Here is a 56,071-nt window from a genome sequence, read left to right as displayed (position 1 = left end):
GCACCCGCAGACGGGGCTGATTCCTCCTGCAAGCTCCGCACCACTCCCTGTTTCCGACTTGTAAAAGTTTCCGGAACCCCTTGACGAAGTGGTCCAGTTCACACTAAATTGTTCAACAACTTGAGATTGTTCAACAACTTCGAATGCGGAGTCGGAACATCATCACCCGCCACCCGAAGTCCCACGTGGCATCGCATCTTCTGGAGGACAAAATGGCCACCCAATTAGCATTGGCCCGCGAGACGCCGACAACGGCTGTCGGACGTAAGGACATGTTCAAGGCATTCGCAGCAAGCCTTACGGGCACCGCGCTCGAGTTCTACGATTTCGCCGTTTATTCAGCGGCAGCCGCGATCGTCTTTCCGATCATCTTCTTCCCCGCCCAGGACCCCATGACGGGCACCCTGCTTGCCTTCTCCACCTACGCTGTGGGCTACATCTCCCGGCCCGTCGGCGGAATCATCTTCGGCCGTCTCGGAGACGAGATCGGCCGGAAGAAGGTCCTCGTCATCACACTGATGCTGATCGGCGTCGCGACCTTCCTTATCGGCCTCCTGCCAACATATGGCAGCATCGGCATCATCGCTCCCATTGTCCTGGTCCTCCTTCGCTTCGCTCAGGGCGTCGGCGTAGGCGGCGAGTGGGGCGGCGCCGTCCTGCTTTCCAGCGAGTTCGGCGACCCGAACCGCCGCGGATTCTGGGCCTCCGCCGCTCAGATCGGCCCGCCCGCCGGCAACCTCATGGCCAATGGCGCGCTGGCAGTCCTGACCCTCTCGCTCTCCGAACAGGCGTTCCTGGATTACGGCTGGAGGATCGCCTTCCTCATCTCAGCCCTCCTCGTTGCCTTCGGGCTTTGGATCCGGCTCAAGCTGGAAGACACCCCAGTTTTCAAGGCTCTTGAGGCCCGCGGTGAAAAGCCCAACGCACCCATCAGGGAAGTCCTGCTCACCCAGCGTCGTCCACTGGCCGCAGCCATCCTCAGCCGCATCGGACCGGACGTCCTGTACGCCCTGTGCACGGTCTTCACACTCACATATGGCATCCAGAAACTCGGCTTCGACCGCGGACAGGTCCTCACGGCCGTGATGATCGGTTCAGCCCTTCAGCTCTTCTCGATGCCCCTGGCCGGAGCCGTCTCGGACCGCATCAATCGCAGGCTTGTCTACGGGGTCGCCGCCATTGGCGCCTCGGTTTGGGCCTACGTGTTCTTCATCGTCCTCGAGGGCAAATCCCCGGTGGTGCTCATCATCGGTACGGTCATGGGCCTGCTCTTCCACTCCTTTATGTACGGTCCCCAGGCGGCCTTCGTCGTTGAGCAGTTCACTCCGCGTCTGCGGTCCACGGGCAGCTCCCTGGCCTACACCTTTGCCGGAATCATCGGTGGCGCGCTGGCACCCTTTATGTTCACCCTCCTGATGGGCGCCTTCAACAGCTGGCTCCCAGTGGCCGCCTACCTGAGCGCCGCATGCCTGCTCACGCTGGTTGGCCTCGCCCTCGGCCGGAACTCCAATGTGGCCGAAGACGAAGAGTATCTCCAGGCAACGGCTGCAACCGAGGAAGCTGCGGTCCGATGAAAAAGCGAAATCCGACGGCATGGAAGACGACGTCGGCCGGATCCGTGAAGCTGGAGGGCCGCCTGCAGCAGAGGACCGGAACCCACTGCGAATTGTCCGGTCTCTGGGAGAACGTCGCCGGAACCCGGATGCGAATCCTCGAAGGCCAGCTCCTGCCGGCCTATTCGGGCCACGCCTGCCACTGGACCTATGTAGGGTTTATGGATCCCGCCAATAGCTGATCTCCAGAAGAATGAACCACCCGCATTGAATCACCAGCAAGGCCGGAGCCGGGGAACCTAGAGTTCCCGGCTCCGGCCTTGCCGCATGTGCTTTCACGTGTCCGGCCCAGCCTCATTCCTCCTCGCCCGCGATCCTGATCCTGTTCCTGGCGAGCCATGCCGGATTGAAGGCTTTGCTGAGGTAGTTCGTGCCGGCGTCGGGCGCTATCGCCACCACCACTGAACCATGCGGCGCCGCCAGCGCCACCCTGATGGCTGCGGCCACTGCCAGTCCCGACGACGGTCCCAGCGCCAAGCCTTCCTCGTTCAGCAGCCGATGAACGGAGGTGTACGCCTCATCGTTGGGAATTCGCAGGAAGCGATCCACGACGCTGCGGTCGAAGATCCTGGGCCAATACTCTTCGGGCCAGTTGTTGCCCACGCCGTCCACCAGGATCTCGCCGGGATGCCCGCCGCTGTAGACGGATCCGGAAGGATCTGCGCCCACAACTTCCAGATGCCCTCCCGGACGTTCCCTGGCCACTTGCTCCTTGAGGTACCTGCCGTTGCCGCTAATGGTGCCGCCGGTACCGATGCCGGCCACAAAATGGGTCACCCGCCCGTTCGTCTGGCGCCAGATTTCCGGCCCTGTGCCTTCATAGTGTGCGGCGGGGTTGGCAGGGTTATCGAACTGCATTGGACGCCAGGCGCCTGGGATGTCCGCCGTGATCCTTGCCGCGACCGCCCGCGCGTTTTCAGGAGATTCCGACGGCGCGTTCCAGTCCGTGAGGATTACCCGGGCTCCGTAGTTATGCAGCACGGCGAGCTTCTCTTCGGAAATGGTGTCGGCCGTGATCACCACGACCGGATGGCCGGTCAGCGTTCCTATCAAGGCCAGGCCGATCCCGGTGTTCCCGGACGTGCTCTCCACGATGGTCGCGCCGGGTTTGAGGTCGCCCGAGCGTTCGGCGGCCCGCACCATGCTCAGCGCCGTCCGGTCCTTGATGGAGCCACCCGGATTCTCCGATTCCAGCTTGATATGGATACTGCTGCCCAACCCGCGGCTGAGATGCTCAAGCAGTACCAGCGGAGTGTTTCCCACCTTCTCCAGCACGGAATTGTCCAGGGGAATGGCAGGCGACGACGACCGGTGGGCGCCGTGCTTGGGGGCCACCGTAGTCACTGAGTTTCCTCCCCTTCTTCCAAATCCAAGGTGTCCAGCAGCACCCGCAATTCCCCGCGGGCGCGCTGAACCAGGGCAGCAGCGGGAAGGCGCTGGGCCAGGACGTCCGCCAAATGTCCGACGACGGCCCCGGTCCCCTTGCCGAGGGGTCGCCGGTCGCCGGCGACAGTTTCCCGGGCCCCCGTGGCAGCGGGTTGATCCCCTGCAGGCGTCTCCCTTGCGGGGGTGGCGGCGGCAGTATCCCTGGCTGTGGCGTCCCCGGTTTCAAGGACCAGGTACGCCGCGGTCAGCGCCTCGATGGTGAGCAGCTTCTCGGCGGCCGCTACCGAGCGTTCCAGTTGCTGGAGGGCAAGCGGCGCCATCGTGGAGTGGTCCTCGACGTCGGCCGAGAGGGTGGGCGCGCCGAGCGTCGCCGGGGCGGCGAGCGCCTTCAGTTCCGCGAGCAGCCCCGCCGCGGAGTACCAAAGCAGCCCTGGCAGATCCTCCACTGCCAGCCCCGGGCTAGCCTCTCCGCGAGGCCCCGGCTGTATGTCGGTGCCAGCCTGCCCCTGCGGCCTCGGCTGCGTCTCCAGTCCCGGTTGCCGCGCGGCTTCAAGGTTGCGCTGGCGGATGGTCCGCTGGGGCGGGTAGAGCTTCGCGATTCGCCGCTCACTGGCAATGCCCACATGGGCCAGGGCGATCCGTGTGGTTTCGAACGCCAGGGCCAACTGCATCGGTTGGAAGTTGCCGCCGGACACCATGAGCGCGGATTCAACGTCGCAGAGCGGGTTGTCCCCCCGGCCGTTGAGTTCCACCTCCAAGGCGGCCTCCAAGGCTGAAAGCTGCTCCCGGAACGCGCCATGGGTCTGCGGCGCGGCGCGGAAGGACAGCGGGTCCTGGGTGGAGACCTCGGAGCGGGCGTCTTCAAGCCACCCACCGCGAAGCAACCATCGGACCGTTGCGGCGGAACGCCTCTGCCCGTCGATGGCCTTCGCCGCCTGGATCACGGGCGAGAACGGGCTCAGGTTCCCGCCGCCGTCGTACCTGGCTGTTGCCTCCAGCGACAGCGCGAGTGCGACGTCGGCGAGTTCGGCGAGGCGGAGCAGTCGTCCCAGCACGAGAGCTCCTGAACCGATGGAGTAGGAGTTGGCGCTGATCATCGCCAAGGCTTCGCCGGCGTCCAGGTGCAGCGGTTCCAGTCCGGCATCGGCGAGCGCCTGCGCTCCGGGAACCAGCACGTCCCCGCGCAGCACATAACCCTCACCAATAGCGACGGCCGCGACGGCGGCAAGCTGGGTGAGGTCTGAGGACCCCACCGAGCCCTCGCGCGGAACAGCGGGGCAGACGCCGCGGTTCAGCAGTTCCTGGTAGAGCCGGGCCGTCTGCGTTCGAACGCCGGAGCCGCCGCGGCTGAAGCCGATGAGCCTGGCCAGGATTAACGCCCGAACCTCGGTGGGGCTGAGGTACTCCCCCACGCCGCTGTCGTGATAGCGGACAACCTGGATCTGGTGCGTCAGGATCGACTCGTCCTCCACAACCGTGTCACGCCCGGAACCGAGGAGCGTATTGAGGCCGTAGATCTTCCGGCCGGACACGATGGCCTGATCCACAACATCCCGCGAGAGTCCAATCAGCTCGATCGCCTCGGCGCTGAGCTCAATCCTCACAGCGGGATTGAAGGCGGCCTCGGCTACGTGGCGGGCATGGATGTGGGAGTTGTCGATCAGGAAGACCCCCGATAGATGGGCATGATCCCGGCGTCCCCGGAATGAGTACCCTGCGTGTATTGAGTGTGAGTGTGCTGGGTGTGCGTGTGCGATGTCTGTGTGTGTCATGGCTAGAAGCCCAGGAGGTTTTGGCGGAAGCCGCCGTCGCCGTAACTGCTCCTCAACAAGGCACGACGACGGAGCACAGGGGTGAGGCGATCCAGGACACCGTGGACGGTCACGGGATCCACGAACCCGGAGAAAAGGAATCCGTCCCCTCCCACTTTCGCTCCTATGTCCTCAAGATAGTCGGCGATCTCTTCAACAGTTCCGATGATGCTGTCACCGGCGCCGCCGCTGCGGGCCTGCAGGATCTGGCGAAGCGTGGAGCCGGGCGGGGCGGCCTTGGTGAAATGCTCGAGTGTCCCTCGGTTGGAGTTGGTTGTGAGTTCCGGCAGGGGTGCGTCGAGGTCGAACTGCTTGAAGTCGATCACGGACAGGTAGGACATGGAATTCAGTTGGGCGTCGATGTCCCGCTGGCTCAGTTCCTTGCGCTGCGCCCGCAGATCCTCCGCCTCGGCCTTGGAACCCGCAATGGTGGGCTTGAAGACAAACAGTACCTTGACGGCGTCGGGGTCCCTGCCAGCCTTCACGGCTTCGTTCCGAATGGAATCGCGGTAAGCCTTCATGCCTTCGGCGCCTCTCGCCAGGGCGATGGCGACGTCGGCGTGGCCACCCGCGAAGGCCTTTCCGCGAGGGGAGGCACCTGCCTGGACCAGCACGGGCTCCTCCGGCAGGGGCGCCGTGTTGAGGGGTCCGCGCACCTTGAAGAACTCGCCCTCATGATGGATGGCATGCACCTTGGCGTGATCAGCGAACACGCCCGCGTCGACGTCCTCCACCACCGCGTCCGGTTCCCAGCTGCGCCAGAGCCGACGGACGACGTCGACGAATTCCTCAGCCTTTTCATAGCGCAGGTCGTGCTCGATCTGCTGGTCCAGTCCATAGTTCTGTGCGGCAAGGTCACTTCCGGACGTCACGACGTTCCAGCCGAGCTGGCCGTTGGAGAAATGCTGCAGGGTGGCCAGCAGCCGGGCCGCGGTGAAAGGCGGGTAGAACGATGCACTCACCGTGGGCACGATTCCGAGGTGCTCAGTCACAGAGAGCAGGTATGGCACCAGTGCCAGTGGATCATGCTTCGGGGCGAACGAGGCGTGGGCCAAGGACACCTGCGCCGTGCCGCCATAAGTGTCCGGGACGGTGAGGGAGTCTTCGATGATGAACAGGTCCAGGCCGCATTGTTCAAAAGCGCGTACGGCATCCTGGTAAAGCGCTGGCTTCTTCCAGTCGTAGCCCAGGCCGTAGCCGGGGGTTCCCCAGCCCTGGACGCCGAACCCGTGCCCCACGAACCAACCGAAGTGCAGCATGGGCCTGATTATCCTCCGGTTGGGGCCTTTCGCCGAGACCCTTCTGCCAGTAACGTCGCACGAAACTGCCGGCATTACTTGGGGGGTGTCCCTATGCTTTTGGTCAAGCGGCCTGGGCGGGTTGTTCTTCATAGAAGGTGCCGTGTTTGAGCATTGAGTAGATGACGTCGCAGCGGCGTCGGGCGAGGCAGATGACGGCGGCGTTGTGCTTCTTTCCCTGGGCCCGTTTCTTTTGGTAGTAGGCCTTTGAGGCCGGGTGGTGGCAGCTGGCGATCCAGGCGGATCTGAACAGGGCGTTCTTGAGCTGTTTGTTGCCCGAGCGTGCGGGGAATTCACCGCGGATCGAGGTGCCGGAGCGTCGTGTTACCGGGGCGATGCCTGCGTAGGCTGCGAGGTGCCCGGCGGAGGTGAAGGTGCCGGCATCGCCGATGGTCAGGAGTATCGTCGCTGCGGTCTTGATGCCTACTCCCGGCATGGACATCAAGACCCGGGAAAGAGGGAAGTCATCGAGGAGCTTTTTGACTTCTTCGGCCACGATGGCTCGTTGGTGTTTGAGTTCCTTGATTTGCGCGGCGATGCGGGGGATGACCAGTTCGACGGCTTCGGTGCCGATCACGGTGACCGTCTGCTCGCCCAGTGCCGTGAAGATCGCGTCGACCAGGTTCACCGGGTCCTTCCGGCTGTGGTTCCTGGCCCAGCGCAGTACGTTGGACCGGCCCGGCAACCCGCAGCCCGGTCGGCCCGGCGTACTTGATGAACAGCTCCAGGACCAGGGACCGGGTCAGCACCGTTCCCGGGAAGACACGCTCCAGGGCGGGGAAAATCTGCAGCAGCAGGGACCGCAAACGGTTGATCGCCCTGGTGCACTCATGGGTCAGGTCCGCGTCGAATCCGGAGAGGACCTTCAGCGCCGCGAGCACCTCGCTGTCCCGGTCAACCGAGCGAAGCGTGTGCGGCATCGCCCGTGCCGTCTCGGCGATGATGAACGCATCCCGCGCGTCCGTCTTGGACTTTCCCGGGTACAGGTCAGCGGCTTTGCGCATCGCCAGGCCCGGCAGGTAGGCAACGGTGCAGCCGCTGTCCCGTGCCACGGCTATCGGCAGCGCACCGATGGTGTTGGGCTGGTCCACGATCACAAGCACCCGGCCGTGCTGCTGCAGGCCCGTGAAAAGCTCGCGCAGCCGAGCCTCGTCCTGCGGCAACGGCTTGTCGAAAACCCGCTCACCGGAGGCGTTCAACGCCGCGGCGTGGTGCTCGGACTTGCCAACATCAAGCCCGCAGTAGACCTCGTAACCTTCTTCCATCCGGCGCTCCTTTGCACCACTTCTGGCCGCAGTCACGACACCCGATGCTGGCACCCACGTTACAAAGAGACCTGGCCCCCGCGGAAGGAGCCGGCCGTGTCCCTATCAGCAGTCAACGCGTGTCTCCGAACCTGGCGACAACACCCCCCGGATCATCAGTGACAGGGCAAGAAAGTCATACCAGGTCCAGCGACCAAATCCCCGGCCTTCGGGGACGGAATAAATGTAACGGGCCATGGAAGCTACAGGACAAGAAAAAGCGGTCATTGCGTCGCGGGTAGAAGCCGGCCTGGACAGCGATGTCGTACGCCCGGGAGAAACCCCTGGAAGCCATGCTTGGACACTATGACGGCATGCGGCACTTGGAGCGATTCATGCCGACTGCCGATAGCCCGACTGACCGCTCCGCCCACGTCGAAGCGTACGAATCCCGGAATGTGCCTCCGTTCTCTTTCGCCAGCACAGCAGTGGTGCAGGAGCGCCGTCTGGCGCTGATCCGCTCCCTTGTACTCACTGTGCTCGTCTGCATCTTCACCCCCCTATTGCCTGCGCTGCTGGCTGCTTAGGTTCCTCGGCAGAGCCTCACGCCACCACCCGTTACGGAACATGACGACGGCGGCGGTGCGGGCCGCCGTCGTCAGTGTTACGTTTTTCCCTGAGTAATGAGCACCAGCGCCAAGCCCTGACTTGCTGGTCGGCAACCCTCTTTTGCGGCGGGGTGCCTCAGGTGACTACTCGGCGTATCGACATATTCGTACTGCAAGCGTGACTGAGGAGCACCGTCAATGCCTGAACCCACCGAAGAAAAACTCGCATACCGTCTGGTCACGGGCCCTGATACCCGTGATTTCTGCGAGCGGATCTCCACTGCCCTCGCCGAGGGTTATGTACTGCACGGCAGTCCGGCCGCCACGTTCAATGGCACCGACGTGATTGTTGCGCAGGCGGTAGTCCTGCCGTCCGCGATTGCCAGCGCCGACGCCGCCGTCGCCACTGCAGTTGACCTGTTGGAAGGCGACGAGGACGCCGAGGCAGCCTTCGAGGGTCACGCATGAGCTACGCAGGAGACCTCACCCCGCACGACGCCTGGGCCAAGCTGGAACAGGGCGCTATCCTGGTGGACGTCCGCACCGAGGGCGAGTGGGCGCACATCGGCATTCCCGACACCAAGGCCACGGAAAACGATCCCCTGTTCATCCAGTGGTCCCTCGCCGGCGGCTTTCCCAACCCTTCATTCCTGGAACAACTGAAGCAGCAGGCACCCGAGGACAAAGACGTTGAACTCGTGTTCCTGTGCCGTTCCGGCCAGCGCTCCATCTCGGCCGCGATCGCTGCAACACAGGCCGGCTACACCGCGTACAACGTCCTGGAAGGCTTCGAGGGCGATCCGGACCGCTACGGCGAGCGCACGCTGAATGGCTGGAAGAACCGCGGACTGCCGACGAACCTGGGGAAGAATTAAGTGACCTTCAATCCCGACGCCGCTGGCTGGAGCCCTGACACCCAGGCCGTCCGCGGCGGCCTTGACCGCACCAACTTCCAGGAAACCTCCGAGGCGGTGTTCCTGAACTCCGGCTTTGTCTACGAATCCGCCGCCGCTGCGGAACGTGCCTTCACCGGAGAGGACGAACGATTCGTCTACTCCCGCTACGGCAATCCTTCCGTCGCCACTTTCCAGGAGCGGCTTCGCCTGCTTGAGGGCACGGAGGCGTGCTTCGCCACGGCCTCGGGTATGTCCGCCGTCTTCACAGCGCTCGGCGCGTTGCTGGCCGCCGGAGACCGCGTAGTAGCGGCCCGGTCACTGTTCGGCTCCTGCTTTGTGATCCTTAATGAAATCCTCCCCCGTTGGGGCGTGGAGACGGTCTTCGTGGACGGGCCGGACCTCGAGCAGTGGCGCTCCGCGCTGTCTGTGCCCACCACGGCAGTGTTCTTCGAATCGCCGTCGAACCCGATGCAGGAAATCGTGGACATTGCGACCGTGAGCGAACTGGCGCACGCAGCCGGCGCCACCGTCGTCGTCGACAACGTCTTTGCCACTCCTCTGCTGCAGCGCTGCGGTGAACTCGGCGCGGACGTGATCGTCTACTCCGGCACCAAGCACATCGACGGCCAGGGACGCGTCCTGGGCGGCGCCATTCTCGGCACGAAAGAATTCATTGACGGCCCTGTGAAGCAGCTCATGCGGCACACCGGTCCCTCGCTCTCGGCCTTCAACGCCTGGGTGTTGACCAAGGGCCTGGAAACCATGGGACTGCGCGTCAACCACTCCTCGGCATCGGCCCTGCGGATCGCCGAATGGCTTGAGGAGCAGCCCGCGATCAACTGGGTCAAGTACCCGCTGCTGAAGTCGCATCCGCAGTACGAGCTCGCCGCGAAGCAGATGAAGGCCGGCGGCACGGTGCTGACGTTCGAACTCTCCCCGTCCGGTGATTTGACGGCCAAGGACGCGGCTTTCGCCCTGTTGGATGCACTGTCAGTGATCGACATTTCGAACAACCTGGGCGACTCCAAGTCCCTCATCACCCACCCGGCAACCACGACGCACCGCGCCATGGGTCCGGAAGGGCGCGCAGCGATCGGCCTGAGCGACGGCGTGGTGCGGCTGTCGGTGGGACTGGAAGACGTGGACGATCTCATCCGTGACCTTGAAAAGGCCCTGAAGCAGATCTAGCTCACTGTCCCGGACGACGACCCTGCTGCGGATTCGGCCCTACGGTTCCTGCAGGATCTCGGGTTCCGGCCAGTTCTGCCTCACCCAAGTCAGTACCGGCTGCGGTTTGGTGTCCAGTTCGTCGTCGGCGCCGCGGACAGTCATCCGCACGGCGTGTTCGACGACGGCTGCCAGTCCGCCATCGGTACGTGCGGGATCGACCGCCAGCGCGCGTGCGGCGGCCTCACGTTGCTCAGCCGCGCCCGTTCCGCGCTCCAGCAGCGCCTTGATCCCGCTCCGAACGATCTCCAGTTCGTCCTGTTCGGCGAGCACGGGCTCCACGTAGTCCACCAGCGCCCAGACTACATCCGCAGCAGGTTCCGGCCGGAAGTTTCCGAAGTCCAGCAGCTCACCGCGCAGGCCGAAGTTGCTCGCCTGCCACGACGCCATCCTCAGCAACGATGTGGGCACGGGCGCGGGCTCGATGCCTGCATGCCACTCCCTGACCGTCGTTTCCACGAGCGCCCTGACTAGTACTGCGATGAGCGCAGAATCCTCGGCCCGCAGGCAGACATCGGCCACCCGTATCTCAACAGTGGGGTGGTGTCGGGAGAGCCGCGCGTCGAAGTAGATCATGCCCTCATCCAAGGGCACGCCGGTGTCAAGGAGCCGGGTGATAACCCGCCTGTAGGAAATGTGCGAGCCGAAGACGGCAGACGGTCCGGCAGTGGGCCAGCGGTTCCATGCCTGTGTCCGATAGCTTTCGAAGCCGGTCTCCACACCGTGCCAGTATGGCGAGTTCGCGCTGATGGCTGTCAGGACTGAGAGCTTGTCCCTGATTCGGTCGATGATCGCCACGCCTTCCTCGGGAGACTCGATGAAGGTATGGACGTGTAGGCCGCACGTGAGCTGTTCGTGGACCGTCAGGCCAAACCGTTCCATCATTGCCGCGTACCGGGGGTCTGGCGTCATGTGGGTGGTGGCGTCCAGGGGCGACGTAGCCAAGGCCGCAATCCGGGCGCCGTGTTGGCGGGCGGCATTGTCGGCAATGGAGCGAGCCAGCCGAATCTGGTGCAGCAGCTCGCCATGGAAAGTGCACGGCCGCGTCTGCGTCTCGATCTGCTCGAGTTTGAGCTCATGGCTGAGGCCTGTTTCGGATCCTGACGGAGTGGCATCCCCCGGTGCCGGGGTGATCTGTTCGTGGGCGTTGGCTCCAGGTTGGGCAGACAGCAGCGCCTGGGCGAGCGCCAGCGGCTCACCGCTCTCCGGATCCACGATCAGAAGCTCTTCCTCAACCCCAAAGGTCCGCATGCAACCATTCTGCTCTACAGGCGTGTCTACAGGCATTGTCCGGCGCGGTCTCGTTTTGTGGGGGTGGGTAGTTTGGGCCTTCCTGGCGTCGGATTCTGCGCGATCATTCCGCGGGGAAGGCCGGGGAACCAGGCGCAACGCCTGCAATCCGCGGCGGAAGGAGCGTCAGGCAGGAATGATCAGGCAGAATCCGCCGCGCGCACCCAGAATCCGCGGGCCCCTCCTAGTCCTGGAAGTACTCGATCCTCGCGCCGATCGTGTTGAGCCGCTCGGCCAGGTCTTCATAGCCGCGCTCGATCACATAGATATTGCGCAGCTCGGAGACGCCGCGGGCGGCCAGCATGGCCAGCAGGATGCAGGCGGCGGGACGCAGTGCCGGAGGGCAGCCCACCTCGGCGGCACGCCACTTGGTGGGACCGTTGACGTAGATCCGATGGGGGTCAAGGAGCTGGATCTGCCCGCCGAGCTTGTTCAGCTCCGTGAGATAAATAGCGCGGTTCTCATACACCCAATCGTGAATCATGGTCTGGCCCTTGGCGCAGCTGGCGATGACAGCGAAGAACGGCAAGTTATCGATGTTCAGCCCTGGGAAGGGCATGGGGTGGATCTTGTCCTTGGCGGCCGTGAGCCGGGAGGGCTTAGTGGTTACGTCCACGAGCCGCGTCTTCCCGTTGCGGGCCATGTATTCGCCGCTCACAACCAGCTGCTGCCCCATCTGTTCCAGCATGGCGAGCTCGATTTCCATGAACTCGATGGGGACGCGACGGATGGTCACCTCAGAATGGGTCACGATTCCGGCCGTGATAAGGCTCATTGCCTCGATGGGGTCCTCGGAAGGGAAATACTCGATGTCGACGTCGATGCCGGGCCTCCCGGTGATCCTCAGGGTGGTGGTTCCGATGCCGTCAATCTCGACCCCGAGACCCTGCAGGTAGAAGCAGAGGTCCTGGACCATGTAGTTGGGGCTCGCGTTGCGGATCACCGTGGTGCCCGGCCTGTGCGCCGCGGCCATGATGGCATTTTCCGTGACGGTGTCGCCTCGCTCGGTCAGCACGAAAGATCGGTCCTCGGCGTCGATCGGCGGCGCCTGGACTTGGTAGAAGCCGGACGTGGCTTCCACCGACAAACCGAACTGTCGCAGGGCCTGCATGTGCGGTTCAACGGTACGGGTGCCCAGGTCGCAGCCTCCGGCGTAGGGAAGCCGGTACTCGTTGCTCTCATCCAGAAGCGGGCCCAGGAGCATGATGACGCTGCGGGTACGCCGGGCTGCCTCCACGTCCATGGAGTCCAGGTCCAGCACTTCCGGACGCCTGATGCGCAGGTCGTTTCCGTTCAGCCAGGTGCATTCGACGCCGATGGAGGTCAGGACCTCGACGATCCTGTTGACCTCCTCGATTCGTGCCAGGCGACGCAGCGTTGTCGTGCCGCGGTTGATAAGGCTGGCGCACAAAAGGGCAACGCCCGCGTTCTTGCTGCTGTTCACGTCCACAGCGCCCGCAAGCCTGCGTCCGCCTTCGACGCGCAGGTGGGTCATTTGCGGCTTGCCGACTTTGACGATGGTCCGCCCGAAGATCGACTCGAGCCGTTCGATCATCCTGAGGCTGAGGTTCTGCTTCCCCTGTTCCATCCGGGCTATGGCACTTTGGCTGGTGCCAAGTTCAGAAGCCAGCTGTCCCTGGGTCCAGCCCTTCTCACCGCGTGCGTCGCGGAGAAGATTACCTACATGTTCGGCGGTGGGCTGCGTCATAAGAAAAAAATATCATAAATGAGCTATTTCGTCGCTAAGGCACGCAGGACTCGGAAGAATCTTCAGGCAGTACCCACGTCATGCGATACTTCTCTCTCAGTCCTGTGCCCATCATGCCACTCCTTGGACGCCTGACCCTTCACCGTTCGACACTTTTTGGCAGTTCCCACGCCAGCGTCCTATCGTTGCTTAAGTAAGCCTTACCTAAGTCAAGAGAGTCCGCAAAAATCATGACGCCTGCGCCGCAAATGGACTCGCTGCCTGCCGGCACCTATCGCGACTCATGGGGAATCCCCCTCTCAGGGCGGACTCCACCGCCCATCTTGCCTACCTCCAAGGCTGGAACGCGGGCATTGACCGCTCCTGGCAGATCGAACTGGAACGCTGGCGAGCAGAGGGCCGTACGGCGGAACACCTGGGCCAGGACGGCGTGGAGTGGGACCGCTTCGCCCGACGCGCACAGCTTGAAGACACCGCCCGTAAATGCTTCGAAAACCTCGACGGCGAAACACAGCTTTGGTGCCGACGTTACGTGGACGGCATCAACGACGCCTTGGCCGCGGGCCACCGAATCGGGCGGGAGTTTGAACTCACGGAAACCGCCCCTCACCCTGGAACCCTTGGACTTCGCTGGGCGTCTTCCTGGTCCAGCACATTCTCTTCTCAACTTTCCCGAACAAGCTGTTTCGTGCCCATGTGGCCCGGTCGTTGGGAACTACGGCAGTGGAACTCTTCAGCATCGAAGCTCCGGTGTGGTCTGGCAGCAACGCCTGGGCCGTCCACGGCTCGTGCACCGCCACAGGAATCTCCGCTGATCGCGGGCGACCCCCACCGCCTCCTGGAACTACCCGGCACCTATCAGCAGGTTCGCCTCTCCTGCCCCGAGTTCGACGTCGTCGGCTTCGCCTTTCCGGGCGTCCCCGGGCTGCCGCATTTCGGCCACACTGGCCACGCGACGTGGGCCATCACCAACGCCATGATTCGAGGCCCTGCTGCCCCTGTTGCGCAGCCGGAACGTGGACGACGTCGAGCAGGCCCTCGGACGCTGGGTGGAGCCGGTGAACAGCGTGGTGGCCGCTGATCGGCAAGGCGCCGTGCGGCATTTCCTGGCCGGCCTGGTACCCCAGCGTCATCCGGACAACAGGAAGCTCCCGGTCCTGCCTGGTCCCCCAAGCATCAGTGGAGTGGTGGGTTTGTACCGCTCCCCCACACTGACGTGAGCCGTTTTGCCGTAAGCGCCAACGACCGTGCGGCGGGCGGCGGCGACGAGGTGGCTCTGGAGTTCGCGCCGTCACACCGCGCCCGCCGGATCAGTCAGCTCCTGGGGGACCCGGCGCCCCTGGTCTCCCGGCATCCGACCAAGGGAGCGGAATTGGCAAACGCAGCCCCCGCGGCGAAGCTGCTGACGGTCGAGGACATGCAGGCCATCCACTCGGACACGCTCCTCGGCTCTCTGCTGGTTTTCCACCGGGTGCTGGCCCAGCTCCAGCCCGAGTTGCTGAGCGAGGAAGCCCGCCAGTTGCGCTCCCGCATCCTGGGCTGGGATGGCCGGATGGATGCAGATAGTGTCGAAGCGGGGGACTTTGCTCGCTGGCGTTCAACGCTTGTGCAGCAAATTGCCGGACATGCCGAGCTGAAGCCGCTTGCCGAACCCCATCACCGCTCCCCACTCTTTGGCCCGTGGCTCTCAGTAGCGTCGCGGGTAGGCTTCGCGCTTGAGACTCTCCTGTCGAGGGGACATGAGCTGGGGATCGACGTCGGCTTAGAGGTGGCCGCGGCGCTGGAAGCGACGGCATCCGAATCCGAACATACTGCGGAGCCGGCCCTGGACCTTGGCCCGCCCGTCTCACAACCGTGGGGGAATCGGCACACGTTGCTCCCTGTTCACGAGCTTCCGGGAGACCTTGCCGCAGCCATTCCCGTTACTCCCCTGTCCGGAGACACCGGCTGCGTGCTTTCCACGGAGAGCCTTCCCGGCGTCGAGGACCGCAGCTTCCGGGGGCCGGTGGCCCGCTATGTGTGGGACCTGTCCGACGGCCAGGACAGCCGATGGATAGTCCCCTTTGGGGCCGCCGACACGCCGTCGAGCCCGCACTTCGCCGACCAACTGCCATTGTGGGCGACCGGGGACCTCATTCCCGTCGTTACCGACTGGAGCCTTCTTAGCCTTGAACCTGTTTCTTCCAAGGAGACCCAATGACCCAGCCGCCATCCACCCTTGCCACCTACGACGCCCGGCCAACGGTCTACACCGAGCAGCTAGGCACGGAACAGCTGCGGATCGTCCCCCTGGTCCCCGACGAGGACCTGGACCTGGTGTACGCCTGGGTCAAGGAGGAGCGTGCCCGGTTCTGGGGAATGACGGAGTACAGCCGGAAAGACGTGCTTGAGGTCTACCATTTCCTGGATCCGCTGGAAACCCATCATGCGTTCCTGGTCCTGTTGGATGGCGAACCGAAGGCCTTGTTCCAGACGTACGAGCCGCTCCACGACCCCGTGGGCGAAGCTTATCCAGCCCGAGTGGAAGACGTCGGCATGCACCTGTTGCTGGCGCCAGCTAAACAACCAGCCCCGGATTTCACTCCGCGCCTGGTGTCTGCCCTCATCCGCTTCCTGTTCACGGACCCGGCTATCGATCGGATAATCGTGGAGCCGGATGCCCGCAACAGCAAAGCCGTGCGCCGGCTCGAAACCACGTGCTTCGAGCTAGGGCCCGTCATCCAGCTTGCGGAGAAGGAAGCGCAACTGGCTTTCCTGACCCGCGAACGCTTCGAAAAGATTGCTGCATTCAAGAACCGCTGACCTTTCGAAGGACGCCCTCGAAGGACGCCCTCACCAGACGAAGTTCCAGGTTCCTGCCCACTGGGCCGCCAGCGCCGCCGCGCCAGCGAGTAGCACGCCTCCCAGCAGCACCCATGCGTCGAGCAGACTATAGCTTGATTCGCGTGCCCAGGTCCGCTCGGAGCCGCCGAAGCCTCGTGCTTCCATCGTGACGGCAAGCCGCGATGCCCTGCGGATGGCCTGCACCAGGAGTCCGAAGCTCTGGCCAAGCATCGCCCGGAACCGCTGCGACGGAGTCCCCCGGGAGCCGACACCTCGGGCCCGCCGTGCCATACCGATGGTCTGCCATTCTTCCGCCATAAGGCCCACGAGCCGCATCGCCGCGAGGGTCCCCAACACGAAACGGTGGGGCAGTTTCGCCTTCTGGGCCAGCGCGTCAGCAAGGTCTGTTGGGTCCGTGCAGCTCATCAGGAGGATCGCCGGCAACGCGATCGCCAGGCCGCGCAACATAAACCCGAGCCCCAGCTGAAGCGAGCCTTCGCTGATGGACCAGATCCCCGCGTCGAGCAGTATCCTGCCGCTGTCCGCGGAGAGGATGGACGTGCTCCAGCCGCCCAAGGCTGCCGCGATGATGAGGGGCCAGCCGCGCTGCCACAGCAGCCGCAGGCTGAGCCCCGCCAGGGGGAACAGCGCCAGTTCACCCAGCAGGGCCGTGGAGGCGGACACCCAGTCGATGGACAGAGCCAGGACCAGGGTGATGAGGACGACGGCGGCGAACTTGGCCAGCGGATTGGCGCGGGTCAGCAGGGCTTCGTTCCCACGAATGCTCAAGACGTTCCTCATGCGGCACCGGCCTCCTGCCGTGTGCCGCTTTGCGAGGCGGGGCCCAGTCGAAGCTCCGAGCCGCCCAGCACGGCAGTGAATTCCTCGTCGTGGGTCACCGAGACAACCGCGGTTCCGGCGTCGAGCAGTTCCGAGAGGAACGAGGCCAGTTCGGCCCAGGTAGTGGCGTCCTGGCCGAAGGTGGGCTCGTCCAGGACCAGCACCCGAGGATGGGCGGCCAGGACCGTCGCCACGGATAGTCGCCGTTTCTCGCCGCCGGAGAGGGTGTAGGGGTTGGCCTCAACCAGATGGGTCAGGCGCAGCCGCTCCAACAGCTCGTCTACACGTTCACCGCCGTGGCCCAGATGGCGTGGCCCGAACATGAGCTCGTCCAGCACTCGCCCGGTGACGAACTGGTGCTCCGGCTCCTGGAAAACCGTACCGATGCGGGCAATGAGCTGTTCGGCCTTCCATTTGAAGGGGTCGATTCCGGCGCCCTCACTGAGCTCCAGCGTGGCCGAGACATGCCCCTCAACCGGCTGGAGCAGCCCGGCAAGCGTTAGGGCAAAGGTTGATTTACCGGCGCCGTTGGGGCCGGTAATGGTCAGGGCCTGGCCGGCGCGGACCTGGGCAGTAATGCCGAGCTGCACCGGTGCAGGCGGGATAGTTTTGAAGCCACGCCGGCGGGGCCGCTCGCGGGACACCGCGAGGCCCTCGGCTGCGAGCAGGAGCTGGGCGGGCCCTCCGATATCCGCTCTGTCGACGGCGGCATTCTCGAGGGCTGCTTGGTCGCCGGCGATACGTGCCCGAGTGGCCGGTACGTAGCCCGGCACCCAGACCCCGGCAGCGGTGAGCATGTCCCGCGCCTGTTCCAGGACAAGGTCCGGCGGGCCGTCCAGCAGCACGGCGGGATCTTTGGCGTTGCCCGGCCGCAGGACCACGATCCGGTCCACCAGGTCCTTCCACACAGACACCCGGTGTTCCACTACCACCAGGGTGGCGCCGGTCTTGTCCAGGCAACGGCCGACGGCGTCGCGGACCTCCAGGACACCGGCAGGATCCAGGTTCGCGGTGGGCTCGTCCAGGAGGATGAGCCCGGGCCGCATGGCCAGGATCCCGGCCATGGCAAGGCGCTGTTTCTGCCCGCCGGAGAGGGCCGACGTCGGGTGGTCCAGCGGCAGGTGCGCCAGTCCGACGTCGTCCAGCGCCTCATGCACGCGCCGCCAGATCTCATCCCGGGGGACCGCGAGGTTTTCCGCGCCGAAGGCGACGTCGTCGCCGAGCCGGGAGAGGACCACCTGCGTTTCCGGATCCTGCTGCATGAGCCCTGCGCGTCCCCGCTGTCCGCGCGGCGCACCGCCGTCAAGATGCAGGACGCCGGTCTCGTCGGCGTCGTCCTCACTCCCGTCTCCTGCCACGCCGTCCCCGAGCACTCCCGCGAGGGCATGCAGGAGCGTGGACTTGCCCGCCCCCGAGGGCCCCAGCAGGAGCACGCGTTCACCCGGCTCGATGTCCAGGTCGAGGCCATGGACGGCGGGGGTGGCACGTCCGGCATGTCGCCAGCCCCATCCCCGGGCGAGAACAGTGGCCGGACGAACGCCGGCGTCGGAGGCAGGCATCAGGAGAAGGCAGGCTCCGTGTCCGCCTTGCGTGAGGCGAACGAGCTCAGCACGCCGGTCTTGGCCAGGCCACGGGTGGCGATCCAGGACAGTGCGCCTGCAATGATGGCTCCCGAGATGGCGCAGAAGATGATGTAGGCGAGCTTGTCACCGGCTCCGTAGGCGATGTTCCAGCCCCACGGTGCGAAGGAGTCGTTCAGGCCACAGAACAATCCGGCACCCGCGCCGGCCAGCAGGGCCGCCGACAGATTGAACTTCTTGTAGCGGTAGGCCGCGAAGACGAGTTCCGCGCCCAAGCCCTGCACCAGGCCGGAAATGAGCACCGTGGTGCCGTACTGCGAGCCCATGATGAGCTCCCCGGTGGCGGCAACTGTTTCGCAGAACAGCGCAGCTCCCGGCTTGCGGATGATCAGCATGCCCAGCACGGCCGGGATCATCCAGCCGCCGGCATACAGCCCGGTGAGCGGCGGGTAGACGGCGTTGGCCGGAGCGGAGATGAGGTTGGCGCCCTGGGACCAGGCCCAGAAGATGACGCCGCCGGCGATTGCGATGAGCGCAGCCACAACGATGTCCACAACCCGCCAGCTGGAGCCGGCCTTGTTCGGTGTCTGCTTTGCAGAAATTCCAGTCATTTTGTCCTCCTGAGGAACAGGAGGGGATAGTGTCTTCGGCTTGCCTCCGAGCGGCCTCCGCCGCGCCGGTTCCGTACACTCTGAGAACTCGACTCCCTTGCGCCGGTACTAGCCGGATCAGGTTCGAGGGTCTGCGGCTGTCCGCACTCTCAGCGCCCCTTCCGCGCATTGCCGGTGTGTACCGAAAATGCCCGACGGCGGCGCTCCCCTGTCGTTATCAATCTGCCCTTTTGGGCGTGGTCCAGTTTACACCTCGGGCCGCGCCCAACACCGACGGGGGAGGGAAAAGACGGCGTATGACTCGGCACCCGACAGCGGGCTCCGGGCTCGCGTCGGTTCCTGCCTGATCATTCAGGACCGACACCTGCCATGGCCCGCCAGGACGCGGGGGCCGGAGCACCTGCGAGAATGATCGGGCAGAATCCGACACCGCAGAAGGGCAACCATGAACGACAGCGCCGGAACCGGCTCGATAGCCAAGCCCAGGCTCGCCGCCAGCGTCATCCTGCTGCGGGACGGTGCGGCCGGGCTGGAGGTCTTTGTCCAGCACAGGGTCTCCACCATGGACTTTGCCGCCGAAATGGTGGTCTTTCCTGGAGGACGCGTTGATGAGATAGACCGCAGGGGCTGGGACTATGCGGAGGAACTGCTGACAAGCCATGCTCATGCGTGGCGGCGGAGCAGCCTGGCAGGGACACAAGACGCGGGAATGCTCATAGCGGCCGCATTGCGCGAGGTATTTGAGGAAGCGGGCATCCAACTGGAGGCCGGTTCCCTGCTGCCCTGGGCCAACTGGATCACACCTCCGGATCAACCGAAACGCTTCGATACTTTCTTCTTCCTGGCGGTCCCGGATAGAGACGTCGAACCGCAGCACCTGACCACGGAGGCGTCCGCGTCGCTATGGATGCCCGTGAGTGACATCCTGGAGCAGGAGGCCGCGCAAACGCTGAAACTCATGCCGCCCACGTTCGTGCTCCTGGGTGAACTCGCCGAGCTCGGAAGCGTTGATGCCGTGCTGTCACTCGAGCGGGAGATCATTCCGGTGAAGGCCGCGGCGGGCGCCCTTCAGGAATTCCTCAAACGCAGGCGATAGGCTGGGGCCGGACCTGTTGTCGCCCGTTAGGAGTCATGAAGTGAACTTCCTCATCAAGCTGCTCGGAACCGGTGTAAGCATTGGCGCAGGCCTACTCGGTACCAAGGTGGTCAACATGGTCTGGGAGAAAACCACTGGCCGGAAGCCTCCCACAGGCAAGGACGACACTCCGACGAGCCTGCGCTCAGCCCTGACGTTCGCGCTGGTATCAGCGTCGGTCAGCACCATCATCCAGGTCCTCGCCAACCGCGGCACGCAGCGCGCCATTGCCCGCTTCGCCAAGACCCAAGACATCGTTTAGGCGGAATAGGCGAGGAAGCCATGAACGACCAGCCGATCGCCGAGCCACCAGAGCTGGTGCAGCTCGTGGACGAGGAAGGGCATCACCTGGGCACTGCTCCCAAGGCGACTGTCCACAACGCAGACACTCCGCTGCACCTGGCGTTCTCCTGCCACGTCTACTCCCCCTCGGGCCTGGTACTGGTCACGCGCAGGTCGCTGGCCAAGAAAACCTGGCCTGGCGTGTGGACAAACTCCTTCTGCGGGCATCCGGCACCGGGAGAATCGCCTGAAGACGCAGTGGTGCGCCGGGCCCGCCAGGAACTCGGACTCCGGATTGAAGGGGTGGAGCCGCTCCTGCCTGATTTCCGTTACCGGGCCGTGGACAGTTCCGGCATCGTGGAGAACGAACTGTGCCCCGTGTACCGCGCGGTGACCAACAAGGATCCCCTCCCCGTGGCCTCCGAAGTGGCCGAATGGGCGTGGACGGATCCAGCCGCACTCAGGGAAGCAGTGACCGCGGCACCTTACGCCTTCAGCCCCTGGCTGGTCCTCCAGCTTCGCAGGCTCGAAGGGCAAATGTAGCCCGGCCGGACCTCATGGTCGCTTGCTGCCCGCTGCATCGCGGGCGTCCTGTTCCGCTTGCTCCTCGGCAGCGGCCCGCCGCACGACGTCGGCGAGCTCATCGGTACTGAGGAGCTCCTTTTGCAGGTGCTTGGTGCGGTAGCCTGCACGACCCACCATATGGGCGGAGACCGGCACAGTAAGCAGTTGGAAGATCCACGCCACGAGCAGCACGGGCCACACCCACCACGTCCGCAACTGCAGGCCAATCGCTGCAAGGACCAGGAACAGCCCAAGCACCTGCGGCTTGGTGGCAGCATGCATGCGGCTCATGAGGTCGGGAAAACGTAGCAGGCCAATGGCAGCGGCCAGCGACATCAGGGCGCCCGCGACAAGGAAGACGGCAGTGAGGGCATCAATAAACGCATCAAAGCCGGAAGCGTCAGCTGTCATGCGGATTCGGCCTCCGATCTGCCACGAAGCGGGCCACCGTCACCGAGCCGATGAACCCGATCAGCGTCAGCGCCACCAGCAGCATCAGGTTGTTCAGGTGGCGGTTCATCGCCATGTCGATAGCCAGTGCAGCTCCGAGGATCGCCAGGAGGACGTCGGCGGCAAGGACCCGGTCCAGCAGTGAAGGCCCGACGGCGATGCGGACAATTGCTCCAGCGGCGGCGAGGGTGAGGATCACTGCCGTGACGATGAGGATAGTTTCCTTCACAATGCCTCTCCTGTTTCGTCTCGAAGCTGCCGGGTTTCTCGAAGCTGCCGTTGGTCGTTGCGGAGCGCCTCGACTTCTTCGGCTGAGCCCATGATTCGGATCAGGCTGGCTTCGGTGTCCTGGACTTCTTTCCGCAGCCTGTCGCTGTCCGCACTGTTGCGGATATTCAGCCCATGGATGTACAGCGTGGACGTGGAGCGGTCCACCTCCACCACCAGGGACCCGGGGATCAGTGAGATGACATGCCCCGTAGCCGTCATGAGCAGATCGGATTGGCTGCGTAGCGGCACGGCCACCACGGCATTGGTTACTCGCGGTCCTTTGAAAATGGCCAGGTACATGACCTGGAAGCTGGCGGCCGCTACCTTTCCCAGGAACACGAAAGCGAACGCAAACGCCCTCAGGAGGTTGAAGCGCCCGCTAAGTTCCACTGGAGGCAGGTAGAAGATCCTGGCGACCACCACGGCAATCAGGGCACCGAAGAGCAGGTTTCCGGGGCTGAAATCCTGCCATAACGCAGCCCAAACAACCACCAGCCACACGAGCAGCGGGATCTCTCTCTTCAGGGAAATTGGCTTGCGGCTCATTTGCTGCCGCCATCTTGCACGGCCTCGGCGGGCAGGGTCTTGGGGATGGGCGGCACGGGAGCCTCGTCGCCAAGGACAGCCTGGATATACGACGAGCGGTCCAGCATTTCCGTGGCGGCCTGGTCGGAGACCCTAAATAGCGGCCCGGCGAAGACGGTGAGGGCGACGCCGAAAAGCACCAGTCCCGCCGTCGAGCCGACCATGGTCCTCGGCAGCATGCCCACGGTACCCGGGCGCTGCAGCACGGGATCAGGGTATTCGGCGTCTTCGGGCTTCCGCCAGAAGGCCCTGTTCCAGACCCTCGCGATCGCCAGCAACGTCAGCAGGCTTGTCACCACCCCGCCCACCACAAGGACAATGGCCAGGGGTGTACCGAGGCTGACGCCGGCCTGCATGAGCCCGACCTTGCCGAGGAAGCCCGAGAACGGCGGGATGCCGGCCAGGTTCATGCCGGGCACGAAGAACAACAGCGCCAGGACCGGCGACAGCTTGGCGAGGCCACCGAGGCGGTCAATCGATGAACTGCCGCCGCGGCGCTCGATCAGGCCGGTCACCAGGAACAGGCTGGTCTGGATCGTGATGTGGTGCGCTACGTAGAACATGGCCGCGCCCAACCCGGCGATCGAGGACATCGCCAGGCCAAACACCATATAGCCGATGTGGCTCACGAGGGTGAAGGACAGGAGTCGCTTGATGTCGCTTTGGGCAATGGCGCCCAGGATGCCTACCACCATGGTCAGCAGGGCCGCCACCATCAATGGCGTGTTGAGGTTTTCGCCAGGAAAAAGCAGGGTCTCCGTCCGAACCATGGCGTAGACGCCCACTTTTGTCAGGAGGCCGGCGAACACCGCCGTGACGGGTGCAGGCGCGGTGGGATAAGAGTCGGGAAGCCAGAAGGACAGCGGGAACACGGCCGCCTTGATGCCGAATGCCACAAGGAGCATGACATGCAGCAGTGTCTGCGTTCCGGGATCCAGTTCGGCCAGCTTGATGGCGAGGTCGGCCATCGTGACCGTACCCGTGGCGCCGTAGATCATGGCAATGGCGATGAGGAACAGCACCGAGGACACTACGGAAACCACCACGTACGTGACACCGGCACGGATACGGGGCCCCGTTCCTCCCAATGTCATGAGCACGTAGCTAGCCGTCAGCAGGATCTCGAAGCCCACGTACAGGTTGAACAGGTCGCCGGTGAGGAACGCATTGGAAACCCCCGCCACCAGGATCAGGTACGTCGGGTGGAAGACGGACAGCGGCGCGTCCTGGTCGCCGTCGGCCATGCCTTGGCCTGTGGCGTACACCAGGACGGCCAGGCTCACAACAGTGGACACCACCAGCATGAGCGAGGAGAACTGGTCCACCACGAGGACGATCCCCCACGGCGGCAGCCAGCCGCCGATAGTCACGGCGGTGGTGCCCCCGTCCCAGACCGAGGCCAGCAGCAGGCACTCCAGGAGAAGTGTGAGAGCCAGGAGACCGATGCTGACGGCACGCTGGGCGCGCGAGTGCCGGATCAGGACGAAGGTGAGGGCGGCGCCGAGGATGGGAAGGACGACGGCGAGCGGGGCCAGGCTGGCCATGTTCCCAGTATCGGCAAAGTTCACCGCTCGCCTCCTTCCAAATTGATGTTTCGAGAGACGTTCCGGGAGCCGGGGCTTTCCTCCAAGGCCGCAGTGTCCGCGCTGAGCTCCTTCGCGCCGGCCGTCACGGTCTCGCCGTCGCTTTCCGCAGCCGTTCCCGGACTGGCCACGGCGGTAAGGGGGAACTCCGATGTCTCCATGGGAACATCGGCATCGTCCTCAGCGTCGAAGCTGGGTGTGCGGGCAACGCGGCGGTCTTCGACGTCGTCCTGGATCTCGTCCTGCCGGCCCAGCGTCCAGGTGCGGTAGATGATGCCGAGCATAAACGCGGTCACTGCGAACGAGATCACGATCGAGGTGAGGATCAGCGCCTGCGGCAGGGGGTCGTTATAGTCCTCCGACGGAATATCCTGATCGAACAACGGCGCCAGCCCGGCATAGCCGCCCGTGGCCAGGATCAGCAGGTTCGTGGCGTTGGCCAGGAGCATGAGCCCCAGCAGGACGCGGGTGAGGCTGCGCTCCAGGATCAGGTAGATTCCGCAGGCGTAGAGCACCCCCATGACAATCAGCAGGGTCAGGTTGACGCTCATACCGGGCTCCTTCCGGCACCTGCGACTTCTCCGGCGCCAGCGGCCGGTCCGGCGCCTGCGGCCTGGCCGGCTGCCGGGCTCCTTCCGGCCCCTGCAGCCTGGCCGGCACTTGCGGCCTGGGCTTCGGCGGTAACGCGCGCTTCCGTCTCCAACTCGGCTTCGGCCGCCTCGTCCGGCCCGGCGTCCGGGGGTGCCATGGTGGCTGTCTCCTCGAAGTGCTCGTCAATTTCGGCACCGAGGCTGCGCAGCACGTCCAGGGCCAGCCCGACCACCACGATGTACACCCCGATGTCGAAGATCGTGGAGGTGACGAACTTGATGTCCCCGAACACGGGAAGCCAGACCTGGATGATGGCGCTCTGGAACACCTGCCCGCCCAGCAGGAGGGGCACAAACCCGGACGCGGCCGCCGTCGCCAGGCCCGTCCCCAGCAGTGTTCCGGCCGAGAGCGGCGTAGCTTCGCTGAGCTCGAAGCGGCCCCCGGCCAGATAGCGCATGGTCAGCGCAAGCCCGGCAGTCAGGCCGCCGGCGAAACCGCCCCCGGGGAGATTGTGGCCGGCAAGCAGGAGATAGAGGGAGAACACGATCAGGGAATGGAAAATCAGCCTCGTGACTACCTCGAAGATGATCGAGCGCCGTTCCGGGGCAAGCGTCCGGCCGGCCACAAGCCACGGGTTGCGGCCGACGTCGGCGAACTTCCGCGCGAGAGCCAGCTGGGCGCCGTCGTGGGAATTGCGTACGACGCCGATGCGGCGCCCCACGCTGCCTTCGGCCACCTTGGAGGAAGCGCGAAGCCGCTCGCCGCGGCCACGGATGAAGATGAGGCTTGCGACGCCGGTCGCGGCCACCGCGAGAACCGCGATCTCGCCAAAGGTATCCCAGGCGCGGATGTCCACGAGGGTCACGTTGACCACGTTTAGCCCTCCCCCGCCCTCATAGGCGAGGCGGGGAAACTCGAGGGAAACCGGCGTCGCAACCCGGGCTCCCATTGCATAGATGGCGACGAAGATCATGGTGACACCGAACGCGATACCGATGATGACGCGAACCAGGCGGTATTTTCCGCCAGTGCGGTCCCGGAGCTCGGGAGGCAGGCTGCGCATCGCCAGGACGAACGCCACCAGCACGATCGTCTCGACGAGCATTTGGGTCAGGGCCAGGTCCGGAGCACCCTGCAGGGCGAACATGAGGGCAATGCCGTAGCCGGTCACTGAGACCATGAGGACAGCCAGGAACCGCTTGTTGGCCTTCAGGGCCGCCAGCGCCCCCACCACAATGCCGGCGGCAGCGATCAGCTGGAGCGGGGAATTGCCGTCCACCAGGTAGAGCCCCCCGGGCAGCGGCTTGTTGGCAATGATCAGGGCTGTGAGGGGGACCGCGAAGGCGACGCTGAGGATGACGGCGAGGTAGAAGTACAGTGAACCGCGCTGGGTACGCCCGGTGAGCCAGACGGCGACGTCGTCTATGGCACCGATGGTGTGCTGATAGGCGCGATCGCCGTCGATCCAGTCCGGCACCCGCTGCTGAAGCCGTGCCACGACATTCCGCCCGTAGAACATCACAGTACCTGCAACGAAGATGATCGCAGCCAGCCCCAGGGCGGGAGTGAGGCCGTGCCACAGCGACAGGTGACCGGGCCCGGCGTCGGGCGCTGTACCGGCGGCCGCAAACAGCGCCGCATAAGGCTGGATCCAGCCATCCACGGAAGCCGGCCACAGGCCGTAGACCAGCGTCAGCAGGCTAAGAATTGCCGGAGCGGCCAGGAAGGCGGGTCGGATGGCCTTGAACGGCGTACGCTCAACGCCCTCCTTGACGGCGAACGCACCCCACATGAATCGGGCACTGTAGGCGAAGGTGAGGATGGAGCCGAGGACCAGGCCGACTAGCAGGACCACGCACCAGGCTCCGGAGTCTTTGCCCGTTCCGTACTGGACGAAGGCCGCGACCACCGATTCCTTGGCCACGAACCCCGCCAGCGGCGGGACGCCTGCCATGGACCCGGCTGCGACGGCGGCAACGATCCCCAGGGCTCGAGAAGACTGGAACACTCCGGACAACTTCCGGATGTCGCGGGTTCCCGTTTGGTGGTCGATGATGCCCACCACCAGGAAGAGGGCGGCCTTGAACAGGGCGTGGGCCACAAGCAGTGCGAGGCCAGCGAGCGCGGCGTCGGGCTTGCCGAGGCCGACCACCATGGTGAGGAAGCCCAGTTGACTCACGGTGCCAAAGGCGAGGATGAGCTTGATATCCGTCTGGCGGAGCGCGCGGTAGCCGCCCACCAGCATGGTGGCCAGTCCAAGCCCCAGCACCAGCGGCAGCCAGAAGGGCGCATCCGTGAAGCCGGGTGCGAAGCGCGCCACGATATAGATGCCGGCCTTGACCATGGCCGCAGCGTGCAGGTATGCGCTAACCGGAGTGGGTGCCGCCATCGCCCCCGGAAGCCAGAAGTGGAAAGGGACCAGGGCGGACTTGGTGATGGCGCCAACCAGAATAAGTACGACGGCGGTTGCCACCGCGTCCTGCGCCGGTCCCGTGGCGAGGGCGGGGATTTCGCCACCTGCCGAAGTGCCGGCACCTCCGGCAGCCTGGGCCAGGATGGCGGAAAGGCGGTAAGTGCCCGCGGTGGTGCCCAGAATGATCAGGCCAATGAGCATCGCCAGCCCGCCGGCGGTGGTCACCATCAAGGCCTGCAGGGCCGAGCGCCGCGCCGACAGCCTGGTCCGTGCGTAGCCGATCAGCAGATAGGACAGCACGGTGGTCAGTTCCCAGAAAATGAACATGACCAGGAGATCGTCGGCAGTGACCAGGCCGAACATCGCGCCGGCAAACGCCAGCATTTGGGCCCCGAAGACGCCCAGTGACTGGTCCCTGTCCTTGAAGTAGCGCGCGCAGTAGGCCAGGACCAGGGTACCCACGCCAAGAATCAGAAGGGACATCACCCAGGCAAGGGCGTCCATGCGGAACGCCAGTTCAATGCCCAGTTCGGGGATCCAGGGAAGCACTTCCTCGGTGAAGCCAGCCTGGCCGGAATACACAGCCCCCTGCTGGAAAAGCAGCCAGACGAACGCGGCCGCCGGGACCGCCGCGAGGATAAAGAAAGCGTTCCTGCCAATTCTGGCGAAGATCAAGGGCGCCACAGTTGCCGCAACAAGGGTCACGGCAAGGACGGGGATCACTTTTTCTCCGCTAAGTCAGGTTTGTTGTCAAGAAAGTTGGGGCAGGCGGTTATGCGTTGGGTTCGGTGACCCAAGTTTATCAAGCGAAAGGACTGCCCAACTCCGCTCCTTGCCCTAGCATTCAGCCTATGAACACCGCCGCAGCCCCCGAAGCTCAACCTTCGGCGTCCGAACTGGCCTCTGGTCCAAAGGCCTTAGGCAAGGGACGCATCCTGGCCTGGGCGGCCTGGGACTGGGGATCCGCGGCCTTCAACGCGATCATGACAACGTTCGTGTTCACGGTCTACCTGACCTCGCAGGCCTTTGGAGGCGAAGACGCGGCGTCGGCCGCGCTCGGCGGGGGGCTGGCGATTGCCGGCGTCGTGATTGCCCTGCTGGCACCGGTTACGGGCCAGCGCTCCGACGCCGGAGGGCGACGGAAGCTGTGGCTGGGAGTCAACACGGCCGCCGTCGCGGTCCTGACGGCGCTGTGCTTCTTCGTCTTTCCGCGCCCGGAGTTCCTCCTCCTCGGCGTCTCCCTGATAGCCCTCGGCAACGTGTTCTTCGAGTTCGCCGGCGTCAACTACAACGCGATGCTGGCCCAGGTGTCCACGCCGAAGAACATTGGCAAAGTCAGCGGCTTTGGCTGGGGCATGGGGTACCTCGGCGGAATCGTGGCGCTGCTGGCCGTCCTGCAGCTTTTTGTCCAGCCGTCCTTCGAGTGGTTCGGGGCGTCACCAGAGAACGGCTTGAACATCCGCCTGGTCGCGGTATTTTCAGCCCTTTGGTTCTTCATCTTCGCCCTCCCGGTCCTTTTCGCGGTACCGGAACTGCCGCCCCGTCCCGCCGCGGCCAGGCTCGGATTCCTGGAGTCGTACGGGCTGTTGCTGCGGCGCGTCAAGGCCATCTACCGGACCAGTCCCCACACCATCTTCTTCCTCCTGGCCAGTGCCATCTTCAGGGACGGCCTGGCCGCGGTGTTCACCTTTGGCGGCGTGATCGCGGCGGGGACATTCGGCTTCGAACTGCGGGAAGTCATCTTCTTTGCCATCTTCGGCAACATCGTTGCTGCCATAGGCGCCATGATCGGCGGCTTCCTGGACGACAGGATCGGACCCAAAGCGGTCATCATTATTTCCCTCATCGGACTCCTCGTGTCAGGCACAGCCATCCTGGTCCTCGGCAACGGCAATTACGTGTTCTTCGGCCTCCCGTGGGCGGGCAGCACCACGTTCTGGGTGTTCGGCCTGTTCCTGTCCCTGTTCGTGGGACCAGCACAGGCATCGTCCCGCGCCTACCTGGCCCGGCTGGCCCCCAGCGGCGAGACCGGCGAACTGTTCGGCCTCTACGCCACCACGGGCAGGGCAGTGAGCTTCCTGGCGCCGTCGCTCTTCACCTTGTCTATCGCCGTCGCGACCCCACTAGTAGCCGAAGGGGAGGCCCAGCGCTGGGGCATCCTGGGGATCATGGTGGTTCTGCTGGCCGGCCTCCTAGTTCTCCTGCCCGTGAAGGCGCCCGAAAAAACCGCCATCGCCGTGGTTCCCGAGCGGTGACGGATGTCATTTCACATCGCTTCTGAGCGGACTAGGGTGGAGGTATGAATGTTGAAGAGACGGAACTTCCGGGCTTTGGCGTCCGCAAGGACTTCGTCACGGCATCCGGGCGGCGTATCGGCGTCGTTGAGCTCCGGGAAGGCGAGACGGAACTTTTCGTCTCCACCTGGGACGACCCGGACACTTGCCAGGCTTCCATACCGCTGACCGCGGACGAGGCCGCCACTTTGGGGAATTTGCTTGGCGGGCAACACATTGCCATGCGCCTTGCCGAAGACCACAAGGAGATCCCGGGAATCTCTACCCGACAATTCTCCATCGCTGCGGATTCACCGTTCCAGAACCAGCCCATGGGGAAGGCACGGATTCGGACACGGTGCGGTGCGTCCATCGTGGCCATCATGCGTGAAGGTGAGGTGGTCCCGTCTCCGGGACCGGACGTCATCCTGCACACGGGAGATCTGCTTATCGCTGTCGGCACCCAGGAAGGTCTCGATTCCGCGGCTGACATTCTGCGCCACGGCTGACCCGCATGGATCCACTTGCACTGACCCTCATTGAGTTGGGGGCCATTGTGTTCTGCCTGGGCCTCCTGGCCAGGCTCGCTGAGCGGATCGGGATGTCTCCCATACCGCTGTACCTCGTAGGTGGCTTGGGCTTCGGCGCTGGCGGCCTGATCAAGTTCGAAGGCATCCAGGAGTTCGCCCACCTCTCGGGCGAGATTGGCGTGATCCTCCTCCTGTTAATGCTCGGCCTGGAATATACGGCCCAGGAACTGGTCACGGGCATGCGCCGCTCCTGGCAGGGCGGCGTGCTGGACCTCGTGCTGAACTTCATTCCCGGCGCCGCGGTGGCTCTTCTCCTTGGCTGGGGGCTGGTGGGAGCCGTCGTAATGGGCGGCGTCACGTATATTTCCTCGTCGGGCATCGCGGCCAAGGTCATCACCGACCTTGGCCGCATCGGTAACCGCGAAACTCCCGTGGTGATCTCCATCCTGGTCTTCGAAGACCTGGCCATGGCCCTTTACCTTCCCATCCTCACCGCCATCCTCGCCGGCGTCGGGTTCCTGGGCGGGCTCCAGACGGTAGGCGTATCCCTCGCCGTCGTCTCCGTGGTGCTTGTGGTCGCGCTCCGGCACGGGCACCGGGTCTCGCAGGCGGTTCATAGTGAGAACTCGGAGATCTTCCTCCTGAACCTGCTCGGCGCGGCCCTCCTGGTAGCCGGCATCGCTTCCGCCACCCAGGTCTCAGCCGCAGTAGGCGCCTTCCTCCTCGGCATAGCAATCTCCGGCGCAACAGCCCAGAACGCCACCCGCATCCTGGAGCCCCTGCGGGACCTCTTCGCGGCAATTTTCTTCGTGGCATTCGGCCTCAACACCGACCCGTCGTCCATTCCCCCGGTCCTTGGCTTTGCGCTTTTGCTTGCCGTCGTCACGACTGCCACCAAGATCCTGACGGGGTACTGGGCTGCCAAGCGTGCGGGCATAGCGATTCCCGGACGCTTCCGCGCGGGAGCTGCCCTGGTTGCCCGCGGCGAATTCTCGATCGTGATCGCCGGTCTTGCGGTCGCTTCCGGCGGCGTGGCGAGCGAAATCGTGGCCCTCGCCACGGCTTACGTCCTCATCATGGCCGTCCTCGGACCCTTGGCGGCGCGTTTCGTGGAGCCGGTGGTCAAGTCGCTGCGTCCCCCTCCGCCCCCGGCAGCCCGCCGCCAGGAAACTCCGGCTGTTCCGTAGGAATCCCCCTCTCGCCGAGGTGCGAGATCTCGGCGCTTTCGACGTCGGAAAGCCGCGAAAGCTCGCTCCTCGGCGAGCGCGCCAAGCATCCCGCCACCCATTCTCCGCCTATCCGTTTGGATAGAAAGAACTGCCCGACCCCCGCGTGGGCCTCCTCCTTTCGGCATGCCACGATGAATACGCATCGGCTTTTGAAGGAGGCACACACCTAAGGAGGGCCATTTGCGTATTCACTCGCCCAAGCTATTCGCCGTCGTGCTCTTGGCGTCCGTCGTCAGCGGCTGCGGATCGATTCAGGCACCCGACGCGGTCAAGGGATCCGGAAAGGAGGGGTCTACGGAGGGAGCGTGCGTTCGGTTGGACCCGGGGCTGAATTGGCCCGCCGGCGTGCGTGAACACCTGCAGAAAGTGATTGAGGCGCACAGTGCCTGCATCGGAACGGTTCGCGATGGCGAGGCTTCGGTGGCCATCTTCGATTGGGACAACACCGTGGTGAAGAACGACATCGGCTATGCCACGAACTTTTGGATGCTCCGGAACGACAAAATCCTTCAGCCGGAGAATCAAGACTGGAAGACGACGGACCGTTACCTGACCGATGCGGCTGCGGTTGCCCTCAGCGCCGCCTGTGGCACTGACATCCCCGCCGGAGAACCGTTGCCCACCAGCAAGGACCAGGATTGCGCCGACGAAATCCTCGCCATCCTCAATGACACAACCCGGTCCGGCGAGGCCGCTTTCGCGGGCTTCGACTCACGCCGCCTCACCGGCGCGTATTCCTGGGGCACGACTCTCTCCGCCGGCTATACCGCAGAGGAGTTGGCCTTCTTCGGTGGGGAGGCGAAGAAACAGAACCTTGCTGCACCGGAGGGCGAAATGCAGACCGTCGGCACCCAGGAGGTAGACGGATACATCCGCATTTATCCTCAAATGAAGGACCTCATTACTGTTTTGCAGGCCCATGGGGTGGAGACGTGGGTGGTCTCTGCCTCGCCCGAGCCCGTGGTGAAGGTGTGGAGCCAGGAGGTCGGAATTAGGGCAGACCACGTTGTTGGCGTCCGGAGCGTGTATCAGGATGGCGTGCAAACCACGCACCTGAAGGGTTGCGGCGGGGTGCCGGACGGTGACGATTCCGTGATGACCTACATCGATGGCAAGCGCTGCTGGGCCAACCAGGAGATTTTTGGGATCCAAGGGCTGGCGGCTTTTGAGCAGGCGCCGGCGGATCGGCGTCAGTTCCTGGCCGCAGGCGATTCCGTCACGGATGTCACCTTCGTCGGTGACGCCACCGCCGCTCGAATTGCAGTGAACCGGAACAAGGCGGAGCTTATGTGCCACGCCTACGACGACGTCGACGGCGCCTGGGTAGTTGTGCCGATGTTCATCGACCCGGCACCGCGACGGGAGGAGCCGTACGCGTGCTCGACGACGGCCTATACAAACCCCGACGGCATCCCAGGCCCGGTCAAGCGGCCCGACGGAACCGTAATTCCTGACCAGGCAGACACCATCTTCTGATTCCCGCGAGGTGCGAGATCTCGGCGCTTTCGACGTCGGAAAGCCGCGAAAGCTCGCACCTCGGCGAGGATGTTTGCCTTCAACGCTCGCGCCAGCCACCCCGAACCAGGGCGTCGCGGACGCGGTAAACGACGCCGTCGAATCCCCAAACCCTGACCTGGCCCGCGGTGATGGTTATGGACGTCCAGCCCAGGGCGGCGAGGGACTCATCGCGCCGGATGTCGGACTCCTTCTGGGCGGCCTCCAGATGATGGCTGCCGTCGTAGTTGACCACCACGCGAAAGCGCGGATAGGCCAGGTCAGGCCATGCCAGCTCCCAACCCGTCGGGTCGCAGACAACGTAACGCAGCTCCGGTTCCGGCAGGCCCTGCCGACTCAGTGCAAGCCGCAACTTGGTTTCCGGTACGGAGTCCGCCCCTACCCTGGCCAGGTCCAAGGCAACACGCGCAATTCGGATCCCCCGCATGCCGGAGTGTGCGCCCGCCTGGTTTCGCAGGTCCTCAAGGGTGCAGAGGGCGGTCCTGTTGTGGCCGAAGCTGCGCGACTGTTGGCAAATGAAATGATCCGCAGCTGCCACGAGGTCATCCAGCGGCAGTACCGCCGCCAGGTCAAGCCAGGTTCTGGCCGGGCTGGTGAGGGGAACGCGATCCAGTATCTGCACATCCGCCGGATCGATCACCATCCGATGACCGGTAACGCCCTTGCGGACAGGGCGGCTGCCCCCGTCACGCTGGGTGAGGTGGATAGTGAGTTCCCGCTGCAGCTCGAAGGGCAGGGGACACTTCCAGAGGAGCGCCGCTGTGGATCGGCAGCAGATACAGCCGGGACTGGCGTCCGTCAGGAGTCGGGCGCTGTGCAGGAGGTCCTGTGCTTCATCCCAGGGAACCCGAATGCCACGGCTGGCGACGCGAAGGTCAGCCTGCCACGCACGATGGGCCGGCAGTCCGGCGTCGCGCTGTTCCTTCAACGAGAACGAGCGCCCTTGCAGGGCCTCCAGAAGCGGACTGGGTCTTCTCATTCACCCATTCTGGGCACTCCCGAAACGCATCGATCCGTTATCCACAGTGTGGAGGAAGGGTCGACGGCCAGCAGGCGCCCAGTCCGTCCTCGAGGCCGTCGTCGAGGTGCGACGTCTCGGCGCTTTCGACGGCGGAAAGCCGCGAGAGCTCGCACCTCGCCGATGGCCGGCGGAGGGGCGCAGGCACCTCGCCGCTGGCGCAGCTCTGGGACTAGATCGTGGTGCGGTGGAAGTTCAGGTGGCTGCGGCTGGCAGTGGGACCACGCTGGCCTTGGTAGCGGTTGCCGTAATCGCCTGAGCCGTAGGGGTGTTCCGCTGCCGAGGAGAGCCGGAAGAAGCACAGCTGGCCGATCTTCATCCCCGGCCAGAGCTTGATGGGCAGTGTGGCCACGTTGGAGAGTTCCAAGGTGACATGGCCGGAAAAGCCCGGGTCGATGAAGCCGGCCGTGGAGTGCGTCAGCAATCCGAGCCGGCCGAGGGACGACTTCCCTTCAAGTCGCGCGGCAATGTCGTCGGGGAGGCTGACGGTCTCATAGGTGGAACCGAGGACGAACTCTCCCGGGTGCAGGATGAACGGCTCGTTGCCGTCCACCTCCACGAGGCGAGTCAGGTCCGGCTGCTCCTCAGAAGGGTCAATGTGGGCGTACTTGTGGTTGTCGAACAGCCGGAAGAACCGATCAATCCGGACGTCCACAGAGGACGGCTGAACCATCGCGGCATCGTACGGTTCGAGGACAATCCGTTGGGAGTCAATTTCGGCACGAATATCGCGGTCAGAGATCAGCACAGCATCAAAAATACCGTATGAGCCCTCGACACCGGAGCCGGGCAGGACATCGCCCTGCAACAATAGGCCACCTCGCCATCACCGGATTTCCCGCGGCCTGCGGTTACCAACCTAAAACATACGGGCCCGGGCCGGCAGGCCTCAAGAGGGCTGTGCCTCGATGACGGCCTTGAGCTTCTCCAGCTGGGCCACTTCGCTTTCCATGGTCTTCTGAATCATGCCGTTCAGGAGCTTCTTGAACCCCTTCGGCTGGTACTCAAGGGCGAATCGCAGCCTGGTGCTTTCGCCTTCAGTGCTCAGGTAATATCCGCCGGTGGGCCTGGCAGGGCCGGCGACGACGGCGAAGCGCACTTCCGCTCCGGGACGCGCCTCAACGATCTCGAAGTCCGCGGCAACAGGACGTCCGCCGGGGCCAATAAGGGCCTGCTGATACACCGCGCCTTTTTGCCCGGGGGAACCGGAGAGAAGTTCGATGCTCCGGATGCCGGAACGCCACAAGGGGTTGTTCAGCCCGTTGGCAACGAAGTCGTAGACGGTCATGGCGTCACGCTCAATCAGCACTTCATACACTGCAAATGCCATGGACTCCTCTTTCGGCTACGGCTCCTTCTTTGTAGCCCGTTCCCCACACTGCAGCTATCGCGTTCAGAATAGCCAGCGCCTGGACCTCGGGGACACCTCTGAATCGCGCCTTTACCGAAAGGTTATGCCCTCCTGGAAGCTGCCCCCGCAAGTGCCAGGCGCGCTTGGACGATAACCCGACACGGTCGACGTCGAGCAGTAACGAAGTGGTCGGGAAGTAGCCGAAATCTGCGCTAAGCTGGGATCTGCCTCAGCTTCAGGCCGGGGCAATGCGGGCGTAGCTCAATGGTAGAGCGCTAGCTTCCCAAGCTCGATACGCGGGTTCGATTCCCGTCGCCCGCTCCAAGACCCCCGGCATCCTCAATCCGGCTCAAGGGCTGACCTCGGAGACTGAAGGGCTGACCCCGGAAGCGCCGAAGCCTACACTCGAAGATACAAATATCCCGCAGTCGCGAAGCTTGAACGGGAGATCCATGATGAGCCTTATCAAAGACGTCGATCCCAGTCCCGTCGCCGCCATCAACCGGCTTTTGGAAGCAACGAACAAACACGATTACGATGCCTTGGCCGAATGCTTCGCGCCGGGCTATATCAATGAAACGCCCGCACATCCTGTTCGCAGCTTCACCGGCAGGGAGCAGGTCCGCAGCAACTGGGAACAGCTCTTCGCCGCCGTACCCGATCTCAAGGCTCGCCTGCTGTCGCACAGCGTTTCCGGAGACCGGATCTGGACCGAGTGGTCCCTGAGCGGATCCCGCCGGGACGGAAGCAGCCACGAAATGGCAGGCGTTGTGGTGTTCCAGGTGGCGGAAGGGGTGATCACCTCCTCCCGCTTCTATCTGGAGTCCGTGGAACGCCATAGCGGAGATATCAACGATGCCATCGAACGGGTAACGCATCGGGTAACGCATGGGCGGCCGGCCCCCCAGTCGGCAGAATGAGCAGCCCCTAGGCCTTCCCTAAGCTTGGGCGACGATCCGCAGTAGCCGGCGACGGTCCCGCAGGTCCACCTTGATCTTGAGCGCGGACCTGCGGGCAAGAACGACGGCGACAACCGCCGCCGCAAGCGCCGGGACACCGCCGGCCACGAGGAGTGCCGCGTGGGGATTCAGGTGCTCAGCGAGCCAGCCGATCATCGGGCCGCCGACCGCTTGTCCGCCCATGAGGACCATGATGTAAAGGCTCATAACGCGGCCCCGAATGCTCATATTGGCACTTGTCTGAACCAGCTGGTTGGCCGCTGTGAGGAACATCAGGCACCAGAAGCCGGAGAGGACCATCGCCGCGCCAAACCATGGCAGGGATGGTGCCAGCACGGACAGGCACAGCATGAAACCGTACATTCCGGCAGCCAGCACTACAGAGCGCAAGCGCAACTGGCGCCGTCGCGTGGATGCGACCGCTCCGGACATGGCGCCCAGCGCCACGAGCGCGTTCAGCAGGCCGTAGCCCCCGGCACCGGCGTCGAACACCCTGTCCGCGAAGGCGGCCAGCAGCACCGGCAGGCTCATCGCGAAAACCGAGATAAAGCCGACCATAAGCCATGGCCAGTAGATGGTGGGCTTGCTCAGGGAGTAGTGAAGGCCCTCTTTCAGCATGCCCTTGCGCTTGGGCGCCGGGGCGCTGATGAAGAGTTCGTCCTTGCGCAGCAGCAGGAGCATGGTCACTGTTGAGCAGCAGGCCGCGGCGTTGGCGGCGAAGGCCCAGCCAGCGCCGACGGCGGTCAGCAGGACGGCAGCGAGGGCGGGGCCTATCAGGCCTCCGAGCTGGAACGTCGTTGAGTTCACGCTGATGGCATTGCGCAGGTAGGTCGGGCCTACCAGTTCATTGACGAAAACCTGGCGGGCCGGCTGGTCCAGCACCGTGACCAGTCCGAGCAGCAGGGCGATCACGTAGACGTGCCACACCTGGACCACCTGAGTCAGCGACAGCGTGGCCAGGGCGGCGGCGAGGACCGCCGCGACGGCCTGGCAGAGAATGAGGATCTTCCGCTTGGCGAACCTGTCCGCCATCATGCCGGCCCATGGCCCCAGGAAAAGCGAGGGAAGGAACTGAAGGGCCACGGTAATTCCGACGGCGGTGACGGAGCCGGAGAGCTGGAGCACCATCCAGTCCTGGGCGATGCGCTGCATCCAGACGGCGATGACGGCGATGAAGTGGCCGATGGCGAAGATGCGGAAGTTGGGAACCTTGAGGGAAATGAAGGTGTGACGCCAAGGCAAGCGTTCGCTGACGACGGCGATGGGCTGGGTTACGGCGTCCGGTGACTGTTGGGTGGGTGACAGGGAATCGGTGGCTGACAGGGCGTCGATGGCTGGCTGGCTGACGGTTGCCGCGGAGGGCGGAGGCGGTGCCACAGTTAGTCCTCTAGTAAGGGTCGTTGTTCGGTTTCGTTCGGATGGCTTTAACGCTAGGGTTGCCCGAAGCGATTGTGGAAGCATATGGCGGTTATAACTAGGATTACGGTACGTAATGCGTCCCGCGCCGCTAAGCCCAAGAGGGAGTATCTATGTTCGAACCCGTCCAGCTCCGCTCCTTCCTGGCAGTGGCCGAAACGTTGAGTTTCACGAAGGCCGCCGAGAGGCTCGGCCTGGCCCAGCCCACGGTCAGCCAGCACGTGAGGAAGCTAGAAGGAGCGGCCAAGCGTGTCCTGGTAGCCCGCGACACCAGGGAGGTCCGGCTAACAGATAACGGCGATGCGATGGCAGGCTTCGCCCGCAGCATCCTCGCCGCGCATGACTCCGCCGCCCGCTACTTCTCGGGCTCGGCTATGCGCGGCAGGCTCCGCTTCGGCACTGCGGATGACCTCGCCATCACGGGCCTCCCCCGTATCCTCCGCGAATTCCGGCAGCTCTACCCCCAGATCAACCTCGAACTCACCGTCAGCCAGAGCGATCAGCTCTACAAGCGACTCAACGCAGGGCAGCTGGACCTGGTTTTCGTGAAGTGGGTTGCCGGAGCCAAGGACGGCACGGTGGTCAAGCACGACACATTCTCCTGGGTAGGCCTGGAGCAGACCGTCCTGGCCCCCGGGGAACCTGTGCCGATCATCGCCTATCCGGCTCCGAGCCTGAGCCGCAAACTTGCCCTCGACGCCCTTGAGGCCGCGGGCCGCACCTGGCGCATCACCTGCAGCACCAAGCAGATCAGCGGTGTCCTCGCCGCGGTCCGTGCCGGAATCGGGGTGGCTGTCATGCCGTCGTCGCTGGTTCCGGAGGACCTGAAAGTCATAACCACCCGCTTCGACCTCCCGCAGGTTGGCGACGTCGACTTCACCCTGATCAAGAATCCGCTGGCCAACGCGGAAGTCATTGACGCCCTGACGCAAGCCATCATGGGCCGTACGCTCAACAAGTCCGCCTGAGCCAAGCTTGCCCAAGCAAGCAAGCCGGCCTGTTTTCCTAAAGGCGACTCAGCCTCCAAAAGCGGCTCAGGGTTGGAGGACTACTTTGATGCAGCCGTCCTCCTTCTTCTGGAACTTCTCGTACATTTCGGGGGCTTCCGCCAGTGCAACCCTATGCGTCACGAGGTCCATGACGCCCAGCGGGTCGGCCGGGTCCTCCACCAGGGGTAGGAGCTGATCCGTCCAGCGGCGGACATTGCACTGCCCCATCCTGAGCTGGATCTGCTTGTCGAACATCCTCAGCAGGGGCATCGGGCTGAGCTGACCGCCGTAGACCCCGCTCAGAGAAACGGTGCCGCCGCGGCGCACCGAATCCAGGGCGCCATGTAGCGCCGCAAGCCTGTCCACGCCAGCGTTCTCCATCAGGCGTTGGGCTACTTTTTCAGGCAGGACTCCAACGACATTCTGGGCAAGGGCACCGACAGGGGAACCGTGCGCCTCCATGCCGACGGCGTCCACTACGGAGTCAGGCCCCCGCCCGTCGGTCAGGTCGCGCAGCTGATCCGAGGTGGTCTTTTCGTAGGCCATGGTTTCCACGCCGTGCCGGTGCGCCATGGTGCGCCGCTCCGGAACGGGGTCGATGCCAATCACGCGATAACCGAGGTACTTGCCGATTCGGGCCGTGAGCTGCCCCACCGGTCCCAGCCCATACACGGCGAGGGTGCCGCCGTCGGGAACGGCCGCGTAGTCAACCGCTTGCCAGGCGGTGGGCAGGATATCCGAGAGGAAGAGGTACCGTTCGTCGGGCAATTCCATCCCTACTTTGATAGGTCCATAGTTGGCGTGCGGCACCCTAAGGAGTTCGGCCTGGCCGCCCGGAATGGAACCGTACAGCTCCGAGTAGCCGAACAATGCCGCACCCGAGCCCTTGGCCCTCACCTGCTCGGTTTCGCATTGGGACTGCAGGCCCCGACTGCACATAAAGCAGTGGCCGCAGGAGATGCTGAAGGGGATCACTACGCGGTCTCCCTTTTGGAGGTTGGTGACCCCGCTCCCCACCTCCTCCACGACGCCCATGGGCTCATGGCCGATGACGTCCCCCTTATGCATGAAAGGCGCCAGCAGCTCATAGAGATGCAGGTCCGAGCCGCAGATCGCCGTGGAAGTGATCCTCACGATCGCATCGGTGTCCTTCTGAAGGACGGGATCAGGAACCTCTTCCACGCTGACGGAGCGCCGTCCCTGCCAGGTTAGTGCCTTCATTGCTTCCTCCTCTTCAGACGGGATGCCCCTTAAAGCTAAGCCTACTTAGCATCTGAAGGGAACATGCCGGGGACGGTGGCGGCAGAAGTCGGACGACGCCGGCGGGCTAGGTCCTGGTCGGATCCGGGAGGCAGCCAGGAAGCCCTGGGCCAGGCTGCTATTACGGTGTTCGCAATCTCACACCGGACAAAGTTGACCCCCACGCTAAACTGATCTGGTTATGAATCGCACAATGTTCAAGTCCAAGATCCACCGCGCCACGGTGACGCATGCCGATCTGCACTATGTGGGGTCGGTCACCGTTGACCTGGACCTGCTGGACGCGGCCGACATCCTGCCGGGAGAACTTGTTTCCATCGTGGATGTCACCAATGGTGCCCGCCTTGAGACATACACCATTGCCGGCGAGCGTGGTTCGGGAGTCATCGGGATAAACGGTGCCGCCGCCCACTTGGCCCATGTAGGCGACGTCGTCATCCTCATTACGTACGCGCAGATGACCACGGAAGAGGCCAAGGCCTACGAGCCCAAGGTGGTCCACGTGGACGAGGACAATAAGATTGTCCGGCTCGGAAATGACCCCGCCGAGGGCCTGACTCCGGGGCTGCTTCGTCCCCCTTTTGCCTTGAACAACGTAAGGCTTAACTAGCCCCTGCCGTCTTTCGCAAAGACCGACGCCGGAAACATCCCGTTTTGCCCAACTGACTCGCAGTTGTTGTCGCCATGAGCGCCCGTAGCGACCACAACTGCCAGCTACTTGGGCGGCGTGCCTGGGTAAGTGTGCTTAACGTGACACCTCCGAAGCCGTAGCGGGGAATAAATCTGATTAGGCTTGGATGGTGACCTTCCAGCTCCCTGCCTCCCACCCCAGCGGGGCGCAACGGTGCTAGGAGTACTCGCCGGCTTTTTCGTGGTCTGGGCCATCATCATGGTGGGCTGGTTCGTGGGCCGGCGGCGCATCCTGGGCGATAACGCCCGTCAGGTGCTCAGCGCCCTGACATTCTTCGTGGCTAGCCCCGCCCTGCTGTTCGAAACTCTCGGCAAGGCGCAACTGCGCGAAGTCTTCGCCGCCCCGCTACTGGTGGCGGCCGTCGGAGCGATAGTCACCGGCGCCCTCTTCTTCGCGGTGGTGAAGTGGTGGCTGAAGCGCTCGCTCCCGGAGTCCCTGATGTCGTCCATGAGTGCCTCGCTGGCGAACTCGGCCAATCTGGGCATTCCAATCGCCGTCTTTGTCCTCGGCGATGCCAGCTACGTAGCTCCCTTGCTGATCTTCCAGCTCGCGTTCTTCACCCCGCTGTACCTCATGGCGCTCGATGCCAGCACCAGTAACCTGCGCACTACGCCACTGCGCTTTGTGCTCATGATCGTGCGCAACCCGATGATCGTGGGGTCCGCCCTGGGCCTGGTGGTCGCCGGGACCGGTTTTCAGGTGCCGGAGCTCATCATGCAGCCCATCCACTTGATCGGTGGTGCAGCTATTCCGGCCATGCTTATCTCCTTCGGCATGAGCCTCAACGGCTCGCGGCCCTTGCAGAAGTCAAACTGCCGCCGTCTCGACGCCATCCTGGCCAGCACCTTCAAGCTGGTCGTCCACCCGACCGTGGCCTACCTCTTTGCCCGTTTCGCCCTGGGTCTGGACGGTCATGCGCTGTATGCAGCGGTGGTGACGGCTTCGCTGCCCACCGCGCAGAACGTCTTCGTTGCCGCGAGCCGCTACCAGACCGGAATTACGGTGGCCAAGGATACCGTCCTTATCACCACAGTGGTAGCCGTTCCGGCGATGATCGTCGTGGCCCTGCTGCTGACCGGATAGAAAACTACTCGTCCTCGACTGACGCCAGATAGTGGTCCAAAAGCTGTGCGCACCGGATGAAGCCCAGGTGGGAATATGCTTGCGGGTGATTGCCCAGGTGGGTTTCGGTCGCCGGGTCGTATTCCTCGGGGAGCAGCCCGGTGGGGCCGAACAGGGCCACCAGCTGGTTGAAGAGCTCCACGGCATCGTCCAGCCTGCCCACGGCAAGGTAGGCCTCGATCAGCCAAGTGGTGCAGATGTGGAAGCCACCCTCCAGGCCCGGCAGGCCGTCGTCGTACCTGTAGCGGAAAACCGTAGGCCCGACGCGCAGTTCCCGCTCCACCGCGCTGACGGTGTCCAGGAAGCGCTGGTCGCGGACGTCCAAGAGGCCGGACAGCCCGATGTGCAGGACCGCGGCGTCTAGGTCGGGGCTGTCATACGCCACAGTGTAGGAGGCGGCGGACGAGTCCCAGCCCTCGCTAAGCACCTCGTCGCGGATGATGGTGGCGGTGGCTTCCCACGCCTCGCCCGGTTCGCGCCCATGGCGGGCGGCCGTGCGAAGGGCGCGATCCAGGGTCACCCAGCACATCACCTTCGTATAGACGTGGTGGCGCGGTGCCCGGCGCGCCTCCCAAATGCCGTGATCGGCTTCGTGCCAGCGGGCCAGCACCGCGGAGGCCATCTGCTGCATCAGGATCCAGTGGCTGTCCTTGAGCGACGAACGCCGTTCGCTCAGGCCATGAATTAGCTCTGCGATAGGACCGAAAACGTCCAGCTGGACCTGATGGTCAGCGGCGTTGCCGATCCGGACCGGTCGGGAGCCGGCATAGCCCGGAAGGCTCTCGATGATGGCCTCTGTGGACAGGGGCGCGCCGGTCACGGAGTAGAGCGGGTGCAGCCATTCCGGACCTGGAGCGTTCTCCAGGATCCGTCCCAGCCAGCGCAAAAAGCCGTCGGCCTCCTCAGTGGAGCCGAGGCCCACCAGCGCATTGACGGTCATCGAGCCGTCCCGCAGCCAACAGTAGCGGTAGTCCCAGTTGCGCGTTCCGCCGATCCCCTCCGGCAGGGAGGTGGTCGGGGCGGCCAGGACGGCGCCGGTGGGCTCATGGACCAGCGACTTGAGCACCAGCGCCGAGCGGCGCACCAGGGAAGGCTTCATGTCCGGCAGCTCGAGGTCCTTGACCCACTGGCGGTGCTGCTGCGCGACGGCGGCACGCCGCTCGGGTTCCCCCGCCGGATGCATCGCCGTCGGCTCCGTGTCACCGCAGCGAAGGTTCAGCACGACGGGCCCGTAGTGGAGGTTGATCTCTGCAGTGGCGGTGGCGTGCCGGCCGTCGCTGGTCACGGTGAAGTGCACGCCTGGGGCGGACAGGATGATGGGGTCCGAGGTTCCCATGACGTGGAGTTCATCGCCACGGACTTCCATATTGAAGGGGGCGTTGGCGTAGTCCGGACGTGGTGCGAACACGATCCTGGCTGCCCCGGTTCCCGTCAGCACGCGAACCAGGCTGGTGATGCCGTCAGGGGCCGGTTCCAGGTAGTCGGTGACCATGACGTCTGCCCAGCGGGTCTCCACGATCATCGTATTGTCCACATAGCGCTGGCCGAGGACCGGCGAGACCTTGACCGGCTCGATGCTGAAATGTCCGGCCGGGTCGCCGCCAAGGATATGCGCAAAGAGCGAACCGGAATCCGGAAGGGGATGGCTCATCCAGCAGATCTTGGCCTCCGGGGTGAGCAGCGCCGTTGACGTTCCGTTGCCGATCAGTGAATGCCGCTCAAGCCCCACGGCGTCTTCCCCGAACAGCCAGGCACGCCGGAGCTCGAACAGGATCGCAAGTACCCTCGCGAAGGACTCCGGATCCGGCAGGCGATGTTCGGCCAGCGTCTCCCCCTGGCCGACATGGAGGCCCATATCGGGGCCCCGAAGCGTGGCGATGGCTCTTTCGTCGCTCGCGGCGTCTCCCGCGAAGAGGGCGGCGCTGGCTCCAAGCCTGGTTCTCAGCTGCTCCAGTGCCGCATCCTTGGACGGCTCCACGAAGGAAAGGTCCAGCACGGAGCCGTCGACGATGAAGAAGAGGCCCATAGCCCTGGCGATTTCCTCTGCCCGCGCCGTGACTTCTGCGACCACGTCGGCAGTAGCCGGGCGGGTGTGGACGGACACGGCCACTGGTTTGCGCTCGATGCTGATGCCTTGCTCGAAGCCGACTGCCTCATTAAGCGCATGCGCCGTCTGCTGCAGCAGCGATTCAGTAGCGAGGGAGACGTTGTAGGCGTAGGTCATATCGAACTCGGCGCCGTGTGAGCCTACAAGGTGCACCTCGGCCGGCAGTCGGGAGACAGCCGCAAGGTCACGCAAGGAGCGCCCACTGATGACGGCGGCATGTGTGTTTGGCAAGGCCGCCAAGGCACGGAGGGCCACCGCAGCGCTGCCCAGTGGAAGGGTTTCCGTGGAGACTCCTTCCGCCGCGCAAAGTGTCCCGCCGTAGTTGCAGGCGACCAGGAGCACGGGCGTCCTGGCCAGGACCTTCAGTTCGGCAAGCAGGGTGGGGGTGATGCCGTCATCTGCGGCCTCGGATCGGACAAAGGCCCTCAGCAGGCCCAGCGGCAAGGACTTGGTCAGCAGCGCCGAATCGGCTACCGATTGGTTCAACGGAGTGGGCATGGCACGGTCCTTCCCGAGGAGTACTCCCAGTCTCCGTCCCCGCAGTTTCGCCACCGTGACCCCCGTGTTGCCAACTCGTAACTGCTTTGCCGGCCGCAGTCCTCCCAATCATCCGCACCTGTCCGGACTTTAACGTCGGCTACACCTGGACAGGTACACAACGCGTTCACTACCGAACAATCCTGGATAAGGACGGGAACGTTGTCGGCAGCATTGGCCACACATCCAGTTCGGTCGTCACCTTCGTCAATTACGGAGCCGATCCCTGGAATCCGGCTGCCGGGAAGACCTACACTGCAAAGGTTTCGGGGTCCACGTATCGCGCTGAGTACGGTTCTGGGACTGAAACCATAACAATGACCGGGCAAAACAACTGGCTGACGCTGAGGGGCCCGGAGGTCCCCGAAGGCATGTCCACCACCCTGCACACGGGGAAGGTTGTCTTCACCGTTGACTTCACCAGGGGCGGTGTCACGGTGGTGAGTGCGCCCGGGACGAAAGTCGACCTCTGCGCAGAGTTGCGCTAAGGGCTGCGGCTGACGGCAGTCCCCTAACGGGTTCCACAAGAGCTCCCTGGCGCGGCAACCGTGCCAGGGAGCTCCTGTATTCCCTGGGTGCGACCACGCCCCTTCAGGATTAGGCGTTCACCAGTCCCACCACCTGTGCCAGCAGCTCCACCGAACGCAGCCGCGATTCAATGCCGGTGGTTTGGTGGGCGACAATCAGTTCGTCGGCGTCGGCATGGGCAGTAAATTCGTCCAAGTACTCGCGGACCATTTCAGGAGCGCCGACGGCGGAATACTTCACCATCTGCGCGACGTGCTGGCCTTGGGGCGAATCAAGGATCATGTCAGCTTCATCATCCGTGAACTCGCGGCCGCCGCCGAAGAAGAGCGACACGCGGGCACGTTTGACCGCCTGGAACAGCTCCTGGGCTTCCGCGGCCGAATCCGCTGCAATGACATTGACGCCGGCGATGACATACGGTTCGGCCAACTGCTCCGAAGGCTTGAACTCCCGCCGGTAAATAGCGACGGCGTCCTGCAGGGCGTTGGGCGCGAAGTGGGATGCAAACGCATAAGGGAGGCCGAGCCGGGCCGCCAGGCGCGCGCCGAACAGGGATGAACCCAGGATGTACAGGGGAACATTGGTGCCCTTTCCCGGCGTCGCTTCAACACCCTGGATGCGGGTGGGGCCGGTGAGGTAGCCCTGCAGTTCCAGCACATCCTGGGGGAACGTGTCAGCGGCCATATGGTCCCGACGGAGGGCCCGCATGGTGTTCTGGTCGCTGCCGGGAGCCCGGCCCAGTCCAAGGTCGATGCGCCCGGGGTGCAGCGTTTCGAGCGTGCCGAACTGCTCGGCGATGGTGAGCGGGGAGTGGTTGGGCAACATGATGCCGCCAGCGCCCAGGCGGATACTGTTCGTATGCGTCGCCACGTGGGCGATCAGCACGCTCGTGGCAGAGGATGCAATGGAGGACATATTGTGGTGCTCCGCATACCAGACCCGCCGGTAACCCAGCCTTTCGGCCAACTGAGCCATTGCCACGCTGCCGGCGAAGCTCTCTGCCGCCGTCTGGCCCTTCCCGATAGTTGCGAGATCCAGGATGGAGAGGGGAGCAGTCACGTCGGTGCCGGCCTTTCGAAGGGGTTTCGTTCAGACGGCCGGTTTCCCGGCCGCACTGGCAACAACGACGGCGGCACCCGGGTTATTTCAGATTGCTCCGGTTAGCTTCGCCACTCGCGAGTCGCGTGGCAAGTCGCGCCGCTAGTTGGCCGCGCCGCTGGCCGGCGTGATGCGCACGCAGCACCGGCCGGGGGCCGGGTCCAGCACCGCCTTGCGCCCCTGCCGGTCCCCGCTCGAGGCCTCGGTGATAGAGCCCAGCAGTGCCACGTTCAGTCCGCAGACAGTGTCAGTATGCTTGCGCGCCAGGCTGTGGAAAGGGCAGTTCCACAGCACGATGCTCCCGTCGTCCTGCACTACCGGCTCGTAGCCGTAGTTCTTCAGGACGTCCTCGAGGCTTCGGGCAGGCTCCTGGCCTTCGGCGTTCGACTGGATCTCCTGTCCGGCAGCAGCCGCAACCCGCTTCAGGGAGTCCGCAACAGGCCGGCCGGTCTCGATGGAATCCTCAATGGCGGCAGCCAACAGGTCTCCGGCCAGGTCATACTGCCTTGCCGGCAGGCTGACGGCGATCTCGTCCTCTGCCCGAGCATACATTTTTGTCGGGCGTCCTGAGCCGGGGCCGCTGCGTCCGCTAAGGCGCCGATAGCTCACAACCAGGAGCCCCTCCTTGGCCAGCCGGTCGAGGTGGAAGGCGGCCGTCCCGCGCACCATGCCCAAAGCGCCCGCGACGTCGTCACGCCCAACTTCCCGGTGGGCGGCCAGCACCCATTCGTAGACCGCCCGGCGTGAGGCGTCGCCAAGGGCTGCGACAGCCGAGACGGGATCGAGGGCTGGATTGGAAGGCACGGGACAAGCCTACTCTAAAAACAACATCTATTGATAGAAGAACAAAGAGGGTCTAAAGTCAATTATCACTACTTTTAGAAAGGATGCAGCGATGACCACCCACCAAAAGACCCGGTTCTCGGTTCGCCCGCTCCAGCAGGCTCCAAGCGGCCAGGCGTTTATGTTGCTGCGCACCGTCTTCACAGTTGCTCCCGTCCTGTTCGGGCTCGATAAGTTCGCGAACATCCTGGTCCACTGGCCGGACTACCTCGCGCCGCTGGCCACGCAGGTCGTTCCGGTCACGCCCCAGCAGTTCATGTACGGCGTCGGCAGCGTGGAAATCCTCGCCGGGCTCCTGGTCGCCTGGAAACCACGCATTGGCTCGCTCGTTGTCGCCCTGTGGCTGGAGGGAATCATCGTGAACCTGCTGATGGTTCCCGGCTACTATGACGTCGCCCTCCGCGATTTCGGCCTCCTCGTCGGCGCGCTGGCATTGAACCGCCTCGCCGTCGGGCATCCGACGTCGGTCAGGACGGAGTCCCGCTCGTCGTGAACCTTCGGTGAAAGCAACGACTGAAGAATCCCCGCCGGAAGGGCTCCGGCGGGGATTCTTCAGTCCCTTTCAAAGGGCCCGCTCGTAGCATTGGTCCACCAGGCGCCGGGTCTCCTCGGCCAGGACGTCCAGCATTCCTTCGGAGACCCCCATGGCCCGGGGATCACCTTCCTCGGGCAGCACCTGAACCGGTCCGATGCGCTCCGACATGCCCGACCTGCCCACCATCATCCGGGCAAGGTGGGTGCTGGTTTGCAGGTCGCTTTCGGCTCCACTGGTGACTACGCCGAACACCAGCCTTTCCGCCGCCATTCCGCCCAGTGCGCCAACGATCCTCCCGCGCAGGTAGGTTTCGTCGTACCCGTAACGATCGGTATCAGGGGTGGAGTGGGTTACGCCCAGCGCCCGGCGGCCCCGGGGAATGATCGAAATCTTGCGCACCGGGTCTGCGCCGGCTTCCAGCATGCCGAGCAAAGCATGGCCGGACTCGTGGTAGGCCGTCCGCCTGCGCTCCTCATCCGGCATGACCACGTTCCTCGCCGTGCCCAGCTGCACCTTCTCCAGTGCATCCAGCAGGTCGCGCTGGCTCACGGCGGCGTGAGCCCGCTTCACTGCCAGTAGCGCGGCCTCGTTGACCAGGTTGGCCAGCTCCGCGCCGGTCATGCCGGGGGTTACGCGACTGATGGCCTCAAGGTCGGCGTCGGCGTCGAGTTTTACGTTGCGGGCGTGAACCTGCAGTATTTGGGTGCGGCCGGCCTGGTCGGGGGGCATGGACAGTAATGGAGCGGTCGAAGCGCCCGGGCCGCAACAACGCGGGGTCCAGCACATCAGGCCTGTTTGTGGCGGCAAGGACAACCACGCCTTCTGAGGACGAAAACCCGTCCATTTCCGTCAGGATCTGGTTGAGGGTCTGTTCCCGCTCATCATGGCCACCCACGGCGAGGGATCCGCTCCGCTTCCGCCCGGTTGCACCGATTTCGTCGATAAAGATGATCGACGGCGCGGCGTTCCGTGCCGCCTGGAAGAGCTCTCGGACGCAGGGTTCGGCTCGGTCAGGGTTCGGGTTCCGGCTCCGCCGGGTCGTCCTCGGATCCCCGCATGTCCGGGTCGGTTCCAAGGGTGTCATCGTCCGGACGGTCGTTCTCGTCGTCGTCTTTGCCTGGTTTAGAGGGGGCTGGTTCGTGGGGAGCATCAGTCATCCCCACAAACTAGTCCTGCCTGACGGCGGTGTCGAGGGACTTTTCAGGACATGTGCGGTGTTCCTTGCCGCCGCGTCTGGACCACTTCATGGATTGCCCGCCCACCTGATCGCCCTTCGCTAAGCTATGCGCATGGCCACGAAACCCGCCGCAGATTTGCTTGCCACTATCAAGCAGGGTTACGCCCTGGCTGGTCCCGCGATAGAGCTGGGCGCCGCCGTCGTCGACGGCGAACTACACAAGGACGCGCCGGTCCGGCTGCCCCTGGCCATGATGAACAGGCACGGTTTGGTGGCTGGAGCCACCGGGACGGGCAAGACTGTCACCCTGCACATGATCGCCGAACAGCTGTCTGCAGCCGGTGTTCCTGTGTTCCTCGCAGACATCAAAGGGGACCTGACAGGGCTTGCCACAGCTGCCACTCAAAGCCAAAAGCTCGCTGTCAGGATGGACAGCCTGGGGCAACAATGGCAGCCAAAGAACTTCCCGGTCGAATTCCTTTCGCTGGGCGGTGACGGCAACGGTGTCCCCGTCAGGGCCACCATCACCTCGTTCGGCCCTATCCTGCTGTCCCGGGTTATGGAATTGAACGACACCCAGGAATCCAGCCTCCAACTCATCTTCCACTTCGCGGACCAGAAGAACCTCGAACTAGTCGATCTCAAGGACCTCCGCGCCGTAATCCAGTTCCTGACGTCCGAGGAAGGAAAGCCGGAACTGCAGAACCTCGGCGGCCTCTCCAAGGCCACGGCGGGCGTCATCCTGCGCGAACTGGTGAACCTGGAAGCCCAGGGCATGGAAAGGTTCTTCGGCGAGCCGGAATTCGACACTGCCGAGCTGCTTCGCACGGCCCCGGACGGACGCGGGGTCATCAGCTGCCTGGAGCTGCCCACCCTTCAATCCAAGCCGATGCTGTTCTCGACCTTCCTGATGTGGCTGCTCGCGGACCTGTTTGAGGACCTCCCGGAGGCCGGCGACCTGGACAAGCCCAAACTGGTGTTCTTCCTGGACGAGGCACACCTGCTGTTCAACGATGCATCCAAGGCCTTCCTCGACGCCATCACCACCACAGTCCGGCTGATCCGTTCCAAGGGCGTGGGAATCTTCTTCGTCACGCAAACTCCCAAGGACGTCCCCGCCGCCGTCCTGGGACAACTCGCCAACCGGATCCAACACGCCCTTCATGCCTTCACCCCGGAGGATGCCAAAGCCCTCAAGGCCACGGTGTCCACCTTCCCGGTCAGCGCCTATGACCTCGAGGAAGTCCTCACCTCGGCAGGCATTGGTGAAGCGGTCGTCACCGTAATGAATGAGAGGGGCGCGCCCACGCCCGTGGCCCTCACCAGGCTCCGCGCGCCGGAGTCGGTCATGGGCCCCAGCAGCGAGGACCTCGTCCGGAGCATCGTTGCGTCATCCGCCCTGTTGCCCAAGTACGGGACCGCCGTCGACAACCTGACTGCCTACGAGAAGCTGAGCGGGAAGGCCGTAGCTCCCACGGGCGACGCCGCTGCCGGGCTTCCGCCCGTCCCGTCGCCGGGGATTCCCCAGGTCCCGGGACCTGGTACGCCAACCTCGACCGGCACCACCAGTTCCCTGGACCCGGCCGCCGTCGATGCCGAAGCGCGTCGCATTGAGGAGGAAGTCCTCGGCAGGCCCAGCAGCCGGCAACCATGGCAGGAACCTGATCAGGGCGGCCTCCCGCCCGCGCCTGTTCCACCGACGCCTGCTCCGACGACGCCAGCTCCGGCGCCTGCTCCCACCCGGCCCGGCGGAGTGATGGACGACCTTGCGGGCGTCCTGGGCGGGGCCCTCGGAGGCGGGCTGAAGAGCATGGCAAGGTCCGTCGGAACCCAGCTCGGACGGGAACTGATTCGCGGCGTTTTCGGCACGTCATCACGGCGACGCCGCTGATCGCACCGACGGGCCGGCGTCATCCTGGACGGCTCCTTCACGTGGATCGGCACGCCTGCAGGTAGGGTAAATGGCGTGCAGATGAGTCAAGCGCTGGTCAAGACCGCAGCCGGGTGGCTGCTCGGTCTGATGCTTGCTGCCACCGCCGCCATCGTCTCGGTCAACCTTGTCAGTAATTCAGTAGCCAGCCCCCAGCAGCCTGTCCGCGAGTATATCGAGGCCCTGAAGGACGGCGACGGCGAGACTGCACTCGGCCTGCTGAAGGCCACTGTCCCGAACTCAAGTGCCGCCATGCTCGACGGCAGCGCCCTCCAAACCGCCGCTGCAAAAATCAACGATGTGAAGCTCGGCAATGCCCAGCGCCGGGCAGGCAACCAGGTCATGGTGCCCATGGAGTACACCATTGATGGCGTCGAACACCGGACCGAGTTCATGCTGGAGCGGACCGGAACGGAATGGCTGTTCTTCGGTAAATGGTCCTTCGTTCCGTCGGCTTTGCCCACCGTCGACGTGACCGTGGTGAACTCGAACGAGGCCACCATGAATGGTGTTCCCGTAAACATGCCCGACGGCCGTAACACTTTTGCCGTGTTTTACCCCGGCGAATACGAGGCCAGCCTGACTGGGGAACTTTTCGCCGCGAATCCCAGCAAAGTGACGGTCACGAATGGCGACGCCGCCCAGGTTCCCCTGGACCTGCTGACGAAGGCAACGGACAAGATGAACCAGGCAGTGGCGGCAAAGGTCAAGGAGTTCCTGGACACGTGCGCCGCCGAGGCCACGCAGCAGCAGCGCCTGCAGCCGGACTGCCCGTTCTATCACACCACGAGCAGCCGGGTGGTCGACGGCACCATCAAGTGGGAGATCACCGAGTATCCCAAGATCAGCATTGAACCGTTCGACGGCCGGTGGGTAGTGGCGCCGCTCAACGGTAAGGCCCGAGTGACCGCCAGGGAGATTGACCTGTATACGGGATTTGTCCTCAACCTCAACGAAGACCACGACTTTTCCTTCACGACCCGCCTGGAAATTGGCGAGGGCACGGTCACCGTCGTCCCGCTGCTGAGCCTCTAACCCCGCTTCACGCAACGCGGGGTCACTTACCGCCCATGTTGGGCCTTCCGGTGGGCGTTAAGGATCCCCGCGTTGCTTTGGCCCGCTTAGTCCATTCCGCGCAGGTCCAGCACCAGCTCGGAGTCACCGTCGGCCTGCAGGACCACCGGGATCCCCCAGTCCTGCTGGTAGAGATGGCAGGCGGCGTGATCCGGGATTTCCCCGTCTTCGGTCTCCGGTCCGTCGCAGGCCGCGGCACGGGCGGTGATGTGCAGGATGCCATCGGGAACCTCCGAGGACAACTCGATGGTGCGGAGCAGGCCCACCGACGTGCCCCCGCCGGCAACAATCAGCTCTGGCGGAGTGGACGAGATCTTCAACTGCGTGGGGTCACCCCAGCGGTCGTCCAGCTTCTGCCCGGTCGGAGCCGTAAAGCGGACGGTCAGCGAAAGATCGCCTGGAGCCATAGGGCTCTTGGGACGGTGCGTCTGGGATGCACCCTCATCCACCTGCTGCGCTTCCTTCGGGATGGGAACCAGGACCAGTTGATGTTTGTTGCTCTCCACCACTAGCAGGAGAGGGTCGCCGTCGTCGGGCTGCACGAGGACGAGGTCGCTCGGCTCAGCCAGTCCCCGAGCCAAAGTGGAAACGGTGTTCGTGGCGGGGTCGTAGCGGCGGACAGCGCCGTTGTAGGTGTCGGCCATTGCCACCGAGCCGTCGGGAAGCACCGTCACGCCGAGGGGGTGCTGGAGCATCGCCGCAGCGGCATCACCGTCGCGGAAACCGAAGTCGAACAGGCCCTTGCCGACGGCGGTATGTACAGTCACGCCCGACTCGCTGATTGCCACGCGGCGCAGCGCCGAAGTCTCTGAATCGGCTACCCAGACGTCGCCCGCGGCATCGATAGCCAGGCCCGACGGCTGCGCGAACCAGGCTTCCTCCGCAGGACCATCCAGCAGGCCCTCCAGCCCGGAACCGGCAAGGATGGACACGTTGCTGCTGAGGGGGTCGAAGGCGAAGAGCTGATGTGTGCCAGCCATGGCAATGACAATCCGCTGAAGCTTCTCGCTCCACACCACGTCCCACGGCGAGGACAGGGACACCGCATCGCCTCGTCCCAGGAATCCGACGTCGACCGCGTCACCAGCGAAGTCGGCCGGGTGGTGGCTGGCTTCGGCGGGAGCGGCAGCACCGCCGTCGTTGGCTGCCCAGGTGCCTGCCCCGGACTCACTGACCCGTGCCGGTCCAGCGTCGAGGAGGCGCTGCACCCCGTTGCCGGCCAGCGTCTGAACATAGCCGGAACTCAGGGTGACGCCGCGCAAGCGGTGATTGACGGTGTCCGCCACGACGGCGTCGTAACCGACCTTCCAGGCAATCTCGGCGGGAAGCAGTGCCACGCCCTGCGGCTCATTGAACTGGGCCACTTCAGCCTGGCCGTCCAGGTATCCCTTGGTCCCGGAGCCGATGACGCGCTCCACCGTCTCGTGGTCCGGGCGCAGCTCCACCAGCCTGTGGTGGCCGGAGTCGACCACGAGGTAGTTGCCGTTTGCCAGGGTGGTCACCTTGCCGGGGAACCGCAGGGTGCCCGACGTCGGCTCCGGAGCCACGTACATGCCGTCACCGCGGTGCAGGGTCCCCTTGGCATCATGCTCGGCCACAAGCTCCTCGACCAGCACCCGGAGGCCATCTGCATGGCCCTCTCCTGAGAGGTGCGCCACGATGTAGCCCTCCGGATCAATAACCACCAGGGTAGGCCAGGCGCGGGCCGTGTAGGCCTTCCACGTCTCAAGCTCGGGGTCGTCAAGGACCGGGTGGTGGATTTCGTAGCGCTCCACGGCAGCGGCGAGGGCAACGGGGTCTGCCTCGTGCTCGAACTTGGGCGAGTGGACGCCCACCGTCACCAGGATGTCGGAGTACTTCTCTTCCAGCGGGCGCAGCTCATCCAGCACATGCAGGCAGTTGATGCAGCAGAACGTCCAGAAATCGAGCAGTACGATCTTGCCCCGGAGTGCTTCAAGGTCCAGTGACTTGCCGCCAGTGTTGAGCCAGCCCCGGCCCACCAGTTCAGAGGCCCGCACCCGGTGCTGGGTTCGTACTGTTTCGCTCATGAGCGTCCTTCCGCCTTGGGGGTTGATTCATTCTCGGGGGCTTCGCGCGCTGCCCGCGGGGGTTCATTCTGGGCTTGGTGCTGGGGTTCGTGCTGGGCCAGTTTGGCATCCCGTTCGGCCAAACGGGCAAACATATCGTTATAAGCGTTCAGGTCGGCGTCGTTATTCCTGTCGGCTGCCCGGTCGGTGCGCCGCGTCTCGCGCTCATCAGACCGGGACCACATGATGGCGACGCCGATTGCCACGAGCAGGGTGGGAACCTCGCCGATTCCCCAGGCCACTGCGCCGCCGATCTGCTGGTCCGCCAAGGCGGATGGCCCCCAGGCACGGCCGAGGTTGCCGAAGTAGTCAGCAGCAAGCAGGTTGGTGCCGCCCATGATGGCCACACCGAAGAAGGCATGGAATCCCATGGTTGCCAGCAGCAAGAGAAGCCTCAGTGGGTACGGCGCACGGCGCGGCAGGGGGTCGGTGCCGATCATGCTCAGCACGAAGATGTAACCGGTCAGGGCGAAGTGCAGGTTCATCAGCTCGTGGCCGACGTGTTCGCGCATCGCCCAGCCAAAGGCGTCCGAGTAGTAGAACAGGACGATTGAGCCTGCGAAGTTGGCGGCCGCGTACAGCGGGTGCGTGACCACCTGCGAAAACCTCGAGTGCACGAACAGCAGGAGCCACTCGCGCAGTCCCCTCGAGCCATCGCTCCGGCCATGGGAGCTGTCCCGTGCCGGCAGGGCACGCAGGGCAAGCGTCACGGGCGCGCCGAGGACCAGGAAGATGGGAGCCACCATTGTCAGGGCCATGTGGTCCACCATGTGCGCCGAGAACAGCACCCGGCCGTAAACGGCAGGAGGGCCCGAGGTGATGTAGGTCAGGACGGCGAGCCCGATAAGCCAGTTGATAGTGCGGAACCAGGACCAGGTGTCCCCGCGCCTGCGGACCTTTGCCACCCCCAGCAGGTAGGTGATGGCGCCAAATACGGCGACGGCCACCCAGAGCCAGTCGAGCCGCCATTCGGTCAGCCAGCGCTGGGGAGTCAGTTCGGGGGGAAGCTCATAGCCGGAGAGGATGAAGGCCGGCGAAGCATCCGGAGCATACGTTGTGGACTGCGGCGGTGCGGAACGTCCCAGAGCGACTGCAAGGCCCGACGTCGCGCCCATCACCAGCAGCTCAACCAGGATGAGCTGCCAGAGGACGCGCCGTGCAGACAACCCGTTGCGGCCCAACTGCGGAATCACCCACTGACGGTGCATAAAGCCGATTCCACCCAGGATGATCGTCGCGACGGTCTTGGCGAGGATCAGTTGCCCGTAGGGCGAGCCAAAGAGATCGCCCCAACTCGTGACCCGGATGCTCGCGTTGATGATTCCGGATGCCAGGACCAGCACAAAGGCGAATCCGCCCAGTGAAGAGAAGCGCCGCAGCGTCTGCTCGGTCAGGTCACGCGGGCCCGAGGCGCCAGTGGCTCCAGCCGCAGTCCCTGAGCCGGCAATGAGGCCGGACAGCAGCGCCAGCATGATAATGCCGCCGACCCAGGCCGAGACACCTACCAGGTGCAGGCCGAGGGAGTTAATGGCGCCCTCGTGGTCATTGGAACTGGCCGAGTGGCCGATGAGGGCGGTCGGAACGAGGCTGACCACTGCCAGTAGCAGGGTGAGCGCCAGGCCGGTGAGGGAGCGCACGCCGAACAATGCGGTGGTCACAATTGCCGCGATGATCGTGACGGCCAGCCAGGCCCGCCCGGTCTCGATGTCAGTCATGAAGTACACAAGGGCCCGGGTGAACTCGGCATCCCCGGACAGTGCCTGCCCGGCGGCGTCGGCGTAGCTGAGCACCAGCACGGCGACGGCGGACAGGGTCCAGGCCACACCCGCAGCCGAGGCAATTGCCAGCGCGCGGGTGAAGGCCGGGTGTTCGGGGGCATCAGCGTCCTTGCCCCGATATCCAGGGACGGTTCGCGGCAGGATTCCGACGGCGAAGATGAGGCCGCCGATTACCGTAGCCAGGGACACGTTGTGCAGGGCCTTGCTGATCGGGAGACCCCAACGGACTAGCGCCCCGGGATCGGAGACCTGCCGGGCACCGGCAGCGCCCGAGAAGACCAGGGCGGCCACGAGGGCCAGAAAAAGGACTCCCAGGGCGGCCAACTGCCATGCAGGCGCAATCCCGCCCGCGGCGGCTGCCTGTACACCCGGCTTTGGAGCGGGCGACGGGGCTGTGGCGGAAGTTCTTGCTGCAGGCACCTATCCATTGTCCGCTACCGGTGGCCGGGCGGCGAATCGGCGTTTGCTTCTCTTGAGGTCTGCCCAACTGATCACAGTCGTCATGGGCGCTCCTGGCAACCACAACCGCCAGTCAGTTTATGTCAGCCGGTTGGCACTTAACGCAGAAGGACGGCAACGTGTGGTTGCCGTCCTTCAATGCATCTGCCGTGGAAGTCTTACTTCTTGGAGACAGCAGCCTTCAGCTTGGAGCCAGCGGTCAGCTTGACGCTGTGGCCTGCTGCAATCTGGATGGTTTCGCCGGTCTGCGGGTTGCGGCCGGTACGGGCTGCACGGTCGGTGCGCTCAACAGCGAGCCAGCCCGGGATGGTGATCTTCTCGCCGTTGGCTACGGAAGTCTCGAAAACCTCGAACAGTGCATCGAGCACCGAGTTGACGGCAGCCTGGCTGGTGCCGGCCTTGCCTGCTACCTCAGCAACCAGTTCACTACGGTTCTTAGCCATTTGTGTCCTCCTGGACGTCTACAGTTCTTGAGCTCCCACGCGGCATGCGTGCAAGCCACTGTTCGAAAACTTACCAGCTTGGACCGGCCACCGAAGCAAATTCCGCGTGTTTCCGCGCCTTTTTGACCAAATTCACGGTTTTTTCGGGTTTTGGGAGAGCCGATTGCGCCGCTCGTGAACGTAGGGGCTGCGGAAGGGTCATCGGCGACATAGGCATGTGCGACGCGACAGGGGCTCGCGTTTGGTCCCAGGGTTCGACGGCGGGGGGTGGGGTTTCGTGGTTTTGGGTGGGTGTTTTTCCCGTGGTTTCTCGC

At 64.4% G+C, this 56,071-nt stretch carries 51 protein-coding genes, 1 tRNA gene, 2 pseudogenes and 2 riboswitches; of the genes and pseudogenes, 25 read left to right on the top strand and 29 right to left on the bottom strand.

Translation table 11 applies throughout. The annotated features are described in order from the left end of the window. The first annotated feature begins 212 nt into the window (after positions 1–212). The gene (locus J7E82_RS01640) at positions 213–1,574 is read left to right on the top strand and encodes an MFS transporter (protein WP_214859704.1); all 1,362 of its coding nucleotides are present in this window, start codon (positions 213–215) and stop codon (positions 1,572–1,574) included. Continuing rightward, positions 1,571–1,795 carry a hypothetical protein gene (locus J7E82_RS01635; RefSeq protein WP_214859702.1) on the top strand — a complete coding sequence of 75 codons (225 nt, stop codon included), beginning with the start codon at positions 1,571–1,573 and terminating at the stop codon, positions 1,793–1,795. The genes J7E82_RS01640 and J7E82_RS01635 overlap by 4 nt, the downstream gene beginning before the upstream one ends. A gap of 112 nt (positions 1,796–1,907) precedes the next feature. On the opposite strand, the gene J7E82_RS01630 is transcribed toward J7E82_RS01635, so the two are convergent. From J7E82_RS01630 to J7E82_RS01615, 4 genes and pseudogenes are all read right to left on the bottom strand, one after another. Further along, positions 1,908–2,948 carry a cysteine synthase family protein gene (locus J7E82_RS01630; protein WP_308113536.1) on the bottom strand — a complete coding sequence of 347 codons (1,041 nt, stop codon included), beginning with the start codon at positions 2,946–2,948 and terminating at the stop codon, positions 1,908–1,910. Positions 2,949–2,953: 5 nt separating this feature from the next. Then, on the bottom strand, positions 2,954–4,771 hold the full coding sequence (locus J7E82_RS01625) for an aromatic amino acid ammonia-lyase (RefSeq protein WP_214859698.1): 1,818 nt from the start codon (positions 4,769–4,771) through the stop codon (positions 2,954–2,956). A 2-nt stretch (positions 4,772–4,773) separates the two neighbouring features. After that, a complete protein-coding gene (locus tag J7E82_RS01620; RefSeq protein ID WP_214859696.1) occupies positions 4,774–6,069 on the bottom strand; it encodes an NtaA/DmoA family FMN-dependent monooxygenase in 1,296 nt (431 codons plus the stop codon). A 103-nt stretch (positions 6,070–6,172) separates the two neighbouring features. Next, positions 6,173–7,373: pseudogene (locus tag J7E82_RS01615) on the bottom strand (IS110 family transposase). A gap of 374 nt (positions 7,374–7,747) precedes the next feature. Between J7E82_RS01615 and J7E82_RS01610 the strand changes: the two are divergent. From J7E82_RS01610 to J7E82_RS01595, 4 genes are all read left to right on the top strand, one after another. After that, complete coding sequence (locus J7E82_RS01610; RefSeq protein ID WP_214859695.1) at positions 7,748–7,939, top strand: hypothetical protein; 192 nt, start codon at positions 7,748–7,750, stop codon at positions 7,937–7,939. Positions 7,940–8,031: 92 nt separating this feature from the next. Beyond that, positions 8,032–8,145, top strand: a riboswitch (SAM riboswitch). A 13-nt stretch (positions 8,146–8,158) separates the two neighbouring features. Further along, positions 8,159–8,428: a DUF1737 domain-containing protein gene (locus J7E82_RS01605; RefSeq protein WP_214859694.1), complete on the top strand. Its 270-nt coding sequence runs from the start codon at positions 8,159–8,161 to the stop codon at positions 8,426–8,428. Next, positions 8,425–8,835, top strand: a complete 411-nt coding sequence (locus tag J7E82_RS01600; protein ID WP_214859693.1) for a rhodanese-like domain-containing protein — start codon at positions 8,425–8,427, stop codon at positions 8,833–8,835. The genes J7E82_RS01605 and J7E82_RS01600 overlap by 4 nt, the downstream gene beginning before the upstream one ends. Further along, entirely contained in the window at positions 8,836–10,044 is a 1,209-nt protein-coding gene (locus J7E82_RS01595; RefSeq protein ID WP_214859692.1) for an O-succinylhomoserine sulfhydrylase, read from the top strand. Between the two features lie 39 nt (positions 10,045–10,083). Here J7E82_RS01595 and J7E82_RS01590 read toward each other — a convergent pair whose 3' ends face one another. Together J7E82_RS01590 and J7E82_RS01585 are read right to left on the bottom strand one after the other, a co-directional pair. Further along, positions 10,084–11,334 carry a glutamate--cysteine ligase gene (locus J7E82_RS01590; protein WP_214859691.1) on the bottom strand — a complete coding sequence of 417 codons (1,251 nt, stop codon included), beginning with the start codon at positions 11,332–11,334 and terminating at the stop codon, positions 10,084–10,086. A gap of 223 nt (positions 11,335–11,557) precedes the next feature. After that, on the bottom strand, positions 11,558–13,081 hold the full coding sequence (locus J7E82_RS01585) for a UDP-N-acetylglucosamine 1-carboxyvinyltransferase (RefSeq protein ID WP_214859690.1): 1,524 nt from the start codon (positions 13,079–13,081) through the stop codon (positions 11,558–11,560). Between the two features lie 283 nt (positions 13,082–13,364). On the opposite strand from J7E82_RS01585, the gene J7E82_RS20450 reads away from it, so the two are divergent. The 3 genes and pseudogenes from J7E82_RS20450 (at position 13,365) to J7E82_RS01575 (ending at position 15,883) form a co-directional block, all read left to right on the top strand. Then, entirely contained in the window at positions 13,365–14,162 is a 798-nt protein-coding gene (locus tag J7E82_RS20450) for a penicillin acylase family protein (RefSeq protein ID WP_251041308.1), read from the top strand. Then, positions 14,098–15,281 (top strand): annotated as a pseudogene (locus J7E82_RS20440) (penicillin acylase family protein). The gene J7E82_RS20450 and the pseudogene J7E82_RS20440 overlap by 65 nt, the downstream one beginning before the upstream one ends. Beyond that, positions 15,278–15,883: a GNAT family N-acetyltransferase gene (locus tag J7E82_RS01575; RefSeq protein ID WP_214859688.1), complete on the top strand. Its 606-nt coding sequence runs from the start codon at positions 15,278–15,280 to the stop codon at positions 15,881–15,883. The pseudogene J7E82_RS20440 and the gene J7E82_RS01575 overlap by 4 nt, the downstream one beginning before the upstream one ends. Positions 15,884–15,913: 30 nt before the next feature. Here J7E82_RS01575 and J7E82_RS01570 read toward each other — a convergent pair whose 3' ends face one another. The 3 genes from J7E82_RS01570 to J7E82_RS01560 are packed head-to-tail and all read right to left on the bottom strand — an operon-like array spanning position 15,914 to position 18,935. Next, on the bottom strand, positions 15,914–16,705 hold the full coding sequence (locus tag J7E82_RS01570; protein ID WP_214859686.1) for an energy-coupling factor transporter transmembrane protein EcfT: 792 nt from the start codon (positions 16,703–16,705) through the stop codon (positions 15,914–15,916). Further along, complete coding sequence (locus J7E82_RS01565; RefSeq protein WP_214859685.1) at positions 16,702–18,303, bottom strand: ABC transporter ATP-binding protein; 1,602 nt, start codon at positions 18,301–18,303, stop codon at positions 16,702–16,704. The genes J7E82_RS01570 and J7E82_RS01565 overlap by 4 nt, the downstream gene beginning before the upstream one ends. Beyond that, positions 18,303–18,935, bottom strand: coding sequence for an ECF transporter S component (locus J7E82_RS01560; protein ID WP_214859684.1), 633 nt, complete (start codon positions 18,933–18,935; stop codon positions 18,303–18,305). The genes J7E82_RS01565 and J7E82_RS01560 overlap by 1 nt, the downstream gene beginning before the upstream one ends. Positions 18,936–19,011: 76 nt before the next feature. Beyond that, a riboswitch (TPP riboswitch) is annotated at positions 19,012–19,155 on the bottom strand. Positions 19,156–19,380: 225 nt separating this feature from the next. On the opposite strand from J7E82_RS01560, the gene J7E82_RS01555 reads away from it, so the two are divergent. Genes J7E82_RS01555 through idi form a run of 3 tightly spaced genes read left to right on the top strand, consistent with a single transcriptional unit; the run spans position 19,381 to position 20,895 of the window. Next, positions 19,381–20,031: an NUDIX hydrolase gene (locus J7E82_RS01555; RefSeq protein WP_214859683.1), complete on the top strand. Its 651-nt coding sequence runs from the start codon at positions 19,381–19,383 to the stop codon at positions 20,029–20,031. A gap of 40 nt (positions 20,032–20,071) precedes the next feature. Continuing rightward, complete coding sequence (locus J7E82_RS01550) at positions 20,072–20,332, top strand: DUF4235 domain-containing protein (RefSeq protein ID WP_214859682.1); 261 nt, start codon at positions 20,072–20,074, stop codon at positions 20,330–20,332. A 20-nt stretch (positions 20,333–20,352) separates the two neighbouring features. Next, complete coding sequence (gene idi / locus J7E82_RS01545; protein WP_214859681.1) at positions 20,353–20,895, top strand: isopentenyl-diphosphate Delta-isomerase; 543 nt, start codon at positions 20,353–20,355, stop codon at positions 20,893–20,895. 12 nt (positions 20,896–20,907) lie between these two features. Here idi and mnhG read toward each other — a convergent pair whose 3' ends face one another. From mnhG to J7E82_RS01515, 6 genes are read right to left on the bottom strand one after another with little or no spacing between them, the layout of a single operon-like run. Continuing rightward, positions 20,908–21,327 carry a monovalent cation/H(+) antiporter subunit G gene (mnhG, locus tag J7E82_RS01540; RefSeq protein WP_214859680.1) on the bottom strand — a complete coding sequence of 140 codons (420 nt, stop codon included), beginning with the start codon at positions 21,325–21,327 and terminating at the stop codon, positions 20,908–20,910. After that, positions 21,317–21,595, bottom strand: coding sequence for a monovalent cation/H+ antiporter complex subunit F (locus J7E82_RS01535; protein ID WP_214859679.1), 279 nt, complete (start codon positions 21,593–21,595; stop codon positions 21,317–21,319). The genes mnhG and J7E82_RS01535 overlap by 11 nt, the downstream gene beginning before the upstream one ends. Then, positions 21,592–22,182 (bottom strand): Na+/H+ antiporter subunit E, encoded by a 591-nt coding sequence (locus J7E82_RS01530; RefSeq protein WP_214859677.1) that lies wholly within the window; start codon positions 22,180–22,182, stop codon positions 21,592–21,594. Before J7E82_RS01530 ends, J7E82_RS01535 begins: the two co-directional genes overlap by 4 nt. Further along, a complete protein-coding gene (locus J7E82_RS01525) occupies positions 22,179–23,765 on the bottom strand; it encodes a Na+/H+ antiporter subunit D (RefSeq protein WP_214859716.1) in 1,587 nt (528 codons plus the stop codon). The genes J7E82_RS01530 and J7E82_RS01525 overlap by 4 nt, the downstream gene beginning before the upstream one ends. Positions 23,766–23,785: 20 nt before the next feature. After that, positions 23,786–24,355, bottom strand: a complete 570-nt coding sequence (locus J7E82_RS01520) for a Na(+)/H(+) antiporter subunit C (RefSeq protein WP_214859675.1) — start codon at positions 24,353–24,355, stop codon at positions 23,786–23,788. Further along, positions 24,352–27,531 carry a Na+/H+ antiporter subunit A gene (locus tag J7E82_RS01515; protein WP_214859673.1) on the bottom strand — a complete coding sequence of 1,060 codons (3,180 nt, stop codon included), beginning with the start codon at positions 27,529–27,531 and terminating at the stop codon, positions 24,352–24,354. The genes J7E82_RS01520 and J7E82_RS01515 overlap by 4 nt, the downstream gene beginning before the upstream one ends. A 128-nt stretch (positions 27,532–27,659) precedes the next feature. Here J7E82_RS01515 and J7E82_RS01510 point away from each other — a divergent pair, with 128 nt between their 5' ends. The 4 genes from J7E82_RS01510 to J7E82_RS01495 all read left to right on the top strand — a co-directional run bounded on the left by J7E82_RS01510 (position 27,660) and on the right by J7E82_RS01495 (position 32,316). After that, entirely contained in the window at positions 27,660–29,063 is a 1,404-nt protein-coding gene (locus tag J7E82_RS01510) for an MFS transporter (protein ID WP_214859671.1), read from the top strand. Between the two features lie 44 nt (positions 29,064–29,107). After that, positions 29,108–29,590 carry a cation:proton antiporter regulatory subunit gene (locus J7E82_RS01505; RefSeq protein ID WP_214859669.1) on the top strand — a complete coding sequence of 161 codons (483 nt, stop codon included), beginning with the start codon at positions 29,108–29,110 and terminating at the stop codon, positions 29,588–29,590. A 5-nt stretch (positions 29,591–29,595) separates the two neighbouring features. Next, complete coding sequence (locus J7E82_RS01500) at positions 29,596–30,798, top strand: cation:proton antiporter (RefSeq protein ID WP_214859667.1); 1,203 nt, start codon at positions 29,596–29,598, stop codon at positions 30,796–30,798. Positions 30,799–31,020: 222 nt separating this feature from the next. Next, the gene (locus J7E82_RS01495) at positions 31,021–32,316 is read left to right on the top strand and encodes an HAD family phosphatase (RefSeq protein ID WP_214859665.1); all 1,296 of its coding nucleotides are present in this window, start codon (positions 31,021–31,023) and stop codon (positions 32,314–32,316) included. 79 nt (positions 32,317–32,395) lie between these two features. Here J7E82_RS01495 and J7E82_RS01490 read toward each other — a convergent pair whose 3' ends face one another. From J7E82_RS01490 to J7E82_RS01480, 3 genes are all read right to left on the bottom strand, one after another. Next, a complete protein-coding gene (locus tag J7E82_RS01490; RefSeq protein ID WP_214859663.1) occupies positions 32,396–33,334 on the bottom strand; it encodes a DUF559 domain-containing protein in 939 nt (312 codons plus the stop codon). Between the two features lie 211 nt (positions 33,335–33,545). Then, positions 33,546–34,121, bottom strand: a complete 576-nt coding sequence (gene dcd / locus J7E82_RS01485) for a dCTP deaminase (protein ID WP_214859714.1) — start codon at positions 34,119–34,121, stop codon at positions 33,546–33,548. Positions 34,122–34,262: 141 nt separating this feature from the next. Further along, the gene (locus tag J7E82_RS01480) at positions 34,263–34,703 is read right to left on the bottom strand and encodes an SRPBCC family protein (protein WP_214859661.1); all 441 of its coding nucleotides are present in this window, start codon (positions 34,701–34,703) and stop codon (positions 34,263–34,265) included. Positions 34,704–34,974: 271 nt separating this feature from the next. On the opposite strand from J7E82_RS01480, the gene J7E82_RS01475 reads away from it, so the two are divergent. Both J7E82_RS01475 and J7E82_RS01470 read left to right on the top strand, forming a co-directional pair. Next, positions 34,975–35,048 (top strand) — tRNA-Gly (locus J7E82_RS01475). Between the two features lie 131 nt (positions 35,049–35,179). Continuing rightward, the gene (locus tag J7E82_RS01470) at positions 35,180–35,644 is read left to right on the top strand and encodes a nuclear transport factor 2 family protein (protein WP_214859659.1); all 465 of its coding nucleotides are present in this window, start codon (positions 35,180–35,182) and stop codon (positions 35,642–35,644) included. An 18-nt stretch (positions 35,645–35,662) separates the two neighbouring features. Here J7E82_RS01470 and J7E82_RS01465 read toward each other — a convergent pair whose 3' ends face one another. Then, on the bottom strand, positions 35,663–37,060 hold the full coding sequence (locus J7E82_RS01465) for an MFS transporter (protein ID WP_214859658.1): 1,398 nt from the start codon (positions 37,058–37,060) through the stop codon (positions 35,663–35,665). 152 nt (positions 37,061–37,212) lie between these two features. Between J7E82_RS01465 and J7E82_RS01460 the strand changes: the two genes are divergently transcribed. Then, positions 37,213–38,067: a LysR substrate-binding domain-containing protein gene (locus tag J7E82_RS01460; RefSeq protein WP_214859657.1), complete on the top strand. Its 855-nt coding sequence runs from the start codon at positions 37,213–37,215 to the stop codon at positions 38,065–38,067. A 66-nt stretch (positions 38,068–38,133) separates the two neighbouring features. Here the strand turns inward: J7E82_RS01460 and J7E82_RS01455 are convergent, their stop codons facing one another. Continuing rightward, positions 38,134–39,309, bottom strand: coding sequence for a zinc-dependent alcohol dehydrogenase (locus tag J7E82_RS01455; protein WP_214859656.1), 1,176 nt, complete (start codon positions 39,307–39,309; stop codon positions 38,134–38,136). A gap of 220 nt (positions 39,310–39,529) precedes the next feature. Here J7E82_RS01455 and panD point away from each other — a divergent pair, with 220 nt between their 5' ends. Together panD and J7E82_RS01445 are read left to right on the top strand one after the other, a co-directional pair. After that, a complete protein-coding gene (panD, locus tag J7E82_RS01450) occupies positions 39,530–39,958 on the top strand; it encodes an aspartate 1-decarboxylase (RefSeq protein WP_214859655.1) in 429 nt (142 codons plus the stop codon). Positions 39,959–40,192: 234 nt separating this feature from the next. Further along, positions 40,193–41,122 carry an AEC family transporter gene (locus tag J7E82_RS01445; RefSeq protein ID WP_214859654.1) on the top strand — a complete coding sequence of 310 codons (930 nt, stop codon included), beginning with the start codon at positions 40,193–40,195 and terminating at the stop codon, positions 41,120–41,122. A 4-nt stretch (positions 41,123–41,126) separates the two neighbouring features. Here J7E82_RS01445 and J7E82_RS01440 read toward each other — a convergent pair whose 3' ends face one another. Then, on the bottom strand, positions 41,127–43,766 hold the full coding sequence (locus tag J7E82_RS01440; RefSeq protein ID WP_214859653.1) for a trehalase-like domain-containing protein: 2,640 nt from the start codon (positions 43,764–43,766) through the stop codon (positions 41,127–41,129). Positions 43,767–44,122: 356 nt separating this feature from the next. Here J7E82_RS01440 and J7E82_RS01435 point away from each other — a divergent pair, with 356 nt between their 5' ends. After that, the gene (locus tag J7E82_RS01435; RefSeq protein ID WP_214859652.1) at positions 44,123–44,293 is read left to right on the top strand and encodes a hypothetical protein; all 171 of its coding nucleotides are present in this window, start codon (positions 44,123–44,125) and stop codon (positions 44,291–44,293) included. Between the two features lie 109 nt (positions 44,294–44,402). Here J7E82_RS01435 and J7E82_RS01430 read toward each other — a convergent pair whose 3' ends face one another. Continuing rightward, the gene (locus J7E82_RS01430) at positions 44,403–45,392 is read right to left on the bottom strand and encodes an LLM class flavin-dependent oxidoreductase (RefSeq protein WP_214859650.1); all 990 of its coding nucleotides are present in this window, start codon (positions 45,390–45,392) and stop codon (positions 44,403–44,405) included. A 141-nt stretch (positions 45,393–45,533) separates the two neighbouring features. Beyond that, positions 45,534–46,235 (bottom strand): metalloregulator ArsR/SmtB family transcription factor, encoded by a 702-nt coding sequence (locus J7E82_RS01425; RefSeq protein WP_214859648.1) that lies wholly within the window; start codon positions 46,233–46,235, stop codon positions 45,534–45,536. 91 nt (positions 46,236–46,326) lie between these two features. Here J7E82_RS01425 and J7E82_RS01420 point away from each other — a divergent pair, with 91 nt between their 5' ends. Then, entirely contained in the window at positions 46,327–46,767 is a 441-nt protein-coding gene (locus J7E82_RS01420; RefSeq protein WP_214859646.1) for a hypothetical protein, read from the top strand. A 69-nt stretch (positions 46,768–46,836) separates the two neighbouring features. Here the strand turns inward: J7E82_RS01420 and J7E82_RS20435 are convergent, their stop codons facing one another. From J7E82_RS20435 to J7E82_RS20425, 3 genes are read right to left on the bottom strand one after another with little or no spacing between them, the layout of a single operon-like run. Next, positions 46,837–47,538, bottom strand: a complete 702-nt coding sequence (locus J7E82_RS20435; RefSeq protein WP_251041306.1) for a hypothetical protein — start codon at positions 47,536–47,538, stop codon at positions 46,837–46,839. Further along, a complete protein-coding gene (locus tag J7E82_RS20430; RefSeq protein WP_251041311.1) occupies positions 47,456–47,884 on the bottom strand; it encodes an AAA family ATPase in 429 nt (142 codons plus the stop codon). The genes J7E82_RS20435 and J7E82_RS20430 overlap by 83 nt, the downstream gene beginning before the upstream one ends. Continuing rightward, entirely contained in the window at positions 47,820–47,966 is a 147-nt protein-coding gene (locus J7E82_RS20425) for a hypothetical protein (RefSeq protein WP_251041319.1), read from the bottom strand. The genes J7E82_RS20430 and J7E82_RS20425 overlap by 65 nt, the downstream gene beginning before the upstream one ends. Positions 47,967–48,098: 132 nt before the next feature. On the opposite strand from J7E82_RS20425, the gene J7E82_RS01410 reads away from it, so the two are divergent. Together J7E82_RS01410 and J7E82_RS01405 are read left to right on the top strand one after the other, a co-directional pair. Beyond that, entirely contained in the window at positions 48,099–49,877 is a 1,779-nt protein-coding gene (locus tag J7E82_RS01410) for a helicase HerA-like domain-containing protein (RefSeq protein ID WP_214859644.1), read from the top strand. An 81-nt stretch (positions 49,878–49,958) separates the two neighbouring features. Next, positions 49,959–50,951 carry a hypothetical protein gene (locus J7E82_RS01405; RefSeq protein ID WP_214859712.1) on the top strand — a complete coding sequence of 331 codons (993 nt, stop codon included), beginning with the start codon at positions 49,959–49,961 and terminating at the stop codon, positions 50,949–50,951. 86 nt (positions 50,952–51,037) lie between these two features. On the opposite strand, the gene J7E82_RS01400 is transcribed toward J7E82_RS01405, so the two are convergent. From J7E82_RS01400 to J7E82_RS01390, 3 genes are all read right to left on the bottom strand, one after another. Beyond that, entirely contained in the window at positions 51,038–53,038 is a 2,001-nt protein-coding gene (locus tag J7E82_RS01400; protein ID WP_214859642.1) for an NHL domain-containing thioredoxin family protein, read from the bottom strand. After that, positions 53,035–55,275, bottom strand: a complete 2,241-nt coding sequence (locus tag J7E82_RS01395; RefSeq protein WP_214859641.1) for a cytochrome c oxidase assembly protein — start codon at positions 55,273–55,275, stop codon at positions 53,035–53,037. The genes J7E82_RS01400 and J7E82_RS01395 overlap by 4 nt, the downstream gene beginning before the upstream one ends. Positions 55,276–55,472: 197 nt before the next feature. Beyond that, entirely contained in the window at positions 55,473–55,757 is a 285-nt protein-coding gene (locus J7E82_RS01390) for an HU family DNA-binding protein (protein WP_214859639.1), read from the bottom strand. Positions 55,758–56,071 lie beyond the last annotated feature (314 nt).

This window comes from Arthrobacter sp. ISL-30, from assembly GCF_018613855.1.
Classification (GTDB): Bacteria; Actinomycetota; Actinomycetes; order Actinomycetales; family Micrococcaceae; genus Arthrobacter.
The sequence above is the reverse complement of the archived record's forward strand: the minus strand, read 5'-3'. Positions and strand labels throughout refer to the sequence as shown.

Excerpts from the sequence above, each read along its gene's own strand:
- J7E82_RS01530 (WP_214859677.1), bottom strand. The coding sequence starts at position 22,182 with ATGAGCCGCAAGCCAATTTCCCTGAAGAGAGAGATCCCGCTGCTCGTG.
- J7E82_RS20435 (WP_251041306.1), bottom strand. The coding sequence starts at position 47,538 with ATGCCCCCCGACCAGGCCGGCCGCACCCAAATACTGCAGGTTCACGCC.
- J7E82_RS01610 (WP_214859695.1), top strand. The coding sequence starts at position 7,748 with ATGCCGACTGCCGATAGCCCGACTGACCGCTCCGCCCACGTCGAAGCG.
- J7E82_RS01520 (WP_214859675.1), bottom strand. The coding sequence starts at position 24,355 with ATGAGCGTCAACCTGACCCTGCTGATTGTCATGGGGGTGCTCTACGCC.
- J7E82_RS01505 (WP_214859669.1), top strand. The coding sequence starts at position 29,108 with ATGAATGTTGAAGAGACGGAACTTCCGGGCTTTGGCGTCCGCAAGGAC.
- J7E82_RS01405 (WP_214859712.1), top strand. The coding sequence starts at position 49,959 with ATGAGTCAAGCGCTGGTCAAGACCGCAGCCGGGTGGCTGCTCGGTCTG.
- J7E82_RS01480 (WP_214859661.1), bottom strand. The coding sequence starts at position 34,703 with ATGGCATTTGCAGTGTATGAAGTGCTGATTGAGCGTGACGCCATGACC.
- J7E82_RS01600 (WP_214859693.1), top strand. The coding sequence starts at position 8,425 with ATGAGCTACGCAGGAGACCTCACCCCGCACGACGCCTGGGCCAAGCTG.
- J7E82_RS01640 (WP_214859704.1), top strand. The coding sequence starts at position 213 with ATGGCCACCCAATTAGCATTGGCCCGCGAGACGCCGACAACGGCTGTC.
- J7E82_RS01605 (WP_214859694.1), top strand. The coding sequence starts at position 8,159 with ATGCCTGAACCCACCGAAGAAAAACTCGCATACCGTCTGGTCACGGGC.
- J7E82_RS01590 (WP_214859691.1), bottom strand. The coding sequence starts at position 11,334 with ATGCGGACCTTTGGGGTTGAGGAAGAGCTTCTGATCGTGGATCCGGAG.
- J7E82_RS01570 (WP_214859686.1), bottom strand. The coding sequence starts at position 16,705 with ATGAGGAACGTCTTGAGCATTCGTGGGAACGAAGCCCTGCTGACCCGC.
- mnhG (WP_214859680.1), bottom strand. The coding sequence starts at position 21,327 with ATGACAGCTGACGCTTCCGGCTTTGATGCGTTTATTGATGCCCTCACT.
- J7E82_RS01555 (WP_214859683.1), top strand. The coding sequence starts at position 19,381 with ATGAACGACAGCGCCGGAACCGGCTCGATAGCCAAGCCCAGGCTCGCC.
- J7E82_RS01585 (WP_214859690.1), bottom strand. The coding sequence starts at position 13,081 with ATGACGCAGCCCACCGCCGAACATGTAGGTAATCTTCTCCGCGACGCA.
- J7E82_RS01455 (WP_214859656.1), bottom strand. The coding sequence starts at position 39,309 with ATGAAGGCACTAACCTGGCAGGGACGGCGCTCCGTCAGCGTGGAAGAG.
- J7E82_RS01510 (WP_214859671.1), top strand. The coding sequence starts at position 27,660 with ATGAACACCGCCGCAGCCCCCGAAGCTCAACCTTCGGCGTCCGAACTG.
- J7E82_RS01440 (WP_214859653.1), bottom strand. The coding sequence starts at position 43,766 with ATGCCCACTCCGTTGAACCAATCGGTAGCCGATTCGGCGCTGCTGACC.
- J7E82_RS01565 (WP_214859685.1), bottom strand. The coding sequence starts at position 18,303 with ATGCCTGCCTCCGACGCCGGCGTTCGTCCGGCCACTGTTCTCGCCCGG.
- J7E82_RS01400 (WP_214859642.1), bottom strand. The coding sequence starts at position 53,038 with ATGAGCGAAACAGTACGAACCCAGCACCGGGTGCGGGCCTCTGAACTG.
- J7E82_RS01410 (WP_214859644.1), top strand. The coding sequence starts at position 48,099 with ATGGCCACGAAACCCGCCGCAGATTTGCTTGCCACTATCAAGCAGGGT.
- J7E82_RS01490 (WP_214859663.1), bottom strand. The coding sequence starts at position 33,334 with ATGAGAAGACCCAGTCCGCTTCTGGAGGCCCTGCAAGGGCGCTCGTTC.
- J7E82_RS01435 (WP_214859652.1), top strand. The coding sequence starts at position 44,123 with ATGACCGGGCAAAACAACTGGCTGACGCTGAGGGGCCCGGAGGTCCCC.
- J7E82_RS01420 (WP_214859646.1), top strand. The coding sequence starts at position 46,327 with ATGACCACCCACCAAAAGACCCGGTTCTCGGTTCGCCCGCTCCAGCAG.
- J7E82_RS01525 (WP_214859716.1), bottom strand. The coding sequence starts at position 23,765 with ATGGCCAGCCTGGCCCCGCTCGCCGTCGTCCTTCCCATCCTCGGCGCC.
- J7E82_RS01460 (WP_214859657.1), top strand. The coding sequence starts at position 37,213 with ATGTTCGAACCCGTCCAGCTCCGCTCCTTCCTGGCAGTGGCCGAAACG.
- J7E82_RS01620 (WP_214859696.1), bottom strand. The coding sequence starts at position 6,069 with ATGCTGCACTTCGGTTGGTTCGTGGGGCACGGGTTCGGCGTCCAGGGC.
- idi (WP_214859681.1), top strand. The coding sequence starts at position 20,353 with ATGAACGACCAGCCGATCGCCGAGCCACCAGAGCTGGTGCAGCTCGTG.
- J7E82_RS20425 (WP_251041319.1), bottom strand. The coding sequence starts at position 47,966 with ATGACTGATGCTCCCCACGAACCAGCCCCCTCTAAACCAGGCAAAGAC.
- J7E82_RS20450 (WP_251041308.1), top strand. The coding sequence starts at position 13,365 with ATGGGGAATCCCCCTCTCAGGGCGGACTCCACCGCCCATCTTGCCTAC.
- J7E82_RS01635 (WP_214859702.1), top strand. The coding sequence starts at position 1,571 with ATGAAAAAGCGAAATCCGACGGCATGGAAGACGACGTCGGCCGGATCC.
- J7E82_RS01625 (WP_214859698.1), bottom strand. The coding sequence starts at position 4,771 with ATGACACACACAGACATCGCACACGCACACCCAGCACACTCACACTCA.
- J7E82_RS01390 (WP_214859639.1), bottom strand. The coding sequence starts at position 55,757 with ATGGCTAAGAACCGTAGTGAACTGGTTGCTGAGGTAGCAGGCAAGGCC.
- J7E82_RS01470 (WP_214859659.1), top strand. The coding sequence starts at position 35,180 with ATGAGCCTTATCAAAGACGTCGATCCCAGTCCCGTCGCCGCCATCAAC.
- J7E82_RS01575 (WP_214859688.1), top strand. The coding sequence starts at position 15,278 with ATGACCCAGCCGCCATCCACCCTTGCCACCTACGACGCCCGGCCAACG.
- J7E82_RS01560 (WP_214859684.1), bottom strand. The coding sequence starts at position 18,935 with ATGACTGGAATTTCTGCAAAGCAGACACCGAACAAGGCCGGCTCCAGC.
- panD (WP_214859655.1), top strand. The coding sequence starts at position 39,530 with ATGAATCGCACAATGTTCAAGTCCAAGATCCACCGCGCCACGGTGACG.
- J7E82_RS01500 (WP_214859667.1), top strand. The coding sequence starts at position 29,596 with ATGGATCCACTTGCACTGACCCTCATTGAGTTGGGGGCCATTGTGTTC.